The 55,422-nt window shown below is 68.8% G+C and carries 54 protein-coding genes and 1 tRNA gene (1 of these 55 only partly in view); 31 read left to right on the top strand and 24 right to left on the bottom strand.

Going from position 1 to position 55,422, the window contains the following annotated elements:
* From secD to P1J78_RS12090, 9 genes are all read left to right on the top strand, one after another.
* Positions 1–742, top strand: partial view of a protein translocase subunit SecD gene (secD, locus tag P1J78_RS12130; RefSeq protein ID WP_275567626.1) — the end only. Its footprint begins 920 nt before the window's first position; 742 of the gene's 1,662 nt are visible here — the last part of the coding sequence; its start codon lies off the left edge, out of view; it ends in the stop codon at positions 740–742.
* A gap of 1 nt (position 743) precedes the next feature.
* On the top strand, positions 744–1,712 hold the full coding sequence (gene secF / locus P1J78_RS12125) for a protein translocase subunit SecF (RefSeq protein WP_275567625.1): 969 nt from the start codon (positions 744–746) through the stop codon (positions 1,710–1,712).
* 87 nt (positions 1,713–1,799) lie between these two features.
* Positions 1,800–2,549, top strand: coding sequence for a sulfite exporter TauE/SafE family protein (locus tag P1J78_RS12120; RefSeq protein WP_275567624.1), 750 nt, complete (start codon positions 1,800–1,802; stop codon positions 2,547–2,549).
* A 16-nt stretch (positions 2,550–2,565) separates the two neighbouring features.
* Complete coding sequence (locus tag P1J78_RS12115) at positions 2,566–2,919, top strand: Mth938-like domain-containing protein (RefSeq protein ID WP_275567623.1); 354 nt, start codon at positions 2,566–2,568, stop codon at positions 2,917–2,919.
* 38 nt (positions 2,920–2,957) lie between these two features.
* Complete coding sequence (gene ccmA / locus P1J78_RS12110) at positions 2,958–3,587, top strand: heme ABC exporter ATP-binding protein CcmA (protein WP_275567622.1); 630 nt, start codon at positions 2,958–2,960, stop codon at positions 3,585–3,587.
* Complete coding sequence (ccmB, locus tag P1J78_RS12105; RefSeq protein ID WP_275567621.1) at positions 3,584–4,240, top strand: heme exporter protein CcmB; 657 nt, start codon at positions 3,584–3,586, stop codon at positions 4,238–4,240. The genes ccmA and ccmB overlap by 4 nt, the downstream gene beginning before the upstream one ends.
* Positions 4,241–4,359: 119 nt before the next feature.
* Positions 4,360–4,436: transfer RNA gene (locus tag P1J78_RS12100), tRNA-Pro, on the top strand.
* A 580-nt stretch (positions 4,437–5,016) separates the two neighbouring features.
* A complete protein-coding gene (locus tag P1J78_RS12095) occupies positions 5,017–8,721 on the top strand; it encodes a vitamin B12-dependent ribonucleotide reductase (RefSeq protein WP_275567620.1) in 3,705 nt (1,234 codons plus the stop codon).
* Positions 8,722–9,527: 806 nt separating this feature from the next.
* Complete coding sequence (locus tag P1J78_RS12090; protein ID WP_275567619.1) at positions 9,528–10,079, top strand: fasciclin domain-containing protein; 552 nt, start codon at positions 9,528–9,530, stop codon at positions 10,077–10,079.
* Between the two features lie 84 nt (positions 10,080–10,163).
* Here P1J78_RS12090 and P1J78_RS12085 read toward each other — a convergent pair whose 3' ends face one another.
* From P1J78_RS12085 to P1J78_RS12065, 5 genes are all read right to left on the bottom strand, one after another.
* On the bottom strand, positions 10,164–11,285 hold the full coding sequence (locus P1J78_RS12085; RefSeq protein ID WP_275567618.1) for a THUMP domain-containing class I SAM-dependent RNA methyltransferase: 1,122 nt from the start codon (positions 11,283–11,285) through the stop codon (positions 10,164–10,166).
* 402 nt (positions 11,286–11,687) lie between these two features.
* Positions 11,688–12,251 carry an acetolactate synthase small subunit gene (gene ilvN, locus P1J78_RS12080; RefSeq protein WP_275567617.1) on the bottom strand — a complete coding sequence of 188 codons (564 nt, stop codon included), beginning with the start codon at positions 12,249–12,251 and terminating at the stop codon, positions 11,688–11,690.
* A 108-nt stretch (positions 12,252–12,359) separates the two neighbouring features.
* Positions 12,360–14,120 (bottom strand): acetolactate synthase 3 large subunit, encoded by a 1,761-nt coding sequence (locus P1J78_RS12075; RefSeq protein ID WP_275567616.1) that lies wholly within the window; start codon positions 14,118–14,120, stop codon positions 12,360–12,362.
* A gap of 331 nt (positions 14,121–14,451) precedes the next feature.
* The gene (gene mddA / locus P1J78_RS12070; protein ID WP_275567615.1) at positions 14,452–15,243 is read right to left on the bottom strand and encodes a methanethiol S-methyltransferase; all 792 of its coding nucleotides are present in this window, start codon (positions 15,241–15,243) and stop codon (positions 14,452–14,454) included.
* 116 nt (positions 15,244–15,359) lie between these two features.
* Entirely contained in the window at positions 15,360–16,424 is a 1,065-nt protein-coding gene (locus P1J78_RS12065) for an alpha/beta fold hydrolase (protein WP_275567614.1), read from the bottom strand.
* 353 nt (positions 16,425–16,777) lie between these two features.
* On the opposite strand from P1J78_RS12065, the gene P1J78_RS12060 reads away from it, so the two are divergent.
* The 4 genes from P1J78_RS12060 to P1J78_RS12045 all read left to right on the top strand — a co-directional run bounded on the left by P1J78_RS12060 (position 16,778) and on the right by P1J78_RS12045 (position 22,093).
* Positions 16,778–17,866, top strand: a complete 1,089-nt coding sequence (locus P1J78_RS12060; protein ID WP_275567613.1) for a TRAP transporter substrate-binding protein — start codon at positions 16,778–16,780, stop codon at positions 17,864–17,866.
* 91 nt (positions 17,867–17,957) lie between these two features.
* Entirely contained in the window at positions 17,958–18,854 is an 897-nt protein-coding gene (locus P1J78_RS12055; RefSeq protein WP_275567612.1) for a TRAP transporter small permease subunit, read from the top strand.
* Positions 18,855–18,866: 12 nt separating this feature from the next.
* Positions 18,867–21,230, top strand: a complete 2,364-nt coding sequence (locus tag P1J78_RS12050; protein WP_275567611.1) for a TRAP transporter large permease — start codon at positions 18,867–18,869, stop codon at positions 21,228–21,230.
* 272 nt (positions 21,231–21,502) lie between these two features.
* Positions 21,503–22,093: an outer membrane protein gene (locus P1J78_RS12045; protein ID WP_275567610.1), complete on the top strand. Its 591-nt coding sequence runs from the start codon at positions 21,503–21,505 to the stop codon at positions 22,091–22,093.
* Positions 22,094–22,200: 107 nt separating this feature from the next.
* Here the strand turns inward: P1J78_RS12045 and P1J78_RS12040 are convergent, their stop codons facing one another.
* Both P1J78_RS12040 and P1J78_RS12035 read right to left on the bottom strand, forming a co-directional pair.
* Positions 22,201–23,598 (bottom strand): pyridoxal phosphate-dependent decarboxylase family protein, encoded by a 1,398-nt coding sequence (locus P1J78_RS12040; RefSeq protein ID WP_275567609.1) that lies wholly within the window; start codon positions 23,596–23,598, stop codon positions 22,201–22,203.
* Positions 23,599–23,681: 83 nt separating this feature from the next.
* The gene (locus tag P1J78_RS12035; protein WP_275567629.1) at positions 23,682–24,866 is read right to left on the bottom strand and encodes a cytochrome P450; all 1,185 of its coding nucleotides are present in this window, start codon (positions 24,864–24,866) and stop codon (positions 23,682–23,684) included.
* Positions 24,867–24,959: 93 nt separating this feature from the next.
* Between P1J78_RS12035 and P1J78_RS12030 the strand changes: the two genes are divergently transcribed.
* The 5 genes from P1J78_RS12030 to P1J78_RS12010 all read left to right on the top strand — a co-directional run bounded on the left by P1J78_RS12030 (position 24,960) and on the right by P1J78_RS12010 (position 31,570).
* On the top strand, positions 24,960–26,759 hold the full coding sequence (locus P1J78_RS12030) for a sensor histidine kinase (protein ID WP_275567608.1): 1,800 nt from the start codon (positions 24,960–24,962) through the stop codon (positions 26,757–26,759).
* A complete protein-coding gene (locus P1J78_RS12025; RefSeq protein ID WP_275567607.1) occupies positions 26,756–27,979 on the top strand; it encodes a sigma-54-dependent transcriptional regulator in 1,224 nt (407 codons plus the stop codon). The genes P1J78_RS12030 and P1J78_RS12025 overlap by 4 nt, the downstream gene beginning before the upstream one ends.
* A gap of 362 nt (positions 27,980–28,341) precedes the next feature.
* Positions 28,342–29,352: a DctP family TRAP transporter solute-binding subunit gene (locus P1J78_RS12020; RefSeq protein WP_275567606.1), complete on the top strand. Its 1,011-nt coding sequence runs from the start codon at positions 28,342–28,344 to the stop codon at positions 29,350–29,352.
* Between the two features lie 78 nt (positions 29,353–29,430).
* Positions 29,431–30,120: a TRAP transporter small permease gene (locus tag P1J78_RS12015; RefSeq protein WP_275567605.1), complete on the top strand. Its 690-nt coding sequence runs from the start codon at positions 29,431–29,433 to the stop codon at positions 30,118–30,120.
* Positions 30,121–30,124: 4 nt separating this feature from the next.
* On the top strand, positions 30,125–31,570 hold the full coding sequence (locus P1J78_RS12010; RefSeq protein WP_275567604.1) for a TRAP transporter large permease: 1,446 nt from the start codon (positions 30,125–30,127) through the stop codon (positions 31,568–31,570).
* 143 nt (positions 31,571–31,713) lie between these two features.
* Here the strand turns inward: P1J78_RS12010 and P1J78_RS12005 are convergent, their stop codons facing one another.
* The 5 genes from P1J78_RS12005 to P1J78_RS11985 form a co-directional block, all read right to left on the bottom strand.
* On the bottom strand, positions 31,714–31,914 hold the full coding sequence (locus P1J78_RS12005; protein ID WP_275567603.1) for a hypothetical protein: 201 nt from the start codon (positions 31,912–31,914) through the stop codon (positions 31,714–31,716).
* Between the two features lie 21 nt (positions 31,915–31,935).
* A complete protein-coding gene (gene mmsB / locus P1J78_RS12000; RefSeq protein WP_275567602.1) occupies positions 31,936–32,808 on the bottom strand; it encodes a 3-hydroxyisobutyrate dehydrogenase in 873 nt (290 codons plus the stop codon).
* Positions 32,805–33,830, bottom strand: a complete 1,026-nt coding sequence (locus P1J78_RS11995; RefSeq protein WP_275567601.1) for an enoyl-CoA hydratase/isomerase family protein — start codon at positions 33,828–33,830, stop codon at positions 32,805–32,807. Before P1J78_RS11995 ends, mmsB begins: the two co-directional genes overlap by 4 nt.
* Entirely contained in the window at positions 33,827–34,972 is a 1,146-nt protein-coding gene (locus P1J78_RS11990; RefSeq protein WP_275567600.1) for an acyl-CoA dehydrogenase family protein, read from the bottom strand. Before P1J78_RS11990 ends, P1J78_RS11995 begins: the two co-directional genes overlap by 4 nt.
* 274 nt (positions 34,973–35,246) lie before the next feature.
* A complete protein-coding gene (locus tag P1J78_RS11985) occupies positions 35,247–36,377 on the bottom strand; it encodes a carboxylate-amine ligase (protein ID WP_275567599.1) in 1,131 nt (376 codons plus the stop codon).
* A gap of 225 nt (positions 36,378–36,602) precedes the next feature.
* On the opposite strand from P1J78_RS11985, the gene P1J78_RS11980 reads away from it, so the two are divergent.
* Positions 36,603–37,247 carry a hypothetical protein gene (locus P1J78_RS11980; protein ID WP_275567598.1) on the top strand — a complete coding sequence of 215 codons (645 nt, stop codon included), beginning with the start codon at positions 36,603–36,605 and terminating at the stop codon, positions 37,245–37,247.
* 21 nt (positions 37,248–37,268) lie between these two features.
* On the opposite strand, the gene P1J78_RS11975 is transcribed toward P1J78_RS11980, so the two are convergent.
* Both P1J78_RS11975 and P1J78_RS11970 read right to left on the bottom strand, forming a co-directional pair.
* Positions 37,269–37,685, bottom strand: a complete 417-nt coding sequence (locus tag P1J78_RS11975) for a hypothetical protein (protein WP_275567597.1) — start codon at positions 37,683–37,685, stop codon at positions 37,269–37,271.
* 73 nt (positions 37,686–37,758) lie between these two features.
* Positions 37,759–39,258: a CoA-acylating methylmalonate-semialdehyde dehydrogenase gene (locus tag P1J78_RS11970; protein WP_275567596.1), complete on the bottom strand. Its 1,500-nt coding sequence runs from the start codon at positions 39,256–39,258 to the stop codon at positions 37,759–37,761.
* A gap of 101 nt (positions 39,259–39,359) precedes the next feature.
* On the opposite strand from P1J78_RS11970, the gene P1J78_RS11965 reads away from it, so the two are divergent.
* From P1J78_RS11965 to P1J78_RS11930, 8 genes are all read left to right on the top strand, one after another.
* On the top strand, positions 39,360–40,262 hold the full coding sequence (locus P1J78_RS11965) for a LysR family transcriptional regulator (RefSeq protein WP_275567595.1): 903 nt from the start codon (positions 39,360–39,362) through the stop codon (positions 40,260–40,262).
* A gap of 66 nt (positions 40,263–40,328) precedes the next feature.
* Positions 40,329–40,763, top strand: coding sequence for a CBS domain-containing protein (locus P1J78_RS11960; RefSeq protein WP_275567594.1), 435 nt, complete (start codon positions 40,329–40,331; stop codon positions 40,761–40,763).
* An 87-nt stretch (positions 40,764–40,850) separates the two neighbouring features.
* Positions 40,851–41,342 carry a pantetheine-phosphate adenylyltransferase gene (coaD, locus tag P1J78_RS11955; protein ID WP_275567593.1) on the top strand — a complete coding sequence of 164 codons (492 nt, stop codon included), beginning with the start codon at positions 40,851–40,853 and terminating at the stop codon, positions 41,340–41,342.
* A 218-nt stretch (positions 41,343–41,560) separates the two neighbouring features.
* Positions 41,561–42,430, top strand: a complete 870-nt coding sequence (locus tag P1J78_RS11950) for a dihydrodipicolinate synthase family protein (RefSeq protein ID WP_275567592.1) — start codon at positions 41,561–41,563, stop codon at positions 42,428–42,430.
* Positions 42,423–43,076 (top strand): GntR family transcriptional regulator, encoded by a 654-nt coding sequence (locus P1J78_RS11945; protein ID WP_275567591.1) that lies wholly within the window; start codon positions 42,423–42,425, stop codon positions 43,074–43,076. Before P1J78_RS11950 ends, P1J78_RS11945 begins: the two co-directional genes overlap by 8 nt.
* A 49-nt stretch (positions 43,077–43,125) precedes the next feature.
* Positions 43,126–44,136 (top strand): TRAP transporter substrate-binding protein DctP, encoded by a 1,011-nt coding sequence (dctP, locus tag P1J78_RS11940; RefSeq protein WP_275567590.1) that lies wholly within the window; start codon positions 43,126–43,128, stop codon positions 44,134–44,136.
* Positions 44,137–44,353: 217 nt separating this feature from the next.
* The gene (locus P1J78_RS11935; protein ID WP_275567589.1) at positions 44,354–44,911 is read left to right on the top strand and encodes a TRAP transporter small permease; all 558 of its coding nucleotides are present in this window, start codon (positions 44,354–44,356) and stop codon (positions 44,909–44,911) included.
* Positions 44,908–46,203 carry a TRAP transporter large permease gene (locus P1J78_RS11930; protein ID WP_275567588.1) on the top strand — a complete coding sequence of 432 codons (1,296 nt, stop codon included), beginning with the start codon at positions 44,908–44,910 and terminating at the stop codon, positions 46,201–46,203. The genes P1J78_RS11935 and P1J78_RS11930 overlap by 4 nt, the downstream gene beginning before the upstream one ends.
* A 316-nt stretch (positions 46,204–46,519) precedes the next feature.
* Here P1J78_RS11930 and P1J78_RS11925 read toward each other — a convergent pair whose 3' ends face one another.
* The 3 genes from P1J78_RS11925 to P1J78_RS11915 form a co-directional block, all read right to left on the bottom strand.
* On the bottom strand, positions 46,520–46,678 hold the full coding sequence (locus P1J78_RS11925; RefSeq protein ID WP_275567587.1) for a hypothetical protein: 159 nt from the start codon (positions 46,676–46,678) through the stop codon (positions 46,520–46,522).
* 302 nt (positions 46,679–46,980) lie between these two features.
* Entirely contained in the window at positions 46,981–47,982 is a 1,002-nt protein-coding gene (gene gap, locus P1J78_RS11920) for a type I glyceraldehyde-3-phosphate dehydrogenase (RefSeq protein WP_275567586.1), read from the bottom strand.
* Positions 47,983–48,062: 80 nt separating this feature from the next.
* Positions 48,063–48,206, bottom strand: a complete 144-nt coding sequence (locus tag P1J78_RS11915; protein ID WP_275567585.1) for a hypothetical protein — start codon at positions 48,204–48,206, stop codon at positions 48,063–48,065.
* A gap of 65 nt (positions 48,207–48,271) precedes the next feature.
* Between P1J78_RS11915 and P1J78_RS11910 the strand changes: the two genes are divergently transcribed.
* Complete coding sequence (locus P1J78_RS11910; protein WP_275567584.1) at positions 48,272–48,631, top strand: DoxX family protein; 360 nt, start codon at positions 48,272–48,274, stop codon at positions 48,629–48,631.
* A 101-nt stretch (positions 48,632–48,732) separates the two neighbouring features.
* Here the strand turns inward: P1J78_RS11910 and P1J78_RS11905 are convergent, their stop codons facing one another.
* Together P1J78_RS11905 and tkt are read right to left on the bottom strand one after the other, a co-directional pair.
* Entirely contained in the window at positions 48,733–48,966 is a 234-nt protein-coding gene (locus tag P1J78_RS11905; protein WP_275567583.1) for a type II toxin-antitoxin system CcdA family antitoxin, read from the bottom strand.
* Between the two features lie 173 nt (positions 48,967–49,139).
* Positions 49,140–51,155 carry a transketolase gene (tkt, locus tag P1J78_RS11900; protein ID WP_275567582.1) on the bottom strand — a complete coding sequence of 672 codons (2,016 nt, stop codon included), beginning with the start codon at positions 51,153–51,155 and terminating at the stop codon, positions 49,140–49,142.
* Between the two features lie 229 nt (positions 51,156–51,384).
* Between tkt and P1J78_RS11895 the strand changes: the two genes are divergently transcribed.
* Both P1J78_RS11895 and P1J78_RS11890 read left to right on the top strand, forming a co-directional pair.
* The gene (locus P1J78_RS11895; RefSeq protein ID WP_275567581.1) at positions 51,385–51,873 is read left to right on the top strand and encodes a hypothetical protein; all 489 of its coding nucleotides are present in this window, start codon (positions 51,385–51,387) and stop codon (positions 51,871–51,873) included.
* A complete protein-coding gene (locus P1J78_RS11890; RefSeq protein WP_275567580.1) occupies positions 51,866–52,273 on the top strand; it encodes a cell division protein ZapA in 408 nt (135 codons plus the stop codon). Before P1J78_RS11895 ends, P1J78_RS11890 begins: the two co-directional genes overlap by 8 nt.
* On the opposite strand, the gene P1J78_RS11885 is transcribed toward P1J78_RS11890, so the two are convergent.
* Complete coding sequence (locus tag P1J78_RS11885; RefSeq protein WP_275567579.1) at positions 52,270–52,962, bottom strand: hypothetical protein; 693 nt, start codon at positions 52,960–52,962, stop codon at positions 52,270–52,272. The genes P1J78_RS11890 and P1J78_RS11885 overlap by 4 nt on opposite strands.
* 220 nt (positions 52,963–53,182) lie before the next feature.
* Between P1J78_RS11885 and P1J78_RS11880 the strand changes: the two genes are divergently transcribed.
* Positions 53,183–53,941: an SDR family oxidoreductase gene (locus tag P1J78_RS11880; RefSeq protein ID WP_275567578.1), complete on the top strand. Its 759-nt coding sequence runs from the start codon at positions 53,183–53,185 to the stop codon at positions 53,939–53,941.
* A 72-nt stretch (positions 53,942–54,013) separates the two neighbouring features.
* Here the strand turns inward: P1J78_RS11880 and grxD are convergent, their stop codons facing one another.
* From grxD to P1J78_RS11860, 4 genes are all read right to left on the bottom strand, one after another.
* On the bottom strand, positions 54,014–54,373 hold the full coding sequence (gene grxD, locus P1J78_RS11875; RefSeq protein ID WP_275567577.1) for a Grx4 family monothiol glutaredoxin: 360 nt from the start codon (positions 54,371–54,373) through the stop codon (positions 54,014–54,016).
* On the bottom strand, positions 54,370–54,621 hold the full coding sequence (locus P1J78_RS11870) for a hypothetical protein (RefSeq protein WP_275567576.1): 252 nt from the start codon (positions 54,619–54,621) through the stop codon (positions 54,370–54,372). The genes grxD and P1J78_RS11870 overlap by 4 nt, the downstream gene beginning before the upstream one ends.
* An 8-nt stretch (positions 54,622–54,629) precedes the next feature.
* Positions 54,630–54,872 carry a BolA/IbaG family iron-sulfur metabolism protein gene (locus tag P1J78_RS11865; RefSeq protein ID WP_275567575.1) on the bottom strand — a complete coding sequence of 81 codons (243 nt, stop codon included), beginning with the start codon at positions 54,870–54,872 and terminating at the stop codon, positions 54,630–54,632.
* Between the two features lie 60 nt (positions 54,873–54,932).
* On the bottom strand, positions 54,933–55,422 hold a 490-nt coding region (locus tag P1J78_RS11860; protein WP_275567574.1), incomplete at its 5' end, for a hypothetical protein.

Raw genomic sequence — 55,422 nt, 5'->3', positions numbered from 1 at the left:
GCGCAAGTTCGGGCAGTACACGGCCGAGAACGTGGGCTCGCTGTTTGCCATCGTGCTGGACGAGGAGGTGATCTCGGCGCCGCAGATCCGCGAGGCGATCCCGGGCGGGTCGGGGCAGATCACCGGCAGCTTCTCGGTGGAGGAGTCGACCCAGCTCGCGGTCTTGCTCCGGGCCGGCGCGCTGCCGGCGGAGATGACCTTCCTGGAGGAACGGACCATCGGGCCGGAGCTGGGCGCGGATTCGATCGAGGCGGGCAAGATCGCCTGTATCGTGGCGTTCGTCGCGGTGCTGGTATTCATGGGGCTGAGCTATGGCTGGTTCGGGCTTCTGGCGAACGTCGCGCTGATCCTGAATATCGGGATGATCTTCGGGCTGTTGTCGGCCATCGGGGCGACGCTGACCCTGCCGGGGATCGCGGGGATCGTGCTGACCATCGGCATGGCGGTGGATGCCAACGTGCTGGTCTTCGAGCGCATTCGCGAGGAACTGAAGACCGCGCGGGGGCCGTCGCGCGCCATCGAGCTGGGCTATGAAAAGGCGCTCTCGGCGATCCTGGACGCCAATATCACCACCTTCATCACGGCGACGATCCTGTTCTTGATGGGCTCGGGCCCGGTGCGCGGCTTTGCCGTGACGCTGGGGCTGGGGATCCTGACCTCGGTCTTCACCGCCGTCTTCGTCACCCGCGCGCTGATCGTCATCTGGTTCGACCGCCGCCGCCCGAAAACCATCGAGGTGTAGGATGCGCCTGAGACTCGTACCCGAAGAGACGAACTGGGACTTCTTCCGCCGCGCCAAGGCGACCTTCGGGGCGTCGATGGTGCTGGTGGTGGCCTCCATCGCACTGTTCCTCGTCATGGGGCTGAACCTCGGGATCGACTTCCGCGGCGGCACCACGATCCGGACCGAGAGCCACAGCGCGGTCGATGTCGGCGAATACCGCGACGCGCTGCAGGCGCTGGAGCTGGGCGACATCTCGATCACCGAGGTGTTCGACCCCACCTTCGACGCCGACCAGCACGTGGCGCAGGTGCGCATCCAGGCGCAGGAAGGCGAGGAGAGCGTGACCGCCGAGACCGTCGCCGAGGTCGAGGCGGCGCTGCAGGAGGTCGATCCGACGATCACCTTCCCGTCGGTGGAATCGGTGGGGCCGAAAGTGTCGGGGGAGTTGATCCAGACCGCCATCATTGCGGTGCTGCTCGCGATCGGCGCGGTGCTGTTCTACATCTGGCTCAGGTTCGAGTGGCAGTTCTCGCTGGGCGCGGTGGCGGCGCTGATCCACGACGTGATCCTGACCATCGGCATCTTCTCGATCCTGCAGATCCAGTTCGACCTGGCGATCATCGCGGCGCTTCTGACCATCGTGGGCTATTCGCTGAACGACACCGTCGTGGTGTTCGACCGGGTGCGCGAGAACCTGATCAAGTACAAGACGAAGCCCCTGAAGGAGGTGATGAACCTCTCGATCAACGAGACGCTGAGCCGGACGGTGATGACCTCGGGGACCACGCTGATCGCGCTGATCGCGCTACTGGTGCTGGGCGGCGACGTGATCCGCGGCTTCGTCTTCGCGATGACCTGGGGCGTGGTCGTGGGGACCTATTCGTCGGTCTTCGTGGCCTCGAACATCCTGCTGTGGCTGGGGACCAAGCGCGACTGGTCGAAGCCCGACAAGACCGAGGGCAATCAGTTCGCCAACGTCGACGCCTGACATGGCGCCGGCTCGGCGGCCCCTCCCGGGGCCTTCTCGCCCGCGGCGGCGGGGCCGCAAGGAGCGCCCGGCAGGGGGCGACGCGCGGTGAGTCTGCTGGCCGACACCCTCGCGATGCCCGGGCTGTGGCTGCTGGTGGGGGCGGCCGTCCTGGCCGGGCTGGTGCGGGGGTTCACCGGTTTCGGCACCGCCATGGTCTACCTGCCCGTCGCGGGGCAGGTGCTGGACCCCGTCGCGGCGCTGGTCACGCTGGTCATCATCGACTTCATCGGCCCGATCCCGGCGGTGCCCCGCGCCGTGCGCGAGGGGCATCCGCGCGACGTGCTGCGGCTGGTCGCGGGGCTGGTGGTCGGGGCGCCGGTCGGGGTCGCGGTGCTGCTGATCCTGTCGCCCGATGTCTTCCGGACGGCCGTCTCGGTGATCGCGCTGGGGCTGCTGGCGGCGCTGGTCTCGGGGTTTCGCTATCACGGCACGGTCACCCGCCCGATGATCTATGCCATCGGCGCGCTGGCGGGGCTGTTGCACGGCGCCGCGGGGCTGCCGGGGCCGCCGGTGATCCTGCTCTACATGGCGCGGCCGCTGCCGGTGCAGGTGATCCGCGCCTCGGTGCTGTTGTTCCTGTTTCTGGCCGACATCGTCGTCTTCACCATCTTCGGGCTGCGCGGGTTGCTGACGGCGGAGCCGGTGCTGGTTGGCATCGTGCTGATCCTGCCCTACCTTGCCGCCGTGATGGTCGGGTCGCGCCTCTTCGATCCGAAGCACGCGCAGGTCTACCGCTGGACCGCCTACGCGATCATCGCGGCGTCGGCCGTCTCCGGCCTGCCGTTCTGGGACTGATCCGGGAGCCACGCCCATGCGCATCAACGAGATTCGCGACTTCGACGGCCCGCCGGTTGACGGCTACGGCCCCGGGTTCTTCCGCATCGGCGGCGAGGTGCATCGCGGCGCCGTGCTGGTGCTGCCCACGGGCGTCGTGGCCTGGGGCGGCTACGACGATCGCGAGACGCTGATGCAGGCCGTCGGCCAGCTCGACGTGTTGTTCGTGGGCACCGGCGCGGAGATCGCGCATATCCCCTCGGAGCTGCGCCGCGCGCTGGAGGAGGCGGGGCTGGGCGTCGAGGCGATGGCCTCGGCGCCGGCCGCGCGCACCTACAACGTGCTGCTCAGCGAGGGCCGCCGCGTCGGAGTGGCGCTGCTGCCGGTCTGATCTTTCGCCCCCCGGCGGGATCGGCTAAGCGGGCCGGGATGGTTCTGACGGTCACCGATATCGCCGTGGCGCGGGGCGGGCTGCCCGTGCTGGAAGGCGTCAGCTTCGCGCTGGCGGCGGGCGAGGTTCTGCTGCTGCGCGGGCCCAACGGGATCGGCAAGACGACGCTGTTGCGCACCGTCGCCCGGCTGCAGCCGCCGCTGGCCGGCGCGGTGGACTGCGCCCCCGACGCCATCGCCTATGGCGCCCATGCCGACGGGCTGAAGGCGCAGCTGACCGTGGCCGAGAACCTGTCCTTCTGGGCCGGGATCTATGGCGGCCAGGACATCGCGCCGGCCTTGCGCGACTTCAACCTGGACGGCTTGCGCGACCGGGCGGCGCAGAACCTGTCGGCGGGGCAGAAGCGGCGGCTGGGGCTGGCGCGGCTGCTGGTGACGGGCCGGCCGGTCTGGGCGCTGGACGAGCCGACCGTGTCGCTCGACACGGCCAGCGTGGGGCTCTTCGCGCAGGCCGTCCGGCGGCATTGCGCCGCCGGCGGCGCGGCGCTCATCGCCACGCATATCGACCTCGGTTTCGAGGCGCGCGAGCTGGATCTGGGGCCGTACCGGGCGATGCCGCCGGAGGACGCGGGCCGGTTCGACGACTCCTTCGAGGGGGCCTTCCTGTGATCCGCCTGTTCCTGCGCGATCTGACGCTCGCGGTGCGGGCGGGCGGCGGGTTCGGTCTGGGGCTTGCCTTCTTCCTGATCGTCACCGTGCTGGTGCCCTTCGGCGTGGGACCCGAATCGGCGACGCTGCGGGTCATCGCGCCGGGCATCCTGTGGGTCGGGGCGCTGCTCGCCTGCCTGCTGTCGCTCGACCGGATCTTCCAGCTCGACTACGAGGACGGCTCGCTCGACCTGCTGGCCACCGCGCCGATCCCGCTGGAGGCGGTGGTGGCGATGAAGGCCGCGGCGCACTGGATGACCACCGGCCTGCCGCTGGTGCTGGCCGCGCCGGCGCTGGGGGTTCTGCTGAACCTGGAGGGCGCCGGCTATGGCTGGCTCGTGGCGTCGCTGGCGCTGGGCACCCCGGCGCTGTCGATGATCGGGGCCTTCGGCGCGGCGCTGACGGTGGGGCTGAAGCGCGGGGGGCTCTTGCTGTCGCTCCTGGTGCTGCCGCTCTACGTGCCGACGCTGATCTTCGGAGCGGAAGTGGTGCGGCGCGGCGCGGCCGGGCTGGCGGTGGAGACGCCGCTGATCCTGCTGGCGGCGATCACGCTGGGGACCGTGGCGCTGCTGCCGTTCGCGGCGGCGGCGGCGTTGCGGGTGAACCTGCGCTGACGGCGGGGCCGGAGGGGGCGCTGCCCCCGCGCGCTGCGCGCGCCCCCCGGCGTATTTCGGACGAGAAGAAGCGCGCAGGTCTTTCCTGTGTCCGGCCGGTGCGGTAAGAGCGCCGTCGTCGGGGCGTAGCGCAGCCTGGTAGCGCGTCTGTTTTGGGTACAGAAGGTCGTGAGTTCGAATCTCGCCGCCCCGACCATCCACAGGACATCGGTCTTTCCGGGAGCGCTCCACAGCCACATCATGTAGGCGGCGGGGGCGGCGGCGACACCAGATGCGTCTCGAAACTCTCCCGTGGCGCTCTTGCAACGCCTCTGCGATTCGCGGCGGAGCGAGTTATCCACAGGCTCGGGGCAGGCATTTCCGGAGAAATTTCCGCTAACCCCGTGCGGTCGCGGGGATATTCGGGCTCGCGCGTGTCGCGATTCCGGGCGTGCCGCGAAACAGGGTTAACTCCCGGTGAACACGGTGGCCGCGTGCAACGGAAAAATGTGGGGGATAACCCTGTCTATTTGGTTGACCGGTGGGGGGCATCTACGCCAGATTGTTAGGGCCGAGCGATAGACCACTACATATAGTGGCGCGGGGCGGCAAAAGGGACAGACCAGCATAGTCTACGCCGCGGGCGCTCATCGCGGCAGCCGGTGGGGGCCACGCCCGCCGACGCGGGACCGCTTGTCTCTTTTTCCTCCCCCTCGGCATCAGAGGACCGGTCAGCCCGCAACAGACGGGCGGCCGGATGGACGCGAAAAAACAAAAGTGACGGGGCTCCTCACGACATGAAGATCGAACGCAAGTTTACCAAGGCAGGTTTCGACGCGTACGCCGATATCGAGTTCACGCTCACCACCTCCGAGATCCGCAATCCCGACGGCACGGTGGTGTTCCGCAACGAGTCCGTCGAGGTGCCGGCCGGCTGGAGCCAGGTCGCGAGCGACGTGATCGCGCAGAAATACTTCCGCAAGGCCGGCGTGCCGGCGCGGCTGAAGAAGGTGAAGGAAAAGGGCGTGCCCGAGTTCCTGTGGCGCTCGGTCCCCGACGAGGCGGCGCTGGAGACGCTGCCCGAGGAAGACCGCCGCGTCGGCGAGACCAGCGCGCGCCAGGTCTTCGACCGGCTGGCCGGCGCCTGGGCCTATTGGGGCTGGAAGGGCGGCTATTTCACCGACGAGGAAGACGCGCGCGCCTATTTCGACGAGATGCGCTTCATGCTGGCCACCCAGCAGGGCGCGCCGAACAGCCCGCAATGGTTCAACACCGGGCTGCACTGGGCCTACGGCATCGACGGGCCGGGGCAGGGCCATTACTACGTCGACTACAAGACCGGCAAGCTGACCAAGTCGAAGTCCGCCTACGAGCATCCGCAGCCGCATGCCTGCTTCATCCAGTCCGTCGCCGACGACCTGGTGAACGAGGGCGGCATCATGGACCTGTGGGTCCGCGAGGCGCGGCTGTTCAAGTACGGCTCGGGCACCGGCACCAACTTCTCCAGCCTGCGCGCCGAGGGCGAGGCGCTGTCGGGCGGCGGCAGGTCGTCGGGGCTGATGGGCTTTCTGAAGATCGGCGACCGCGCGGCGGGCGCCATCAAGTCGGGCGGCACGACCCGCCGGGCCGCCAAGATGGTGATCTGCGATGCCGACCATCCGGACATCGAGGAGTTCATCAACTGGAAGGTGAAGGAAGAGCAGAAGGTCGCCTCGCTGGTGGCCGGCTCGAAGATGCACGAGCGGCAGCTCAACGAGATCTTCGCCGCGATCCGCACCTGGGACGGGCGCGGGGAGGATGCATACGACCCCAAGGCCAATGACGCGCTGAAAGCCGCGATCCGCTCGGCCAAGAAGGCGGCGATCCCGGAGACCTACATCAACCGCGTGCTGCAATACGCCCGCCAGGGCTATGCCTCGATCGAGTTTCCGACCTACGACACCGACTGGGATTCGGAAGCCTACAACACCGTGGCCGGGCAGAACTCGAACAACTCGGTGCGCGTCACCGACGCCTTCCTGCAGGCGGTTCGCGACGACGCCGACTGGGAGCTCATTCGCCGCACCGACGGCAAGGTCGCCAAGACCATCAAGGCGCGCGACCTGTGGGAAGACATCGGCCATGCCGCCTGGGCCTGCGCCGATCCGGGCATCCAGTTCCACGACACCGTCAACGCCTGGCACACCTGCCCCGAGGACGGGCCGATCCGCGGCTCGAACCCGTGCTCGGAATACATGTTCCTCGACGACACGGCCTGCAACCTGGCCTCGATGAACCTGCTGACCTTCTGGGACGGCGCCAAGTTCCGGGCCGAGGACTACATGCACGCCACGCGGCTGTGGACCCTGACGCTGGAAATCTCGGTGATGATGGCGCAGTTCCCGTCCAAGGAGATCGCGCAGCTTTCCTACGACTTCCGCACGCTGGGCCTGGGCTATGCCAATATCGGCGGGCTGCTGATGAGCATGGGGATCGGCTACGACTCCGACGACGGCCGGGCGCTCTGCGGCGCGCTGACCGCGATCATGACGGGCGTGTCCTATGCCACTTCGGCCGAGATCGCCGGAGAGCTGGGGCCGTTCGCCAGCTACGAGCGCAACGCCGACCACATGCTGCGGGTCATCCGCAACCACCGCAACGCGGCGCACGGGCATGTCACCGGCTACGAGGAACTGGCGGTCCGGCCGGTGGCGCTCGACCACGCCAACTGCCCCGACCAGGAGCTGGTGTCGCTGGCCATGGCGTCCTGGGACGAGGCGCTGCGGCTGGGCGAGCAGCACGGCTATCGCAACGCGCAGGCGACGGTGATCGCGCCGACCGGCACGATCGGGCTGGTGATGGATTGCGACACCACAGGAATCGAACCGGACTTCGCCCTGGTGAAGTTCAAGAAACTCGCGGGCGGCGGATACTTCAAGATCATCAACCGCTCGGTGCCGGCGGCGTTGGAGACGCTCGGGTATCCCTCCTCCCAGATCGAAGAGATCGTCTCCTACGCCGTCGGTCACGGGACCCTCGGCAACTGCCCGGCCGTCAACCACGCCTCGCTGGTGGGCCACGGCTTCGGCCCCAAGGAGCTGGAGAAGATCGAGGCGGCGCTGCCGTCGGCCTTCGACATCCGCTTCGTGTTCAACCAGTGGACGCTGGGCGAGGAGTTCTGCCGCGACACGCTGGGCATCCCGGCCGAGAAGCTGACCGACCCGTCCTTCGACCTGCTGCGGCATCTGGGCTTCACCCGGGCGCAGATCGAGGCGGCGAACGACCACGTCTGCGGAACCATGACGCTGGAAGGCGCGCCGTTCCTGAAGGAGGAACACTACCACGTCTTCGACTGCGCCAACCCCTGCGGCAAGACGGGCAAGCGCTTCCTGTCCGTCGACAGCCACATCACCATGATGGCGGCGGCGCAGAGCTTCATCTCGGGGGCGATCTCGAAGACGATCAACATGCCCAACGACGCCACCATCGAGGACTGCCAGGCGGCCTACGAGCTGTCGTGGTCGCTGGGGGTGAAGGCCAACGCGCTGTATCGCGACGGCTCCAAGCTGTCGCAGCCGCTGGCCGCCGCGCTGATCGAGGATGACGACGAGGCCGCCGAGGTGCTGGAATCCGGCAGCGCGCACGAGAAGGCGCAGGTTCTGGCCGAGAAGATCGTCGAGAAGGTGATCGTCAAGGAGGTGGCCAAGGAGGTTCCCGCCGGCCGCACCAAGATGCCCGAACGCCGCCGCGGCTACACGCAGAAGGCGGTGGTCGGCGGCCACAAGGTCTATCTGCGCACCGGGGAGTACCAGGACGGCAAGCTGGGCGAGATCTTCATCGACATGCACAAGGAAGGTGCCGGCTTCCGCGCGATGATGAACAACTTCGCCATCGCGGTGTCGGTCGGGCTGCAATACGGGGTGCCGCTGGAGGAATTCGTCGACGCCTTCACCTTCACCAAGTTCGAGCCCGCGGGGATGGTGCAGGGCAACGAGACGATCAAGAACGCGACCTCGATCCTCGACTACATCTTCCGCGAGCTGGCCGTCTCCTACCTCGACCGCACCGACCTGGCGCATGTGGCGCCGACCGGCGTCAGCTTCGACGAGCTGGGCCGCGGCGAGGAAGAGGGCAAGTCGAACATCCGCGAGGTGCCCGAACGCGCCGGCGCCTCGCCGATCGACGTGCTCAAGCAGGTCGCCTCGGCCGGCTATACCCGCAAGCGGCTGCCGCAGGAGCTGGTGGTGCTGCAGGGCGGCCAGTCGGGCGCGGTGGCGCTGGACGGGGCCGGCGACCCGGTGGCGACGCTGCAGACGCTGGTGCCGGGGGCGGGCGACAGCCTGGCCGCGACCACCGCGACGGCGGCGGTGTCCTCGGGGGCGACGTCGATGGACGCCCGCACCAAGGCCCGGATGCAGGGCTACGAGGGCGACCCCTGCGGCGATTGCGGCAACTACACGCTGGTGCGCAACGGCACCTGCATGAAGTGCAACACCTGCGGGTCGACCTCGGGCTGTAGCTGAGGAGATCGAGCAATGCCGAGCAGCGGTATCCATCTCGAAGACTGCGAAAACGTCCATCTTGAGCGCGTTAGAACTGCTGGATTTGATCGCGCAGTGACCGCCAAGAGGACTAGGCGGCTGGTAGCCAAAGACGTGATCGCAGAGCGGTCGCCGAGCAAGCAAGAGAAGGGCCACCTGGCGAAGGCGCTTATGGCCACGACGTCCGTCGTGGGCCTCGCGTCGAAGGGCCTTGGTGTCTACGCGAAGGGTCAAGAAACAGGACTCTGGCGGTAGCGCGAGCAGAACAGGGTGGGGCAGCGTTTTTTGTTGGCTCGCTCACTCTCTTCCGGGGCGGGTGCGCTCGCCCTGAATGCGGATCAGGCCGCAGGCAGAAACCGGGCGGTCGTAAGGATGAGCCTGATCAGCAAAACTGGGGCGCCTTCGGGCGCCCCTTCTCTTTTGCGCGGTTGGGCCGAGGTTACGCCATACGCTTCGAACAAGGTGTCGCGCGGAACAAGCCGAAGGCGCCGCGCGAGCGCCGACGCGCCCCCACGCGGCGGCGCTGTGGCTGACGTTATCGCAGAGCTCTGAGGTCATCCGGACCTGGCAGCCATAAAGTACAAAGCTCAGCCATTGGAGCGCCACCGCGCGCGTCGGCCCTCGCGCGGCACCTTCGGCTTGTCGCAGATGCGACCCGGAAGAAAAGACTCCCACTTTTCAGCCCCCTACCGAAACACAGAAAGAAATCTGAAACTTCCGCGCCACCCCCTCCGTACCTCCTTGCAACCGGGCGCAAACGGGCCCGGAAGACAAGCAAGGAGGACACAATGTTCAAGACGACCCTCACCGCCACCGCTCTCGTCGCCGCCGCGGGCCTCGCCCAGGCCCAGGGCAACCCCACCGTCGGCGGGGCGCCGATGATGGCCGACATGACCATCGCCGAGAATGCCTCGAACGCGCCGAACCTGACCACGCTGGTCACCGCCGTGGGCGAGGCCGACATGGCCGGCACGCTGATGGGCGACGGCCCGTTTACCGTCTTCGCCCCGACCAACGCCGCCTTCGACCGGATCTCGGACGCCTCGCTCGAAGCGCTGCTGGCCAACAAGGCGCAGCTGCAGCAGGTGCTGGGCTGCCACGTCGTCGCGGCCGAGGCGTTCTCCACCGACATCGCCGGGATGATCGCCGATGACGGCGGCATGCACCCGGTCGAGACCGTCGGCGGCTGCACCCTGACGGCCTATATGGAGGGCGGCATGCTGAAGCTGCGCGACGAGAACGGCCGCGTGGCCACCGTCACCACCGCCGATGTCGACCAGTCGAACGGCGTGGTCCACGTGATCGACACCGTGCTGATCCCCGCCGGCCAAGTGCGCTGAGCCCCTTCGATAGCCGATGGACGGGGCTGCCTTCGGGCGGCCCCGTTTCGTAGGGTGAGCAATCTGCCCAGGCGCCCGCCGACCCTACAACGCCGCCGTCCGCCACAGCGTCACATTCAGCCCGCCATGCGCCACCGGCGGCCCCGGCGGCTCGAACGGCAGCCCCGTGGCCTTCGCCAGACCGCCGTCGTTGGTCACCAGCCCCACGCGCCAGCCGCGGAACCGCTCCTTCAGCACGGCGCCCAGCGCGCCGTAGAGCCCGAACAGCAGCTTCCGGTTGCCGATCCGCCCGCCATAGGGCGGGTTGACCACGACCAGCCCCGGCGACCCCGCGGGCCGCTCAAGCGCGCTGACCGGCTGACAGGCGAAGCTGCACACCCTGTCCACCCCGGCCCGCGCCGCGTTCGCCGTCGCCATCCGCACCGCGCCCGCGTCGCGGTCGTAGCCGTGAAACCGCAACTCGGTCGAATGCCCCGGCAGCGAAGCCTTCATCGCCGCCCAGGCGTCGGAGTCGAACCCGGCGAGGCGCTCGAAGGCGAAGGCCCGCGCCCGCCCCGGTGCCAGCCCCATCGCGATCTCCGCCGCCTCGATCGGGAAGGTGCCCGAGCCGCACATCGGGTCCACCACCGGCTCGCTCCCGTCATAGCCGCAGGCCCGCAGGACCAGCGCCGCCAGCGTCTCGCGCAGCGGCGCCTTGCCGACGGCCTCCTTGTGGCCGCGCTTGTGCAGCGGCGCGCCCGAGCTGTCGAGGCTGACGGTCACGAGGTTGTCCTCGATCCTGACCATCACCGTGACGGTCTCGGCGACCGTGCCGTCCCGGTCCTCCGGCGCCCCCAGCGTCTCGCCGATCGCGCGGGCCACCCGCTGCGCGGCGGCGCCATTGTGATAGATCTTCGACTTCCGGCAGACCGCCTCCACGCGAAACGGCACGTCCCCGCGCAGGTAGTCGCCCCAGGGCACCTTCCGCGCCCGCTTGTCGAGCTGCGCCAGGTGAAACGCCCGAAACGCGGCGATCCGCACCAGCACCCGGCCCGCGCCGCGCAGGCTCAGGTTGGCCCGCCAGACCTCCGGCCAGCCGCCCCGCGTGGTGACGCCGCCGGCGGTCGTCTCCGGCAAGGCGAAGCCGGCGGCGCGCGCCTCGCCCGCCAGCACCGCCTCCAGCCCCGGCGGGCAGGCGAGGAAGATGTCGAAGTCGGGGGCGGTCATTGCCTGGACTGGTGCCAAACTGCGCGACAGCAGGCCCTTGAACGCCAGATATCACATGTCACGCACGGCGGAACGCCGTGCAGCGCCGCCTCTCGGCGATTGCCCTGCAATCGCCTGTCGTCAGGGCAATTCGTTTCGAAATGCCCGAGAGACCCGCCCCCCCGGCGCGGCGCTTCCGGCGAGGACGGTGCAAAGAGTCCGACGTACATGCTTATGTCTCCGGCATCGCAAAGCTCGACCGCGCCCCGGCGGGTCGGCGCTGCACGGCGTTCCGCTCGACCGGGGCCCCTATCCGGCAAAGCCAAGGACGTAGCGCCGCTCCCCCGTCCAAACCCGGACAGTTACCGCTATCTATAACGATATCAGCGCCTTGGCCCCCTGTCCAACCTCGGACACTACGGCTCACTCCGCCCCGCGCGCCAGCGCCGCGACGCCCGTCCGGGCCATCTCGATCATCCCCAGGGGCCGCATCAGGTCGGCGAAGGCATCTACCTTCTGCGGCGTCCCCGTGATCTCGAACACGAAGCTCTCCAGCGTCGAGTCGACCACGTTCGCCCGGAAGATCTCCGCCAGCCGCAGCGCCTCGATCCGGTCGTTGCCGGTGCCGGCCACCTTGAACAGCGCCAGCTCCCGCTCCACCGCCGGCCCCTCGACCGTCAGGTCGTGGACCTCGTGGACCGGCACGATCCGGCCGAGCTGCGCCTTGATCTGGTCGATCACCGAGGGCGTGCCCGTCGTCACGATGGTGATCCGGCTGACATGCCCGGTATGGTCCGTCTCGGCCACCGTGAGGCTTTCGATATTATAGCCGCGCCCCGAGAACAGCCCGATGACGCGCGCCAGCACCCCGGCCTCGTTGTCCACCACCACGGCCAGCGTGTGCCGCTCCTGCGCCTCCATGTGCGGATCGCGCAGGTCATAGGCCGAATGCTTCGAAAGGCCCTGCTTCAGGTTTAGTGCCGACATCCTGTCTCAGCTTTCATTCTTCATCTTGCCAAAATACTCCGGGGGTCGCCCGTGTCGCGCCATTGGTTCAAGCGGCAATGGCGACGGGCTGGCCCCCGGTCCGCCGTGTTACACCAGAACCGCCCCCGAAGTCCCGATCGCGTCGCCGGTCGAGACGTTCTCGCCCAGCAGCATCTCGTTATGCGGCTTGCCCGAGGGGATCATCGGGTAGCAGTTCTCGTGCTTCTCGACCAGGCAGTCGAAGATCACCGGCCCGTCGTGGCGCAGCATCTCCATGATCGCGTCGTCCAGGTCGGCGGGATCCGACACCATGATCCCCTTCGCCCCGAACGCCTCGGCCAGCTTGACGAAGTCCGGCAGTGATTCCGACCAGCTGTGCGAATACCGCTCGCCGTGCAGAAGCTCCTGCCACTGGCGGACCATGCCGAGGCGCTCGTTGTTCAGGATGAACTGCTTCACCGGCAGCATGTACTGCGCCGCGGTGCCCAGCTCCTGCATGTTCATCAGCCAGGACGCCTCGCCGGCGACGTTGATGACCAGCGCGTCGGGATGCGCCACCTGCACGCCGATCGAGGCCGGGAAGCCGTAGCCCATCGTGCCCAGCCCGCCGGAGGTCATCCAGCGATGCGGATCCTCGAAGCCCATGTACTGCGCGGCCCACATCTGGTGCTGGCCGACCTCGGTGCAGATATAGCGGTCGGGGTGGTCCCTGGTCAGCGCCTCCAGCCGGGCCAGGGCGTGCTGCGGCTTGATCGTCTTTTCCGAGGCGGTGAAGGCCAGGCAGTCGACCTTGCGCCACTCCTTGATCTGGTGCCACCAGTCCAGCACCTTCGGCGCCTGGGTCTTGCCGCCGCGCGCCTTCCAGCGCTTCAGCACCTCGGCCAGAACGGTGCCCACATCGCCGATGATCGGCACGTCGACGCGGATCACCTTGTTGATCGAGGAGGGGTCGATGTCGATATGCGCCTTGCGCGAGCCGGGCGAGAAATCCTGGATGCGCCCGGTGATCCGGTCGTCGAACCGGGCGCCGACGTTGATCATCAGGTCGCAGTCGTGCATCGCCAGGTTGGCCTCGTAGAGCCCGTGCATCCCCAGCATCCCCAGCCAGTTCTTGCCCGACGCGGGATAGGCGCCCAGCCCCATCAGGGTCGAGGTGATCGGGAAGCCGGTGGCGTCCACCAGCTCGCGCAGGGTGGCGCAGGCGGGCCGGCCGGAGTTGATCACGCCGCCGCCGGTATAGAAGATCGGCCGCTCCGCCTGTTCCATCAGATCGACCAGCGCCTCGATCGCGTCGGCGTCGCCGTCGGTCTTCGGGCGGTAATGCTGGGTGCGCGCCTGTTCCGGCGGGGTATAGGTGCCGGTGGCGAACTGCACGTCCTTCGGGATGTCGATCAGCACCGGGCCGGGCCGGCCCTGGGTGGCGACGTGAAACGCCTGGTGGATCGTGTCCGACAGGGTCTCGGGGTCCTTCACCAGCCAGTTGTGCTTGGTGCAGGGGCGGGTGATGCCGACGGTGTCGGCCTCCTGGAAGCCGTCGGTGCCGATCAGGAAGGTCGGGACCTGCCCGGTCAGCACGATGAGCGGGATCGAATCCATCAGCGCGTCGGTGATCCCGGTGACGGCGTTCGTCGCCCCGGGACCGGAGGTGACCAGCACGACGCCCGGCTTGCCGGTCGAGCGGGCATAGCCCTCGGCGGCATGCACCGCGCCCTGTTCGTGGCGGACCAGGTAGTGACGGATGTCGTTCTGCAGGAAGATCTCGTCGTAGATCGGAAGCACGGCGCCGCCGGGATAGCCGAATACCGTGTCCACACCCTGATCCTTCAGGGCCTGAACCACCATTTTCGCTCCGGTCATCTGACGTGTCATCTTCCTGGTCCTTGTGACGTCATTTCTGGGTACGAGACATGAAAAAGCCCCCGAGGGTCAGTCCGGGGGCGCATGGGATCCTGATCGGGTCTCCGGCGGTTACCGGCCCATGCGCCTTTCTCCTACGAGTACGGGAATGAGGCTCATGACCCCGGGGCTCCTTCGTCAGCGTGCGCGGACATTATGCACGCGCGCGGGGGGCGTCAACCGCAATCGCTGTAGAAAATGTCGCGCCCGGCGGCCGCGCTTTGCGAATGTTGCGCGGTTTGCCGGGCGCGATGTAAAAAGCGCGTGTTCCGGGCGCGAGGTCCGGGCCGGTCGGCCCGGTCCGTCAGGCGTCGTCGCGCCAGGGCCGCAGGCGCGGCAGGTAGCGCGGCATCGCGGCGCAGTAGCGGCGATAGCGCTCGCCGAAGAACGCCTTGAGGTCGCGCTCCTCGCAGAGCGTGCCGATCACGATATAGGTACTGAAGCCCGCGGCCAGGACAAGATGGCCCACGGTCATCTCCGGCGTCGCCCAGAACGCGATGAGAAAACCGGTATAGAGCGGGTGGCGCATGTGGCGGTAGAGCCAGCGGGCGCGGAACTGAACCGGCGTGTAGCTGCGCCCCGTATAGTGGAACCAGACCTGCCGCAGACCGAACAGGTCGAAATGGTCGGTCATGAAGGTCGACGCCAGCAGCACCGCCCAGCCCAGCCCGAACAGCGCCCAGAGGCCCCAGTAGGGCAGCGGTGCGGTGACGGTCCAGACCGGCGTCGGCAGCGGCTGCCACAGCGCGATGACGAGGATCAGCACCAGCGTCGAGGCCAGCACGTAGGTGCTGCGCTCCGCCGGCTTGGGCACGACCCTGGTCCAGGCCCGCTTGAACCCCTGCCGGGCCATGATGCTGTGCTGCAGCCCGAACAGGGCGATCAGGCCGAGATTGACGAGCGCCGGCAGCGGCGCGTCGATCAGCGCGCCGGAGTCGACGGTCTTGGGCAGCAGGATCCCGCCGGTGAAGAAGATGAACCACAGGAACGTGGCGAAGAAGAACAGGTAGGCGGCCACGCCGTAGAGCAGCGCGAATAGCCGGCCCCCGCGCGATGCACCGGTCGGGCCGGCGGCGTCGGTGGTGTCGTAGGTCATGGGTCTCTCCCTGAATTCACTGGGCAGAGTCTGCGCCGACGCACCGCCGCGCGCATGAGGCGGATGTCCCGGCGTGGCGGGGCAGGGCGGGACCGGCGTGGGACGGCGGTCCCGCCTCAGCGCTCCAGGTGGCGCCGGGCGCGCACGATCGCCTCGGACCGGCTGCCGACGCCGAGCTTGTGCAGAATGACCGACACCTGGTTGCGCACCGTCTTGGCGCTCTTGCCCAGCCGCTCCGCGATGGCGGCGTTGTCGAGCCCCTCGGCGACGAGCGTCAGCACCTCTGCCTCCGCCGGCGTGAGCCCGGCATCGGCGGCCTCGGCATCCGGCGCCGCGTCGGCGCCGAGGAAGCCGTGCAGCTCGTCGTCGAAGACCCGCCAGGCCGGCTCGTCCGGCAGCAGGACATGGTTGTCGCTTTCCAGCGGCACGAAACGCGCGCCGGGGATCAGCGTGGCCAGCAGCCGCCCCTCGGCGAACGGCACGCAGGCGTCGCCGCGGGCGTGCAGGATCAGCACCGGCAGGTCGAGGGCCTGCGCCTCCTCGGTCACGTCGATCCGCTGGAAGCCGCGCAGCGTGGCGATGGCGGTCTCGGGGCTGGAGGTGCGGCGCTCCATCTCGCTCCACCACCTGATCTGGTCGTCGGTGCCGCCGGGAACGAAGCGGCGCGAGAAGGCCTGCCCGAAGACCGGGTCGTTCCGGCCCCAGCCCAGGCGGATCAGGTTGACGAGCGTCTCCGCCTCGACCCCGATCTCGGGGTCGTTGCCCCGGCGCAGCCCGCCGCGGGCATAGGCGCCCAGCAGGATCAGCCGCGACACGCGGCCGGGATGGCGCAGCGCGAAGCGGATCGCGACGGCCCCGCCCTGCGACATGCCGATCACCGGGAACGGCTCGGGCCCCATCGTGTCGGCCACCGCCTCCATATCGGCGAGCCAGGCGTCCAGCGAGAAGTTCGTCACCTCGCGGTCCGACAGGCCGCAGCCGCGCTGGTCGTAGCGGACGAAGCGGTTGCGCGCCGCGAGCGCCTCGAGCCAGTGGCGCCAGATCGGGCTTTCCAGGTCGTATTCGACATGGCTCAGCCAGTGCGCCGCCCGCAGGAGCGGCGGTCCGGAGCCGACCTCGGCGACGGCAATCCGGGTGCCGTCGGCGGTCCGGCAGAAGCGGATATGCTGGCGCAAGGTCATCGCCCGAAGGATGAAAGACCCGGCGGGACGTGGCAAGCCGTGGCGAAGACCCGCCGCGGGGGCACCCCGGTGCCGGGAATTTCGGCGGGAATTGCCGCGGGAATCGGGCGCCGGGCGAAGTCGAAAATGTCGCCGTGTCGTTAACGTGCGAAACATTGTTTCGCCCGGGAAGGAACGTTCCGATCCGTGCGGTTGCGGAATTCCTTTGCGTAATGCGACAAAAACCGCGCGCAAAGGCCCAAAGACAGGTCTTTATTTGGCGGGGCGGCGCGGCTACGGTGCCGGCACTTCAACGATCCGGCCGGGCACAGGGAGCCCGGTCAACGTCCAGCGAAAACGGGAGGATAACAAACATGGATCGTCGTTCATTCCTAAGGAATTCCGCGCTTGGCGGCGGTGCCGCCGCCGCGGCCGGGCTTGCCGCGCCGGCCTATGCCCAGGGGCGCCGGACGCTCACCATGGTCACGACCTGGCCGCGCGGTCTCGCCGGCGTGTGGGACTCGGTCGAGCGCGTCGCCAACAACATCACCGCGGCCACCGACGGCCAGATCACCGTCGAGCCGAAGGCCGCGGGCGAGCTCGTCGGCGCGTTCGAGGTGTTCGACGCCGTTACCGCCGGCCAGGCCGACATGTATCACGGCGCCGACTACTACTTCGTCGGCCAGCACCCGGCCTTCGCCTACTTCACCGCCGTGCCCTTCGGCATGACGGTGCCGGAGCTGATGACTTGGTATTACGGCCAGGACGGCATGGCGCTGCATCACGAGCTGGGCGAGATCTTCGGCCTGCGCTCGTTCATCGCCGGCCAGACCGGCGCCCAGGGCGGCGGCTGGTTCCGCGAGCCCGTCTCCTCGGCCGACGACTTCAACGGCCTGAAGTTCCGCATGCCGGGCCTCGGCGGCGAGGCGCTGTCGAAGCTGGGCGCGTCGGTCCAGAACGTGCCGGGCGGCGAGATTTACCAGGCGCTGTCGACCGGCGCGCTGGACGCGACCGAGTGGATCGGGCCGTGGTCGGACGAGAAGCTGGGCCTGCAGGAGGTCTGCGACTACTACTACCCGGCCGGCTTCCACGAGCCCGGCGCGGCGCTGTCGGTGGCCACCAACCTGGAGGTCTTCGAGGGCCTGACCGGGGCGCAGCAGAAGGCGATCGAGCTGGCCGCCGCCGACGCGCACCAGGCCAACTATGCCCAGTTCATCGCGAATAACGGCCCGGCGCTGGAGCGGCTGATCTCGGGCGGCACCCAGATCGAGGAATTCTCCAACGACATCTGGGACGCCTTCGGCTCCGCGTCGATGGAAGTGCTGAGCCAGTACACCGACGACGATATCTTCAAGAAGATCCACGACTCGGCGCAGGCCTCGATGCGGGCGTCGTCGGGCTGGCTGTCGCGGTCGGACAACGCCTACGTGAACCAGCGCAACCGCGTGCTGCAGGCGATGTAAGCCGGACGCGGCTTGAGGACACGGCCGCGCGCGGGAGACGCGCGCGGCCCTTCGGCTTATCCGGCCGGCACATGCAGGGGCGACGGGGCGCATGGGCGACGCACTGATCTGGTTTTTCTCCAACATCGGCATGGCCTTCTACAATTTCGGCTATGCGATCACGCATCCGGGCCTGTGGCTCGACTGGTCGAACAGCGAAGCGATCATGCGCGTCATCTACTATGGCGGCTCGGTCGAGTTCTTCTTCGTGGTCTTCGTGGCCTTCCTGATCGTCACCGGCCTCGGCATCTGGCGCCATTCCATCATGTGGGGCGCGGTGCGGGTGCTGGAGGGGTTCGGCAACGCCGTGGGCCGCTTCTTTGCCTGGGCGGGCCTTCTGATGGTGCTGCAGCAGGTGATCGTGGTCTTCCTGCAGTCGGTCTTCCGCATGGGCAACCTGACCATCGCGCCTTTCGGCGTGGGCTTCACCCAGTCGGTGGGCTGGTTCTCCGAGGAGCTGAAGCTCTACAACGCGATGGTCGTGGCGCTGTGCTGCGCCTACACGTTCATCCAGGGCGGGCATGTCCGGGTCGACCTGTTCTATGCCACGGCGAAGTACCGCACCAAGAAGGCGATCGACATGTTCGGCTCCATCGTCTTCATGATGCCGGCCGCGATCCTGATCTGGATGTACGGCTGGTATTTCCTGTGGCGGCATCTCGTCGTGCCGAAGCCGTCGGCGTCGGACACGCTGGACCGGCTCCTGCTGAAGTCGCGGGCGCTGCGCTGGAACGTCGAGACCATCGGTTTCTCGCCCAACGGCTTCAACGGCTATTTCCTGTTCAAGATCCTTCTGGCCTGTTTCGCGGCCATGGTGTTCCTGCAGGCCGTGGCCTTCTTCTACCGCTCCTATCTCGAATTCGTCGAAGGACCCGAGAGCGAGGGCAAGTATCACGATCACGACTGGCTCGAAAAAGGCGAAGAAGCCTACGACCACGCGGAATTCTAGAGGGGCAGGGAAATGCTTTTCGGACTCGACGGCATCGAGATCGGCCTGATCATCGTCTTTCTCTGCCTCTTCGGCGGAATCCTGTCGGGCTTTCCGGTGGCCTTCGCCATCGGCGGCGCCGGCGTCATCTCCTTCGGGATCATCGCCGGGCTCGACACGGCCGGGCTGCTGATCCACCAGGCCATCGACACGCGCAGCCAGGCCTATGCCGATCTCGTGGCGAGCGGGGTCAAGCCCGACAACATCTCGATATTCCGACATCCCGACCTGCCGCGCATAGGCATGCCCGTCTTCCCGCAGGGCTGGGAGACGGCGCTCGACCGCAACATCAGCTTCATCGTCAACCGCATCAACGAACGGGTGCTGGCCGGCCAGTCCATCGAGACGCTGCTGGCGGTGCTGATGTTCGTGATGATGGGCATCACGCTGGAACGCTCGAAGATCGCCGAGGATCTCTTGACCACGATGGCGCGCGTCTTCGGCCCGCTGCCGGGCGGCCTGGCCGTGTCCGTGGTGGTCGTCGGCGCCTTCCTGGCCGCCTCGACCGGCATCGTCGGCGCCACGGTGGTGACGATGGGGCTTCTGTCGCTGCCCACGATGCTGCGCAACAACTACTCGCCCGAGCTGGCGACGGGCGTGATCTCGGCCTCGGGCACGCTGGGCCAGATCATCCCGCCGTCCATCGTCATCGTGCTGCTGGGCACGCTGGCGGGCGATCTCTATGCCACGGCGCAGGAGGCGCGGGCGCAGTCGGTGGGCTGCACCGACGCGCTGACCTATCTGGGCGAACCGGCGGTCGTCTCGGTGGGCACGCTGTTCCAGGCGGCGATGCTGCCGGGCGTGATGCTGGCGATGCTCTATGCGCTCTACGCGCTGGGCTATGCGATCCTGAACCCGTCCAAGGCGCCGCCGGTCGCGCTGGGCACCGCCAACAGCGAGCCGATCACCAAGCAGGACGCGATGGCCTGGTTCGTGGGCGCCCCGATCCTGCTGATCGGCGGCGTGATCCTTGCGGTGCAGGTCGGGCTGGTGGGCAGCCAGGACGTGCGCTTTGCCGATTTCGACGGGTACGACCGGGAATCCGTGCTGCGCACCAACGTCTCGCCGGACTGCCAGGAGGCGATGATCGAGCTGCACGGCCAGGCGGCCTGGGACCGCGCGGTCGAGGTACGCGAGGCCAATGCCGCCGCCGTCGCCGCCGGCGAGACCGAAGAGCCCGAGGAGCTGACCCCCGAAGAGGAAGCGGCCGCGCTGGCCGAGCGCATCGCCAACGCGCCGGTCCTCGGCTCGGGCGTGGTCACGCTGTTCCTGCTGCTGGCGCTGGTGCTGACCACGGCGCGGGGCATCTCGCCCCTGGGCGACCCGCGGCCGCTGATGATCGGGGCCGTGGGCGTGATCCTCGGCGTCCTGGCCGACATCCTGTTCATCACCCCGGCGACCTCGGCCGGCACCACGGTGCTGATCCTGGCCATTCCGCTCGCCATCACGCTCTACGGCGCGTCCTTCGCCGTGCGCCGGCTGGCGCAGAACGACCTGCTGCGCGTGGTCTTCCCGCCGCTGGTGCTGATCGTCGCCGTGCTGGGCTCGATCCTGGGCGGCATCACCAACCCGACGCCCGCCGCGGCGCTGGGCGCCGCCGGGGCCATCATGCTGGCCGCCTATCGCAAGCTGAAGGACGAGGGCGGGTCGGGCAGGATCATCATCTGGTCGACCTTCGCCATCGTGATCATGATCCTCGCCGGCATGAACTTCGATCTGCGGGTCGACCAGGCGGAGGTGCCGTTCGAGACCTGGGTCGCCTATCTCGTGGCGCTGGCGTGCTATCTCTATGCCGTCTTCGGCCTGCTCTTCGCGCTCTGGACGCTGCTGCGCAGTCACGTGCTGGGGCCGGTGGTGCGCGAGACGGCCAAGGTCACCTCGATGGTCTTCACCATCCTGATCGGCTCGCAGCTGCTGAACCTCGTCGTCATCTCCTTCGGGGGCGAGCACTATATCCAGGACTTCCTGAAGAGCTACGACAACGAGTTCACGGTCTTCCTGATCGTGATGCTGGTGCTGTTCGTCCTGGGCTTCGTGCTGGACTTCCTGGAGATCATCTACATCGTCATCCCGATCGTCGGACCGGTGATCTATGGCGGCACGATGGACCCGAAATGGGTGACGATCATGATCGCGGTGAACCTGCAGACCTCGTTCCTGACGCCGCCCTTCGGCTTCGCGCTGTTCTACCTGCGCGGCGTCGCGCCGCCGTCGGTCACGACGGGCCACATCTATCGCGGCGTGGCGCCCTTCGTGGTGATCCAGGTGGTGGGGCTCGCGCTTCTGTGGCTGTTCCCCGGCGTGGTGACGATCGTTCCCGACCTGATCCCGAACTGATCCCGCGCCGCTTCGCATCGGGCGCCCGGCGGAAACCTGCCGGGCGTCTTGCGGTGTGAGCGAAATGCCGCCGTTTCAAGGGGTTGTCCGGCTTTCCGTGGCGGCGGCCGTGGAACCGCGCGGGTTCTCGCCGGTTGACCCATGGACGGATCGGCGGCACATGGCCGCCTCCCGATCCCGTGACTGGCACGCCCGCGCGGGTGTGTCATTTAACAATCCAGAGCGTCCTGCGGATTGCACGGCGCCACGGAACGAAAAACAGGAGAGCAGAGATGAAAACGCTCGTCATCGCATCGGTCGCCGCCCTTGCCACCGCGCCGGCCTTCGCCGGCAACCTCACGCCCGCCGACCCCGATCCGGTCGTGACCCCGCCGCCCGCGCCGGCGACGCCGGTCGGCTACGACTGGACCGGCTTCTATGCCGGTGCCCAGCTCGGCTGGGGCCATGTGGAGAACGGCAACAACGATGCCAACGGCTTCGGCGGCGGTGTTCACGCCGGCTATGACTGGGACTTCGGCGATATCGTCGTCGGCGTCGCAGCCGACTACGACCTCACCGCGATCGAATCCAACAGCGGCAACGCCACGCTCGACAACGTGGCGCGCGCCAAGCTCCGCGCGGGCTACGATGTCGGCAAGGTCCTGTTCTACGGCACCGGCGGGGCCGCTTGGGCGCAGGGCAGCTTCAGCGGCACCGACTATAGCGACAACGGCTGGTTCGCCGGGGCGGGCGCGGAATACCGCGTCAACGAGAAGGTCTCGATCGCCGGCGAAGCGCTGTACCACGTCTTCGACAATTTTGACGGCACGGGCATCGATTTCGGCGGCACGACCGTCGCGGCGCGCGTGAGCTACCGGTTCTGAACCTCACCCCTCCCTAGAACCGGACGGGCCGGGGCAATTGCCGCCCCGGCCCGTTTTCGTTTTCGGGGCCTTTGCCGCGCCCCGGCCGCCGCGCACCGCGCACCGCGTCAGGCGCGCGCAAGCTCCGTGACCACCTCATGCACCGCCATCACGTCGTCGCGGGTGCAGTCGAAGGTTCCCGCCGTCACCCGGATCACGAACTTGCCCTCGTGTACGGTCTGGGTCAGATAGACCCGCCCGTCGTCGTTGATCCGCGCCAGGAGCGCCTCGGTCGCCGCGTTCGCGTCGCCGCCCTCGGGCGCGTAGCGGAACGAGAACAGCGCCAGCCGCGGCTCGGTCACGATCTCGAAGCCGGGCGTCGCGCGGAACGCCTCGGCCAGCTCCTCGGTCCAGGCGACGTGGTTGCGGATGCGGGTCCGCAGGTCCTCCAGCCCATAGGCGCGCAGCACGAACCACAGCTTCAGCGCCCGGAACCGGCGGCCGAGCGCGACGGTCCATTCGTTGAAGTTGACGATCTCGTCCCGGCCCTGCGTCTGCAGGTAGTCGGGGCGCAGCCCCAGCGAGCGGATCTGCGGGGCCGGGTCCGCCAGGAACTGGACCGAGCAGTCGAACTGCACGCCAAGCCACTTGTGCGGGTTGAAGACGATGCTGTCGGCCCCCTCGACGCCGGCCCAGAGCGCGCGGAACTCCGGGCAGATCATGGCCGAACCGGCCCAGGCGGCATCGACATGGACATAGAGGTCGTGCTTCTTCGCCACCGCGATGCACTCGGCCGCAGGGTCCAGCGCGCCGATGCCGGTCCCGCCGGTGCAGATCACCAGCCCCGCCGGGATGCGTCCCGCCGCCCGGTCTTCCTCGATCGCCCGCTCCAGCGCCGCGGGGTCCATCCGGTACGCGGCGTCGGTGTCGATCTTCACCAGGTTGCGCTGGCCGATGCCCGCCAGTCGCACCGCCTTGTCCACCGAGCTGTGGGTCTGGGCGGAGGCATAGACCCGCAGCGCCTGGCCGGTCAGCCCGTCCTGCACGCTGTCCCAGCCGGTCGCGCGGTCGCGCATGGTGATGACCGCCGACAGGGTGCAGGTGGAGGCGCTGTCGTGGATCGTGCCGGTGAACCCCTCCGGCAGCCCGAGGGCCTGGCGCAGCCAGTCGGTGGTGACCTGCTCGATCTCGGTGGCGGCCGGGCTGGCCTGCCAGATCAGGCAGTTCGACGCCATCGCGTTGGCCAGCTGCTCGGCCCACATCGAGGCGGGCGCGGCGTTGGCCGGGAAATAGGCGAAGAAGCGCGGGTGCTGCCAATGCGTCATCGCGTCGGGCACGATGCGCTCGAAATCGGCAAAGATCGCCTCGGGGCTCTCCGGCGCCTCGGGCGGCGACGCGGGGAGCTTCGCGGCGGTCTCGCCGGGGCTGACCTGCGCGCGCACGGGGCGGTCGCGCAGGGTCATGTGATAGTCGTGCGCCCAGTCGGCGGCGCGTTTCGACCAGTCTCTCAGATCGTCGTGATTCATGGCGCGCATCTGCTCACGCGGTAGGACTTTTGGCAAGAGGCGCCGCCCCGTCGGCGGCCCGACCCGGTCCGGCGTGGGGCGGCTCAGCCCGGTACGACGGGGAGCGCCGAGAGTCCATGGAAATGGTAGAGATCGGCATAGCGCGGCGGGGCGGCCAGCCGCAGGCCCGGCAGGCGGTCGAAGAGCACCCGCAGCGCGACCTGCAGTTCCAGCCGCGCGAGCGGCGCGCCGACGCAGAAATGCAGCCCCGCCCCGAAGGCGACGTTCGATTTCACCGGACGCGCCGGATCGAACCGGGCCGGGTCCGGCCACACCGCCGGATCGCGGTTGGCGGCGCCGAGGAGCAGCGCCACCTGGTCGCCGCGGGTCAGGCGGTGACCGAAGAGGTCGAGGTCGTCGTAAGCGTAGCGCGTGAACATTTGCAGCGGCGGGTCGTAGCGCAAGATCTCCTCGACCGTGGCCTCCACCGTGTCGGAGGCCAGCCGGTCCGGGGGCGTGCCGTGGTCCAACAGTGCCTTCACCCCGTTGCCCATGGCGTGGACCGTGGCCTCGTGGCCCGCGTTCAAAAGCAGGATGCAGGTGGTGATGAGTTCGTCGGTGGTCAGGCGTTCCCCGTCCTCCTCGGCCGCGATCAGGTGGGTGATCAGGTCGTCGGCGGGGCGCGAGCGGCGCTCGGCGACATAGCCGCGCATGAAGTCCGAGAATTCGGCGGCGGCGGCACAGGCCGCGTCCTCGACCGCGCGGTCGCGGCGGGCCTGGTACATGGCGACCATGGCGTTCGACCAGGACAAGAGCTCGGGCGCCATGCTGTCGGGCACGCCCAGGAGCCGGGCGATCACGATCACCGGAACCTGCGTGCAATAGGCCGGCAGCAGGTCGACCTCGCCGGCGGGAAGGGCATCGACCAGCCGGTGACAGAGGGTCTCGATCTCGGGGGCCATGCCGGCGATGCGGCGCGAGGTGAAGGCGCGCAGCACGAGGGAGCGAAGCCGCGTATGGCGGGGCGGTTCCAGCTCCAGCATCGAATGCGCCTCGATGTCGTAGAACGGCCGGAGCCGGTCCGGGATGTCCGGCGCCGTCTCGGCCGGCACTTCCCGGCCCAGCCGCCGGTCGCGCAGCAGCGCGTTCACCTCGGCGGCGCCAGCGGCGCAGGGCATCGCGTAGTCCTCCCACCAGACCAGCGGGCCCATGGCGCGCATCCGGTCGTAGAACGGGTAGGGGTCCTGCACGAAGGCGGGTGCGGTGGGGGATTGCGACAGGCGCGGCATCTCGGGCATGGGGTCAGGCTTGGGCTCGGTCATGGGCCCGAGCCTGTCCCGAAGAATCTGGCCATTGCAAGCGTGGCGACTTAGACATCGGGCATGAGGCGATTGCTGCGACGACGCATGGCGGTGCTGGCCGGGTTCCTCCTGGCCGTCGCCGGATTCGCGGCGGTGATCTGGTGGATCGCCTTCGCCGCCGCGCTGGATCAGCTGGAGGAGCGCGGGCATGCCGACCTGTCGCTCGCCGCCGACCGGCTGACGGGGCAGTTGCGGCGGGTGCGGGACGTGGCCGTGCTGGTGGCCGACCACCCGGTGCTGGTGCCGCTGGTGCTGGGCACCGGCGGCGACGAGGCCGCCGCCGACGCGCTGCTTCAGGCCTTCGCCGACCGCAGCGGCGCGCAGCGGCTGTGGCTGGCCGACGACACCGGCCGCGTGCTCGCCGCCTCGGACCCGTTCGCGGCGCGCCACGTGGGCGGCAGCGGCGCCTTCCGCCGCGCGATGGACGGGGCGCTGGGGCTGGAGCACGGCGTCGATGCCGACAGCGCGCAGCGCTTTTTCACCTATGCCGCGCCGGTCTTCTCGCCCGAGGGGCCGGCCGCCGGGGCCGTCATGGTGCGGGTGAATGTCGACGAGCTGGAATGGAACTGGCCCGCCGACCCCTCGCCGGTGATCTTCACCGACGCCCGCGGCGTGGTCTTCGTCTCCAACCGCTCCGACCTGACCCTGAGCGTGCGCGCCGCGCCGCCCGACGGCGACATGCCCGACGAGGTCTATGTCGGCGCCGTGCTCTCGCCCTTTCCGGCGCGCGCGCAGCGGGTGGTTCGGGGGCACGACCTCTGGGCGCTGGAGGACAGCCCCTACCTGCCGCGCTACGCGCTGCACCTGACGCAGCCGCGCCCGGTGATCGGGATGACGGCCGAGATCCTGGTGAACCTCGCGCCGGCGCTGCGGCTGGCCTCGCTGCAGGCGGCGGTGGCGGCGGCGCTGTGCCTGGCCTTCGGCGCGCTGCTGTTCTACCTGGCCGAGCGGCGCCGGGCGCTGGCGGAGCGGCTGGATATCGAGGAACGCGCCAACGCGGCGCTGGAGGCGCGGGTGGCCGAGCGGACCGAGGCGCTTTCGGCGGTGAACGCCGACCTGCGGCGCGAGGTGGGCGAGCGGCGCGAGGCGGAGGCGGCGCTGAAACGGGCGCAGGCGGATCTGGTGCAGGCGGGCAAGCTGTCGGCGCTGGGGCAGATGTCGGCCGGGATCAGCCACGAGCTGAACCAGCCGCTGATGGCGATCCAGTCCTTCGCCGACAACGGCGCGGTCTTCGTCGAACGCGGCAAGCCCGAGCGCGCGGCCGAGAACCTGACGCGGATCGGCGAGCTGGCCCGCCGCATGGGCCGGATCATCCGCAACCTGCGCGCCTTCGCCCGGCAGGAGCGGGCCGACGTGGTGGATGTGGACCTCGTGGCGGTGGTCGACGCCGCGCTGGAGATTTCAGAGGCCAAGGCGGCGCGGGCCGGCGTGACCGTCGCCTGGGACCGCCCCGAGGGCCCGGTGATGGTGCGCGGCGGCGAGGTGCGGCTGCAGCAGGTGGTGATGAACCTGGTCTCCAACGCGGTGGACGCGATGGACGGGGCGGCGGAACGGCGGCTGGAGCTGTCGGTCGCGCCCGGCGACCCGGTGGTGCTGACGGTGCGCGACACCGGCCCGGGCATCGCCGAGCCGGAGAAGATATTCGACCCGTTCTACACCACCAAGGCGGTGGGGCAGGGCGAGGGCATGGGGCTGGGCCTGTCGATCTCCTACGGGCTGGTGCAGAGCTTCGGCGGCGCGATCCGCGGCCGCAACCACCCCGACGGCGGCGCGGTGTTCCGCGTGGAACTGGCGCCGGTCGGGGCGGAGGCGGCGGCATGACGGCGCGGGTGCTGCTGGTCGACGACGACCGCCAGGTGCGCGAGGCGCTGGGCCAGACGCTGGAGCTGGCGGATCTGGACCCGGTGCTCGCGGGGTCGTTCATCGAGGCGAAGGACCATATCGCGCCCGGCTTCGACGGCGTCGTCGTGTCGGACATCCGCATGCCCGGGCGCGACGGGTTTCACCTGCTGGAGCATGTGCAGGCGGTCGATGCCGACCTGCCGGTGATCCTGCTGACCGGCGAGGGGGATATCCCGATGGCGGTGCGCGGGATGAGCGAGGGGGCCTTCGACTTCTTGGAGAAACCCTGCGCGCCGAAGGACCTGCTGGCGGTGGTGGAGAAGGCGCTGAAGACCCGGGCGCTGGTGCTGGAGAACCGGCGGCTGAAGGAACAGCTGACCCGCGGCGACGCGGCGGCGCGGCTGCTCTACGGCGAAAGCCAGGTGGCCGAGGCGCTGCGCGACCGGGTGCGCGCCGTGGCGCGGACCTCGGCCGAGGTGCTGATCACCGGCGAGCCGGGCACCGGCACCTCCAAGGTGGCCGAGGTCATCCACCTGCTCTCGGGCGCCGCGCAGCGGCCGTTCCAGAAGCTCGCGGCGGCGACCCAGACGCCCGAGACCCTGTCGGCCGCCTTCGAGGCCGCGAAGGGCGGCTCGCTGTTCCTGGACGAGGTGGCCGCGCTGCCCCCGGCCGCGCAGTTCGCCGCGCTGGAACTGCTGGAGGACAACCCCGGCGCCCGCATCCTCGCCGGAACCTATCGCGACCTGGAGGCGGAGGCGCGCGAGGGCCGGTTCAACCCGGATCTGTTCTACAAGCTCGACGTGATGCGCGTGCGGATCCCGTCGATCCGCGAGCGGCCCGACGACATCCCGGTGCTGTTCCGGCATTACGTGCAGATCGCCTGCGAACAGGCGGCGCTGCCGGTGCCCGAGATCCCCTCCGACGTCGTCGCCCGTCTGATGGCGCAGGACTGGCCCGGCAACGCGCGCGCGCTGATGAACGCGGCCATGCGCTTCGCGATGGGGCTGGGCGAGGCGGAGCCGGAGGAGGAGCTGGGCCTGGCCGAACGCCTGGCGCAGGTGGAACGCTCGCTCCTGATCGAGGCGCTGCAGGGGCACGGCGGCAACGCGACCGAGGCGGCGCGGGCGCTGAAGCTGCCGCGCAAGACCTTCTACGACAAGCTGGCCCGCCACGGGCTGCGGGCCGAGGCCTATCGCTGAACCACACTGGCCGGGCGGCGCGCGTCCGCCCGGTCTCCGCGCCCAGGGCGAATCGCGGCGACCGTGGCGGGGCCGGCCGGCGCCCGGACACCGCAAACCCGCCTATGGACGGCCGACGCGCTGTGCGGAATCCCGCACAGACCGGCGATGCGCCTGTGCGGGGATTCACCCATTCGCAAAACGCGCGGCTGCCATGCGCCTTTGGCGACCCTTCCAACGCCCTGAAAACAGGGAAAGAATCTTGATTGCACCGGAACGCCCAGCGAATACTTGCCCAAGCGACGCCACGGCAGTTCTATCCCGGCGAGGCCCGGTCCGCCGGGTCCACGGAGGAAATTCATATCCACTTTCGGGAGGACCCCATGAAAGTCACCACCCTGGCCACGACGGCCATCGCCCTCGTCATGGCGGCCGGCGCCGCCACCGCGCAGGAGGACGCCTGCGACGACGGCGAGATCGTCGTCAAGTTCGCCCATGTCACCAACACCGACCGTCACCCCAAGGGCATCGCGGCCGAGCTGCTGAAGAACCGCGTGAACGAGGAGATGGACGGCACCATGTGCATGGAGGTCTATCCGAACTCCACGCTCTACAACGACGACCAGGTGCTGGAGGCGATGCTGCAGGGCGACGTGCAGCTGGCCGCGCCGTCGCTGTCGAAGTTCGAGACCTTCACCAAGGTGTTCCGCATCTTCGACCTGCCGTTCATGTTCAAGAACATCGACGCCGTGGATGCCTTCCAGGCCTCGGATGCCGGCCAGTCGATGCTGGACTCGATGACCCGGCGCGGGCTGCAGGGCCTGGCCTACTGGCATAACGGGATGAAGCAGTTCTCGGCCAACGTGCCGCTCCTGACCCCCGACGATGCCGCCGGCCTGAAGTTCCGCGTGCAGCCCTCCGACGTGCTGGTGGCGCAGATGGAGGCGCTCGACGCCTCGCCGCAGCCGATGGCCTTCTCGGAAGTCTACGGCGCGCTGCAGACCGGCGTCGTCGACGGGCAGGAGAACACCTGGTCGAACATCTGGGGCCAGAAGTTCTTCGAGGTGCAGGACGGCATCACCGAGACCAACCACGGCATCATCGACTATCTCGTCGTGACCTCGGTCGACTGGCTGGACAGCCTGGAGCCCGACGTGCGCGACCAGTTCCTGACGATCCTGGGCGAGGTGACGACCGCGCGCAACGCCGAGAGCTACGAGGTCAACCAGGAGGCCAAGCAGTCGATCATCGACGCCGGCGGCGAAGTGCGCCAGCTGACGCCGGAGCAGCGCCAGCAGTGGGTCGACGCGATGAAGCCCGTCTGGGACCAGTTCGAGGGCGACGTCGGCGCCGAGAACATCGAAGCGGCGCAGTCGATCAACGAGACGATGTGATCCGATCTTGAGACCACGGGTGCGGACCGGGTTGGGAGGCCCGGTCCGCACCGCGCATTCAGGGAGGGGGGCACCGCCATGAGCGGCCATTCCATTCACGCAAACCGCAGCCGGCTCTGGCACATCGTCAACACGCTCGAGGAAAGCATCATCGCGATCCTTCTCGGGCTGATGACGCTGGTGACATTCACCAATGTCGTGCTGCGCTACGGCTTCAACTCCTCGCTGATCTGGGGGCTGGAGGTCACGCTGATCCTGTTCGCCTGGCTGGTGCTGTTCGGCATCAGCTACGGGTTCAAGGTGACGGCGCATCTGGGCGTCGACGCGCTGACCAACCTGTTCCCGCCGGCCGGCCGCAAGGCGCTGGCGCTGATCTCGGCGGCGGTCTGCATCGCCTATGCCTTCCTGCTTCTGAAGGGGGCGTGGGACTACTGGGCGCCGTTCGCCGCGCTGCAGCCGACCGAGGGCCGCTGGTTCCCCACGGGCTTTGCCGAGGGCGTCCGCGACCGGGCCTTCTATGTCACCGACCAGGTGCCGATGCTGGGCATCTTCCGCTGGCTGGAGGACGCCATCAACTACGGCGAGGAGTACGAAAAGCTCCCGCGCGTCATTCCCTACACGATGCTGCCCGTGGCCGCGGCGCTGATCCTGTTCCGCGTGCTGCAGGCGACGGTGGAGCTGTTCACCGGCCGCCGCGACAGCCTGATCGTGAGCCACGAAGCCGAGGAAGAGGTCGCCGAGGCCTCCTCCCGCGCCGACAAGGACTGAGCCCATGGACGTCGTAATTCTGTTTCTGATGGTGATCGGCCTGCTGCTGATCGGCGTGCCGATCGCGGTGTCGCTGGGCCTGTCGTCGATCATCTTCCTGCTGGTCTATTCCGACACCTCGCTGGCCTCGATCGCGCAGTCGATGTACCAGGCGATGGCCGGGCACTACACGCTGCTGGCGATCCCGTTCTTCATCCTGGCCTCGTCCTTCATGTCGACGGGCGGCGTGGCGCAGCGGATCATCCGCTTCTCCATCGCCTGCGTCGGGCACCTGCCCGGCGGGCTGGCCATCGCCGGGGTCTTCGCCTGCATGCTCTTCGCGGCGCTGTCGGGCTCGTCGCCCGCCACCGTGGTCGCCATCGGCTCCATCGTCATCGCCGGCATGCGGCAGGTGGGCTATTCCAAGGACTTCGCCGCCGGCGTGATCTGTAACGCGGGGACGCTGGGCATCCTCATTCCGCCGTCCATCGTGATGGTGGTCTATGCCTCGGCGACCGACGTGTCGGTGGGGCGGATGTTCCTGGCGGGCGTGATCCCGGGGCTGCTGGCCGGCGGGATGCTGATGGGGGCGATCTACTTCATCGCCGTCACCCGCAACCTGCCCAAGGGCGACTGGCTGGGCTGGGGCGAGATCTGGCGCTCGGGGCGCGAGGCGGCCTGGGGGCTGTTCCTGATCGTCATCATCCTGGGCGGCATCTATGGCGGCATCTTCACGCCGACCGAGGCCGCGGCGGTGGCGGCGATCTACGCCTTCTTCATCGCCTCCTTCGTCTATCGCGACATGGGGCCTTTGGCGGCGAAGAACGCGACGCCGGCCTCGTCGGACTACCTGGAGGCGGGCGAGGGATCGCTGAACGCCGCCGCGGCGCCGGCGGCCGGGCGCAACCTGTCGCTCCTGCAGAAGCCCTGGGCGCTGATCACGGTGTTCTTCCACCGCGACACCAAGGAGACGCTGTTCGAGGCGGGCAAGCTGACCGTCATGCTGATGTTCATCATCGCCAACGCGCTGATCCTCAAGCACGTGCTGACCGACGAGCAGATCCCGCAGCATATCGCGGCCTCGATGATCTCGGCCGGGTTCGGGCCGATCATGTTCCTGGTGATCGTGAACGTGATCCTGCTGATCGGCGGTCAGTTCATGGAGCCCTCGGGCCTGATCGTCATCGTGGCGCCGCTGGTCTTCCCGATCGCCATCGAGCTGGGGATCGACCCGATCCACCTGGGCGTCATCATGGTGGTGAACATGGAGATCGGGATGATCACGCCGCCGGTGGGGCTGAACCTGTTCGTTACTTCCGGCGTCGCCGGGATGCCGATGATGCGGGTGGTGAAGGCGGCGCTGCCGTTCCTGGCGATCCTGTTCGTCTTCCTGATCATGATCACCTACATCCCGCCGATCTCGACCTTCCTGCCCACGACCTTCATGGGGCCGGAGATCATCACGAATTAGGGTGAATAGAAGGAGCGCTTCCGCGCGTTCTTTTCTCTGAAATCGGTGAGGCGACGCTCCTGTCCGGGGGCGTCGCCTTTTTCGATGCCGGATTTTGCGTATTTGGAACGAGAAGAAGTTCGGGGTGGTGTTTTTGGGACGGGTCAGCGCTTGCGGAAATAGGGCAGGGCAAAGAGGTAGAGGCCGGTGAAGAGCAGGAGCGCGAGCGGCGCCAGCGGCAGGTAGAAGACCCACTCGGGGGTTTCCCATCCCATCGCTTGCGTGGCGAAGAGCGCGGCGACCAGCAGGGCGAAGACCATGGATGTCCAGCGATGCGTCTGGCGAATCTGGCGGTGCAGCGACATGGCAGGCTCCTTTCGCCGGGGTCAGCCCCGGCGCCGGCTCTCGAACCGGGGCAGCATGGCGGAGAAATCCTTGCCGGCGCCGTCCTCCGCCTCCACGAACTGGGCGTAGAGATTCAGGGCCGCCCGGCCGATCGGCGTGTCGGCATCTGCCGTCTCGGCCGCCTGTTGCGCCAGCCGCAGGTCCTTGAGCATCAGGTCGGCGGCGAAGCCGGGGGTATAGCCGTTGTCGGCCGGAGATGTCGGCCCGATCCCCGGCGCCGGGCAGTAGGTGGTCATCGACCAGCTCTGGCCCGAGGAGGTGGAGACCACGTCGTACATCGCCTGCCGCTCCAGCCCAAGCCGGTCGGCCAGGGCGAAGGCCTCGCAGGTGACGATCATCGTGGCGCCGAGGATCATGTTGTTGCAGATCTTCGCCGCCTGGCCGTTGCCGGAGGGGCCGCAATGCACCGCCTTTTGGCCCATGATGTCGAAGAGCGGCCTGGCCTCGGCGAAGGCGTCCTCGGCGCCGCCGACCATGAAGGTGAGCGTGCCGGCCGCGGCGCCGCTGATGCCGCCGGAGACCGGCGCGTCGAGCGGGCGCAGGCCGGCGGCCTCGGCCATGTCGGCGACGGCGCGGGCGCTGTCCACGTCGACCGTCGAGCAGTCGAGGAACACGGCGCCGGGCTCCATCGCCGGCACGATCTCGGCCGCGACGTGGCGCAGGATGTCGCCGTTGGGCAGCATGGTGATCGCCACGTCGCGCCCCGCCGCCGCCTCGGCCGCCGAGTCCGCCGCCGTCACGCCCTCTGGCACCGGGGCGGCCAGGTCGAACCCCGTCACGTCGTGCCCGGCCGCGGCCAGGTTGGCCGCCATCGGCGCGCCCATGTTGCCCAGCCCGATGAACCCGATCTTCATGGCTTGTCCTCCCAGTTCAGCTCGTCCGCGCCCAGCGGCGCCAGCATCACGGCGACCTCCTCGGGTGTCACCTCGCCCGGGGCGTGGCGCCAGACCGGCGTGCGGTCCTTGTCGATGATCGCCGCGCGCACGCCTTCCAGGAAATCGCCGCGTTCCATCGCCCGGGCCGTGAAACGGTATTCCAGCGTCAGCGCCGCCTCGATCCCGGCGTCCTGCGCCCGGTGCCGCCGCAGCATCTCCAGCGTGCAGGCCAGCGACAGCGGCGAGCCGCGCCGCAGCGCCGTCGCTGCCTCGTCCTCGCCCACCGCCTCCAGGATCGCCGCGACCGATCCCGCGCCGAAGCAGCCGTCGATCCAGCCCTGCCGCGCCGCCAGCGGCGACTCCGGGGCCGGGGCGGCCGCCTCGGCGATGGCGGCCGCGCGCCCGGTCCGGCACAGCTCGGCCTTCAGGGCGGCCCAGCCGTCCTCCGGCACGAACGCATCCGCAAAGCCCGCATGCAGCGCGTCGCCGGGGCGCATCCGGTCGCCCGTCAGCCCCAGATAGGCACCCAGCCGCCCCGGCGCCCGGGACAGCAGCAGCGAGCCGCCGACATCGGGGACCAGCCCGATCCCGCATTCCGGCATCGCCATGCGCGACGACTCGCAGACCACGCGGTGCGAGACGTGACAGCCCACGCCGACGCCGCCGCCCATGACGAAGCCGTGCAGGAAGGCGACCACGGGTTTCGGAAAACGCGCGAGCCGGGCGTTCATCCGGTATTCGTCGAGCCAGAAGCGGCGGCCGTAGTCGTAATCGCCCGCCCGCCCGGTGCGGTACAGCTCGGCGATGTCGCCGCCGGCGCAGAACGCCTTGTCGCCGTCGCCGTCGATCAGCACCAGCGCCACCGCGTCGTCGTCGCGCCACGCCTCCAGCGCCCGCTCGATCGCCAGCGCCATGTCCCAGGTCAGCGCGTTCAGCGCCTTGGGCCGCGTCAGGGTGATGCGCCCGGCACGGCCCTCGATGCGGATGTCGATCTCGCTCATCCGCGCTCCGCCAGCATCGTCCGGGCCACGATCAGGCGCATGATCTCGTTGGTGCCCTCCAGGATCTGATGCACCCGCAGGTCGCGGACGATCTTCTCGATCCCGTAATCGGCGAGGTAGCCGTAGCCGCCGTGCAGCTGCAGGCACTGGTCGGCGACGCGGCTGCCGGCCTCGGTGACGAATTTCTTCGCCATCGCACAGAACTTGGTGGCGTCCGGCGCGCCGGTGTCCAGCTTCCACGCCGCCTGGCGCAGGAAGGTGCGGGCGGCCTGCAATTCGGTCTCCATGTCGGCCAGCCGGAACTGCAGCGCCTGGAAGCGGTCGATGCTCTGGCCGAAGGCCGTGCGCTCGCCCATATAGGCCAGCGTCGCCTCCAGCCCCGCCTGCGCTGCGCCGAGCGAGCAGGCCGAGATGTTCAGCCGTCCGCCGTCCAGCCCCGCCATCGCATAGGCGAAGCCCTTGCCTTCCTCGCCGATCAGGTTCTCGGCCGGGATGTCGCAGTCGTCGAACTGGACCTGGGAGGTGGGCTGCGACCGCCAGCCCATCTTGTCCTCGGGGCCGCCGAAGCTGAGCCCCGGCGTGCCCGCCTCGACGATCACGGCCGAGATGCCGCGCGGCCCGTCCGCGCCGGTGCGCGCCATCGTCAGGTAGGCGTCCGAGTAGCCGCCGCCGGAGATGAACGCCTTCACGCCGTTCAGCCGCCAGCCCTCGTTGGTGCGCGCGGCCCGGGTCTTCAGTGCCGCCGCGTCGGAGCCGCTGCCGGGTTCGGTCAGGCAATAGGAGAACACCGTCTCCATCGTCACCATGCGCGGCAGGACGCGCGCCTTCATCTCGTCTGAGGCGTGGCGGTCGATCATGCCGGCGCACATGTTGTGGATCGACAGGAAGGCCGCGACCGAGGCGCAGGAGCGGCTGAGCGCCTCGAAGACCAGCGCCGCGTCGAGCCGGGTCAGGCCCGAGCCGCCGTACTCGTCGGACACGTAGAGCCCGCCGAAGCCCAGCTCGGCCAGTCTGGGCCACAGGTCCTTCGGGATCGTGCCCGCCGCTTCCCAGGCGCGGGCGTGCGGCGCGATGTGGTCCTCGGCGAAGGTGCGGGCCATGTCGAAGATGGCGGTCTGTTCCTCGCTCAGCGCGAAATCCATGGGGCTCCTCCCAAAGCCGGATACCGGACCGGTTTCCGCCAGGCGGCGGCGAAATGCAAGGGGCGCGGAGCGGCGATGCGCAAGGTATGAGAGCGGAGCGGCCGAAGACGGTGTCCGCCGGCCGCGCGCGGCGCGCCGCGGCCTTCCGCCGCGCGATGCAGGTGGAAATGTCCCACGGCTGACCCGGTGTCGTGCAGTGCGCGTCCGCAGTCTCCTGTTAGCGGTATCGCCAACGACTCCAGGGACTTAACCCCCTGTCCAACCTCGGACACCCCTAAAGATCGGCCGTAAACTCGTCCATCATCGCCCGGATCACCGCCGCCATCGCCTTGTCCTCGTCGCCCGAGACCTCCAGCTCTCCGGCCCGGATCGCCCGCTGCCGGTCGGCGCCGTTGCCGCTCTCCACGATGTCCCGCGCCGCCGCGACCTCGGCCATGCAGCCCAAGGCCTCGGCATCCTCGGCCACCAGCTCGATCCATTCCTCGATCAGCTGGGCATAGGGCAGAACCTCGCCCCGCCCGAAGTCGATCAGCCCCTCGGCCATGCCGTAGCGCTGCGCCCGCCAGCGGTTCTCGCCCACCAGGAACCGGTCGTAGACCCGCCAGCGCTGGTTCCGCATCCTCAGCCGCCACAGCATCCGCATCGTCGCCTGGAACAGCGCCGCGACGGTCAGCGCATGCTCCAGCCTCGGCGAGTTGTCGCAGATCCGCACCTCCACCGTCGGAAAGCGCGCCGAGGGCCGCAGGTCCCACCACACCTTGCTTCCGTCCTCGATGGCCCCGGTCCGCACGATCGCGTCCAGCGAGCGCTGGTATTCGGCCCAGGCATGGAAGACCGGCGGCAGCCCGGTGCGGGGCAGGTTGTCGAAGATCGTCAGCCGATAGCTCGACAGGCCGGTATCCTGCCCCTGCCAGAACGGCGAGGAACAGCTGAGCGCCAGCATGTGCGGCAGGAAATAGGAGGCCTGGCTCATCAGGTCGATGCGCAGGTCCTCGTCCTCGATCCCGACATGCACGTGCATCCCCGAGATCAACAGCCGCCGCGCCACGCCGGCCAGGTCGTGCTCCAGCACGTTGTAGCGTTCCTTGTCGGTGTGATGCTGGTCGCGCCAGCGGGCCGTGGGGTGGCAGGAGACCGCCAGCGGCGCCAGCCCGTGCCGCCCCGCCAGCTCGGCCACCGTCTCGCGCAGCCGCTTCAGGTCGGTGCGGGCCTCGTCGATCGTGCGGCAGACGCCGGTCCCGATCTCCACCTGACAGCGCAGGAACTCCGGCGAGACCTGTTCGCCCAGCGCCTCGGTGCACTGATCCATCAGCGCCTGCGGGGCATCGGACAGCGCGAGCGTCTCGCGGTCGACGAGCAGGTACTCCTCCTCGATTCCGATGGTGAAACTCGGACTCCGCGCCATCCCGCCCCTCCTTGGTCCGGCGATGAAAGCAGAGCCCCCGGGGCGCGGCAAGCCCCGCCGCGGGGCAGCGCACAGGATCGGCCGCGCGGCCGGGCCGCACAATCTGAACGGGCGAAGACCGCTCGGAACTCTCGCGAATTTCGAAGAAAGGTGCGCTTTCGGGCCAAATCCCGCCACGATTCGCGTCGAAACCTAACCTTAGGTACAGTATTGGGAGCCGGAACGATGGCAACTCGGCAAAAAACGGAACTGCTGCCCGCATCGGAATGGAAGTCGCTGTCGTTCTGCGAAACCGGCGCCGGCTATGCGGTGCGAGAAGCGATCGGCTGCGAGATGCGGTCGCTGTGCATGCTGCGCTTCGCCGGTTTCGCCATGCTCGTGGCCGGCGCGATGTCCTGGCTGCTGGCCCCCATGGGCAGCCTGGACGAGATGCTTCTGCGCGGATCGGGCGCGGCGCTGCTGGTGGGGCTGGGTGTGGCGATGATCCTGCTGTCCGGTCGCGGCAAGCGCCGGTCGGTCCGGTTCGACCCGAACACCCGAGAGCTGCACCTGGCGAAGCTGGGCGCCGGCGGGCAGGAGACGGTCTCGACCCGTCTGCCGCTGGACTGGATCGAGTCGCTCTATGTGCGCCGCGTCGACCAGGGCGACGGCTTCGCCTGGCTGATCGTGCGCGTGACCGGCGCCGCCGAGTTCCACGCCCTGCGCGGGCCGGAAGGCGAAGTGACCGCGCTGCAGCGCAAGCTGGCGCGCGATTTCGTCGCCGCCCGCACCCGCGAGGATGCGAATGTCGTGGAACTGCCGCGGCGCAAGGTCATGCCGCGCCGGGTCTATGCCCAGACCGGCCGCGTCGCGGCGGCCGCGCACGGCTGACCCGGCCGCCGGCGGGCCGGCTCAGGCCGACCGTTTCTGAAGGGCGTCGAGCGTCGTTTCGCTCAGCCCCAGAAGCGCCAGCGCCTCGGCCTCGTCGTCGTGAACGACCGGGACCACATCCCCCACATCGTCCCAGGACCGAGAGATCATCCGCGCCAGGGACTGCGCGTAATCGGTCGGCGCGTAATAGACGATCAGGTTTTCCGGTCCCCGCAGAAACGCCTCTGCCTTCTTGGCCTGCAGCGCGAAGAGCTGCGCGTAGACCATCTTGATCTCGGTCAGGGCCGACAGGTCGACGAGCTGCTTCTGTGCCGGCCGGAAATCGGGATCCTGCATGTAGCGCTCGACGGCCTCGAAACTCTCCGATATCCACGCGACCCCCTCATAGCGAATGTGAACCAGGCCGAGGTCGCGGTGAATGCGGTAGGTGACGGGCATGACGGGACTTCACGAAGAAACGAAACGGCGCCCGGCCGGACCGGGACGCCGCTCCTTAACATCTTCCTGAACGTCACTCCATGGCTTTGAAGTTGAACTCGCCGCCTTCCTTGATGCCCGAGAACCAGCGCGCCGTGACGGTCTTGGTCTTGGTGTAGAACCGGAAGGCGTCGGGGCCGTACTGGTTCAGGTCGCCGAAGGCCGATTTCTTCCAGCCGCCGAAGGTGTGATAGCTCAGCGGCACCGGGATCGGGAAGTTGATGCCGACCATACCGACATTGACCCGATGGGCGAAGTCGCGCGCCGTGTCGCCGTCGGCGGTGAAGATCGCGGTGCCGTTGCCGTAGGGGTTGTCCATCGTCAGCTTCAGTGCTTCCTCGTAAGAGCCGGCGCGCACCTGGCTGAGGACGGGGCCGAAGATCTCTTCTTTGTAGATGTCCATCTCGGGCGTGACGCGGTCGAACAGCGACGGGCCCACGAAATAGCCGTTCTCGTAGCCCTGCAGGGTGAAGTCGCGGCCGTCGACGACGAGTTCTGCGCCCTGCTGCACGCCGCTGTCGATCAGCCCGCGGATACGCTCTTCGGCCTGCTTGGTGATGACCGGGCCGTAATCCACGTCCTCGCCGGCGGTGTAGGGGCCGACCTTCAGCTTCTCGATCCGCGGCACCAGCTTTTCGACCAGCGCGTCGGCGGTCTCCTCGCCCACCGGCACCGCGACAGACACCGCCATGCAGCGTTCGCCCGCCGCGCCGTAGCCCGCGCCCACCAGCGCGTCGGCTGCCTTGTCCATGTCGGCGTCGGGCATGACGATCATGTGGTTCTTGGCACCGCCGAAGCATTGCGCGCGCTTGCCGTTGCTGCAGGCGCGGCCGTAGATGTACTGCGCGATGGGGGTGGAGCCGACGAAGCCCACGGCCTGGACGGTCTCGTGGTCGAGGATCGCGTCGACCGCCTCCTTGTCGCCGTTGACGACCTGCAGCACGCCGTCGGGCAGGCCGGCTTCTTTCAGAAGCTCCGCCAGCCGCAGCGCGGTGGAGGGACAGCGTTCGGACGGCTTCAGGATCATCGCGTTGCCGCAGGTCAGCGCCGGCGCCATCTTCCACAGCGGGATCATGGCGGGGAAGTTGAACGGCGTGATGCCCGCGACCACCCCCAGCGGCTGGCGCATCGAGTAAAGGTCGATGCCGGGGCCGCCATTGTCGGTGAACTCGCCCTTCAGCATCGCCGGCCCGCCCATGCAGACCTCGACCACCTCCAGCCCGCGCTGCACGTCGCCGCGCCCGTCGGGCAGGGTCTTGCCGTGCTCGCGGCTGACCAGCTCGGCCAGCTCGTCCATGTGCTCGTTGATCAGCGCGCCGAACTTCATCATCACCCGCGCGCGGCGCTGCGGGTTGGTGGCGCCCCAGGCGACCTGCGCCGCCGCGGCCTTCTCCACGGCCGCGTTCAGCTCGGCCGTCGTGGCCAGCGGCACTCTGGCCTGCACCTCGCCGGTGGCGGGGTTCATGACATCGGCGAAACGGCCCGACGTGCCCTTTACGCGCTGGCCGTCGATGTAATGGGTAAGGTCTTCCATGGTCGGCTCCTCCAGACTGGTTGCGCGGACCATAGGCTTGCAAAATCGCCGGAAAAAGGGTGAGTTTTCCAAAAGGGTTTTGCATTTTTTAAGGGACGGTCATGGATATTCAGTGGGACGACCTGCGTGTCTTCCTCGCGGTGGCGCGGACCGAGTCGCTCAGCGGGGCAGGGCGGCAGCTGCGGCTCGACCCGGCGACGGTCGGGCGGCGGATGCAGCGGCTGGAGACGGCGGTGGGCGCGCCGCTCTTCGCCAAGTCGCCCCAGGGCTATGCGCTGACCGTCGACGGGCAGCGGCTCCTGGACCATGCCGAGCGCGCCGAGCAGGCGGTGACCGGCGCAGCGGAAGAGGTCGGCGGCCAGGCCGGCCAGCTGACCGGGCAGGTGCGCATCGGCGCGCCGGACGGCTGCGCCAACTACCTCCTGCCGCAGATCTGCACCCGCCTGTCCGAGGCCAATCCGGGGCTGGAGATCCAGGTGCTCGCGCTGCCCCGCGTGGTGAACCTGTCCAAGCGCGAGGCCGACATGGCGATCACCGTCTCGGCGCCCGTCTCCGGCCGGCTGACGGTGCAGAAGATCACCGACTATCACCTGCACCTGGCCGCGCATCGCAGCTATCTGCGCGGAGGCCCGCCGATCCGCACGCTGGACGACCTGACGCAGCATCCGATCATCGGCTACATCCCCGACATGATCTACGACAAGGAGCTGGACTATCTCAGCGAGGCGGGGATCGAGCAGGTCACGCTGGGCTCCAACTCGGTCATGGTGCAGCTGCACATGATCCGCCAGAAGGGCGGCATCGGCATCGTCCACGACTTCGCGCTGCCCTTCGCGCCGGGGATGCGCAAGGTGCTGGCCGACAGCTTCTCGCTGACCCGCAGCTTCTACCTGATCCGGCACCCCGACGACCGGCGCGTCGAGCGGCTGAACCGGGTGGCCGAGGCGGTGGCGACCGAACTGCGCGCCGAGGTCGCCAGGCTGGAAGCCGAAGCCGCGGCTTGACAGGTGCGCCCGGGAGGGTGACCCTTGGAAAACATACAGGCGTCAGCAGGTTCCCAGGAGGCGGTCATGCTCGTTCACCAGATACTCAAGTCCAAGCCCAGCGGCGAGATCTTCACGATCACGCCGGGGACGCGCGTGGCGGAGGCGGCCGCGACCATGTCCGAGAAACGGATCGGCGCGGTGGTGGTGTCCTCGGACGGCACCACGCCCGACGGTATCCTGTCCGAGCGCGACATCGTGCGCGAGCTGGGTAAGCGCGGGGCGTCCTGCCTGGACGACACGGTCGACACGATGATGACGGCCGATCTCGTCACCTGCAGAGGCGACGAATCCGGCGAGCAGGTGCTTGGCAAGATGACCGAGGGCCGGTTCCGCCACCTGCCGGTGATGGACGGGCAGAAGATGATCGGCCTGATCTCGATCGGCGACGTGGTCAAGGCGCGGCTCAGCGAACTGGCGATGGAGAAGGAGTCGCTGGAAGGGATGATCATGGGGCACTGACCCCCGCCGGCCGCGGGCGGTCGCATTCGCACTTGAAACCCGTCCGGTAATATTGTTGCGTGCCACCGGAGCCACGGGGGACATAGCATGCGCACCGGTCTTTATGCGGGCACGTTCGATCCGCTGACGCTGGGCCATATCGACATCATCCAGCGCGCGGCCAAGCTGGTGGACCGGCTGGTGATCGGCGTTGCGATCAACCGCGACAAGGGGCCGTTGTTCGACCTGGACGAGCGGGTGGAGATGATCGCGCCCGAGGTGGAAAGCCTGCGCGCCCACGGCACCGAGATTGTGGTGCATCCGTTCGAGAACCTGCTGATCGACTGCGCCCGCGACGTGGGCGCCTCGGTCATCATCCGCGGCCTGCGGGCGGTGTCGGATTTCGAGTACGAGTACCAGATGGTCGGCATGAACCGGGCGCTCGACGATAATATCGAGACCGTGTTCCTGATGGCCGAGGCGAAGTACCAGGCCATCGCCTCCAAGCTGGTCAAGGAGATCGCGCGGCTGGGCGGCGACGTGTCGACCTTCGTGACCCCCGCGGTGCGGGACCGGCTGTATCGGCAGCTGGGCCGCTAGGGCCGCCCGGCCAGGTCTGTGGCCAGGTCTCTGGTCGGGCCTCTGCCCAAGTCTCTGCCCAGGTCTCCGGCGCGAAGAATCGAACGCCCGGAACACCCGCCAATTCGCGGCCCGTGAAGGCGCCATCTGACATGTTATAGACATGTCAGTTGCTTTTTTCCCTGTTTTCACATTACTATGGCAGAAAGGTGCGCGAATCCGCCACCGTGGGAGGGACCATGTCGGCAATCGGGATATCCGTGGCGATGCTGTCGCCGTTCACCGAAGGCGGCGCTCTGGACACGGCGCGTTTGTCGGCGCATGCCACGCGCCTGCTGCACGACGGGGCCGACGGCGTGACGCTGTTCGGCACGACGGGCGAGGGCGCGTCGCTGACGGCGGGCGAGCGTGCGGCCGGCCTGGACGCCGTGCTCTCCGCCGGCGTGCCGACCGAGGCGGTGACCTTCACGGTCTATGCCACGGCGGCCGCGGATGCGGTCGACCAGGTGCGCACCGGCCTCGCGCACGGCGTCCAGAGCTTCCTGGTGCCGCCGCCGTTCTATTTCCCCGACCCGGACGACGACGGCCTGTTCCGCTGGTATGCCGAGCTTCTGGCGGACACCGACGCGGCGGCGCGGATCATCCTTTACCATATCCCGCAGGTCACGGGGATCGGGCTGTCGCCGGCGCTGATCATGCGGCTTGTCGATGCCTTCCCCGGCCGGGTGCGGGCGGTCAAGGACAGCTCGGGCGACTGGGCGACGGCCGAGGCGCTTCTGAAGATCGAGGATCTGCCCGTTCTGGTGGGCGACGAGCGGCTGCTGCACCGCGCCGCGGCGCTGGGCGCGGCGGGCTCGATCACCGGCTGCGCGAACCTCTATCCGGCGCGTCTGAAGCGCGTGTACGGGACGGCGCAGGAGGACGCGGCGCTGTCGGCGGCGGTCACCGCCGTGGTGTCCTGCCCGGTGATGCCGGCGCTCAAGGTGCTCATGGCGCGGATGCTGGGCGATCCGGCCTGGGAGACGCTGCGCCCCCCGCTGACGCCGGTCACGCCGGAGCAGCGGGCGATGCTGCTGGACCAGGCGGTGCTGGAGCCCGCCGATGGCTGAGGCCGACGCCTTCCTGCGCGACCGCGCCTATTCCAGCTTCACCGAGAAGCTGATGAGCCGCGACATCCAGCCCGGCCAGATCGTGTCGCAGCGCGAGCTGGTGCAGATCACCGGCATGCCGCTGGGCGCGATCCGCGAGATGATCCCGCGGCTGGAGGCGGACGGGCTGATCCGGACCGTGCCCAAGCGCGGGCTTCAGGTTCCCGCCATCGACCTCGACCTGATCCGCAACGCCTTCCAGCTGCGCAAGATCATCGAACGCGAGGCCTTCGACCATTTCTGCCGCGAGGGGCCGGAGGCCGAGATCGACCGTTTCGCCGAGGAGCACCGTGCGATGCGCGAGGAGGCGCTGGCCGGCGCGACGCCCGACGTGGTGGCGCGGGCGCAGCGGCTGGACTGGGGCTTTCACGACCATGTCATCGACGCGCTGGGCAACGCGATCATCTCGGACATCCACCGCGTCAACGCGATCAAGATCCGGCTGATCGCCAATGCCGACACCAAGATCCTGCCCGAGTTGGTGGTCTCCGTCATGGATGAGCACCTGGGCATCATCTACGCCATGCAGGCCCGCAACCCGGCCCGCACGGTATCGGCCATCCATGCGCATATCGAAAGCGCGCGAAAACGGGCCGTCGGCCTGTAACGAAGGCGGGGCGCGACAAGGCCCCCGCTGCAACTGAGGAGGAGAAAACATGACCCTGAGATTGACCCGCCGCCTGGCGATGTCCGCCGCGACCGTGGCGCTGATGACCGCCGGGGCGGCCTTCGGCGCCTCGCACGAGGAGATGGTGACCCTGCGGATGTCCACGCCCGCGTCCGAGACCGACCAGCGCTCGGTGGCGCTGGAAGAGGTGTTCGCGCCGGCCGTGGCGGAATTCGCCACCTACGAGCCGCATTACAACGGCTCGCTGATCGCGCAGGGTTCCGAGCTGGAGGCGATCGCCTCGGGCGATCTGGAGATGTCCATCGCCTCGGCGCAGGAGCTGGCGCAGTACTTCCCGGAATTCTCGATCTTCGCCACCGGCTACGTCCACCAGTCGGCCGAGCATCAGGTGGCCGTGTTCAACGACGCGCTGATGGATCCGTTCAAGCAGAAGGTCGAGGACGAGCTGGGCGTGAAGCTCCTTGCCGTGATGTATCTGGGCAAGCGGCACGTGAACCTGCGGCAGTGCCGCGACGAGCTGGACGTGCAGACCCCCGAGGATCTGGCGGGCGTGAACCTGCGGATGCCGGGCACCGACGCCTGGCAGTTCCTGGGCGAGGCGCTGGGCGCGAACCCGACGCCGATGGCCTTCACCGAGGTCTATACCGCGCTGCAGACCGGCTCGGTCGACGGGCAGGACAACCCGCTGCCGACCGTGGTCGACGCGAAGTTCTACGAGGTGACCTGTCAGATCGCGCTGACCGCGCATCTGGTGGACCTGAACTATATCGCGTTCTCCAAGGAGGTCTGGGACGGGCTGAGCGAAGAGCAGCAGCAGGCCGTCTCCGAGGCCGCCGTGGCCGCCGCCGACAGCGCGCGGGCGAAGCAGCTGGAGCTTGAGGCGGAGCTGGTCTCCTTCCTGGAGGAAGAGGGGCTGGAGATCTACGAGCCCGACCGGGCGGCGTTCCGCAGCCACGTGCAGGAACAGTACCAGGGCAGCCGGTTCGCCGAGTCCTGGCCCGAGGGCGTGCTGGAAGAGATCAACGCGCTGGGCGAGTAAGCGTCCGAGGTTGGACGGGGGTGCAAGTCGTTGATCCTGTTGCAGATACCGCTAACAGGATGCTGCGGACGCCCCCGTCCGTGACCCGCCGGACCGCCTGACGGGAGAGGGCGCGCCCCCTCCCTGACCCTCCCTCCGACAGGGGGAGGGAAGGCGCGGGGCGGCACGCGTCGCGCCCGGTCCGGGCGGGCGGGTCTTCCGGAACGAGAGGGGACAGATGCGCCAGGTCCTGCATGTCCTGCGCCGGATCGCCGAGGGACTCGCCGCCGTGATGATGGCGGCGATGTTCCTGACCTTCGTGCTGCAGATCACCGTCCGCTACACGGCGCGGCTGGACTGGCTGCCCGAGCTCATACCGATCCTGGAGCCGTCGCAATACGGCTGGACGCTGGAGTTCTGCCTGCTGCTCTGGGTCTGGATCATCTTTTTCGGCAATGCCTTCGTGGTGCGCGACCGCGACCACGTGACCTTCGACATTCTGTATAACGGGGTCGGCCCGAACCTGCGCCGCGCCTTCGCGATCATCGGCGGGCTGGCGGTGGTCGCCGCGCTGCTGCTGTCGGTCGCGCCGACCTGGGACCGCTTCGACATCCTGCGCCTGAAGCGCACCGCCACGCTGAGCCAGCTGGTCGGCGACTGGGTGCGGGTGCGCGATGTCTACGCCGTCTACATCCTGTTCCTCGTCGTCGTGGCGGCGCGCTATGCCTGGCTGGTGATCGGCGCGATCCGCCGGCCGCCGCCGAAGGAGGAACATCTGCCGAGGGCCGAGGAATGAGCGTCGAATTCCTGTTGTGCCTCGGCACGCTGTTCCTGCTGGCCGCCATCGGCCTGCCCATCGCCTATGCGATCATCGTGGGCACGCTGGTCTATCTCTGGGCCGGGGGCGAGAGCCTGGGCGTGGCCGGCAAGGTGCTGATGGACGGGCTTTACAACTCGTTCATCCTGCTGGCGGTGCCGCTGTTCATCGTCGCGGCCAACATCATGAACGCCGGCACGATCAGCGACCGGCTCCTGCGGTTCTGCATCGCGCTGGTGGGCCGGTTCCGGGGCGGCATGGGGCATGTCAACGTCGTGGCCTCGCTGATCTTTTCCGGCATGAGCGGCTCGGCCGTGGCCGATGCCGCCGGGATCGGCAAGATCATCATCGAGATGATGACCCGCACCGGGCATTACACCCGCGGTTACGCGGCGGCGATCACGGCGGCCAGCGCCACGATCGGGCCGATCATCCCGCCGTCGATCCCGATGGTGCTGTACGCGCTCGTGTCGAACACCTCCATCGGCTACCTGTTTCTGGGCGGCATCATCCCGGGCCTCCTGATGGGCGTGGTGCTGATGGCGATCAACTACTGGATCTCCTGGCGCCGCGACTTCGCGGTGGAAGAGCCGGTGCCCGCCTCGGAGTTGCCGCGCCTGACCGTGCGGGCCTTCCCGGCGCTCCTGATGCCGGCGATCCTGCTTTACGGCATCTATGGCGGCGTGACGACGCCGACCGAGGCGGCGGCCGTCGCGGCGTTTTACGCGCTGCTGCTGGCGGCGTTCTTCTACCGGGCGCTGTCGCTCCGGTCGCTGTTCGACATCCTGGTGGAGTCGGCGCGCTCCTCGGCCGCCGTCGGCCTGGTGATCGGGGGCGCGCTGATCCTGAACTACGTGGTGGCGTCGGAGAACATCCCGAGCCTTCTGGCCAACCGGATGCTGGGGCTGGACGTGCATCCGCTGGTGTTCTTCCTTTCGGTGAACGTGATCCTGCTGCTTCTGGGCTGCGTGCTGGACGCGACGACGCTGATCCTGGTGATCATCCCGCTGTTCCTGCCGACCTGCCGGGCGCTGGGGATCGACCTGGTGCATTTCGGCGTGGTGGCGGTGGTCAACTGCATGATCGGGCTGATCACGCCGCCCTACGGCATCCTGCTGTTCGTCATCAATGCGGTGACGCGGATTCCGCTGGCCGAGATCATCCGCGAGGTCTGGCTGTTCCTGCTGGTGCTGCTGGCGGCGCTGTTCGCGCTGATCCTGTTCCCGGGGCTGGTGCTGTGGCTGCCCCGGGTGTTCGGGTATGGGGGGTGAGCGCCGGTCCGGCGAAGCCGGCGAAGCGTCCAGTGGACGCTTCGAGGCGCGAACGCGCGGAGCGCCGGGATAGCGCCTGAACCGGCGCAGCCGGCGAAGCGTCCAGTGGACGCTTCGAGGCGCGAACGCGCGGAGCGCCGGGATAGAGCCGGGATAGCGCAGCCGACGCGCCACGGACGGATCACGGTGCGAGGCGTCGGGTGGCGCTAGCCCCGAACGCAAAACGGGCCGGTTCCTGAGGACCGGCCCGTCTGAATCTCTGGTATTCTCTTACCCCGTGCGCCGGGGTCTCCCCCCGCTGCATCCTGTCGTCGGCTCAGCCGTAGACGGCTTTGTGGGCGATGCGGCGGGCGTCTTCGGGGAAGATGCCGAGGTCGAGCGCGACGTCGCGCGGCAGCGACTGGATCTCGTTGACGGTGCGGTTGTACAGGCGGCGCTTCTCGTAGCCGGTGCGGACTTTGTCGAAGAAGGTCATCGTTTGCTCCATAGGTTCGTGTGGTTCGGTGCGACGCCCCATACTTGGACCCGCTGTTAGCGCTGGACAACTTACGTTTCTGCAGTTGCGGTATGCATGTTCTGCAATGCGGCGTCGGGGTCCCGGGGGTTGACGCTAACCCGCTGCCCCGACAGGGAAATCGCCCGGTGCGGCCCGGGCGGCGCGTTGCGCGGGGGCCGGGCAGGGCGTTCCGTTTCGATGCATCTGGAGCGTGACGTAACGTCGAAAAAAAGGCGCCGGCGGTGCGCCGGCGCCTTTCGGACGCGGGTGTCAGGGGGCGATCAGATCAGCTTGCCCATCGCGACGGCGGTGTCGGACATGCGGTTGGAGAAGCCCCATTCGTTGTCGTACCAGGTCAGGATGCGGCACATCGTGCCTTCCATCACCTTGGTCTGGTCGGTGTGGAACACCGACGAGTGGCTGTCGTGGTTGAAGTCCATCGAGACCAGTTTCTCGTCGGTATAGCCGAGGATGCCCTTGAGCGGGCCGTTCGCGGCGGTGCGGATCGCGTCGTTGATCTCGTCCACGCTGGTGGTGCGGGCGGCCTCGAAGGTCAGGTCGACGACCGACACGTTGGGTGTGGGCACGCGGATCGCCACGCCGTCGAGCTTGCCGTTGAGCTCCGGCAGCACCAGCCCCACGGCCTTGGCGGCGCCGGTGGAGGTGGGGATCATCGACATCCCGGCGGCGCGGGCGCGGTAGAGATCCTTGTGCATCGTGTCCAGCGTCGGCTGGTCGCCGGTGTAGCTGTGGATCGTGGTCATGAAGCCTTTGACGATGCCGATCTCGTCGTTCAGCACCTTGGCGACGGGCGACAGGCAGTTGGTGGTGCAGGAGGCGTTCGACACGACGATGTCGTCGGCGGTCAGCTGGTCGTGGTTGACGCCGTAGACGATGGTCTTGTCGGCATTCGCGCCCGGCGCCGAGATCAGCACGCGCTTGGAGCCGTTCTCCAGATGCGGCTGGCACTTCTCCTTGGAGGCGAAGAGGCCGGTGCATTCCAGCACCACGTCGACATCCGACCAGGGCAGTTCGGCCGGGTTGCGGATGGCGGTCACGCGGATCGGGCCGCGGCCGACGTCGATCGTGTCCTCGCCGGTCTTCACCTCGGCGGGAAAGCGGCCGTGGACGCTGTCGTAGCGCAGCAGGTGGGCGTTGGTCTCGACCGGGCCGAGATCGTTGATGGCGATCACCTCGATATCGGTGCGGCCGGACTCGACGATGGCGCGCAGCACGTTGCGCCCGATGCGTCCGAATCCGTTGATTGCGACTTTCACGGCCATGGCGGAACCTCCTCTGGGTTAATGCGTCAGAGGCGTTGAAGGGGTTTTTGCAGGCGACGTCAACGGGCAGAGCGCCGCAGTCAGCGCCAGAAGGCCAGCCATTCGACGAATTCGAGCCCCTTGCGGCCGAGATAGACGCTCATCGACCAGTCCATCGCGGCGGCGTCATAGGCGACGAAGCCCAGGATCAGAAGGGCGAGCCCGATGGCGATGCGGTTGGTCATGCGGGCCTCCCGGCTGGCCGTTATGACGACAGGCGATAGATGTTCGGGCGGGAAAGGACAAGGCGATGGACGATCTGACGGGATTTGCCGGGCGCGCGTTGCTGGCGGCGCTGTTCGTGGCGGGGGCGGTGCAGAAGGTGCTGGATCCGGGGCCGGCGCAGGCGCTTCTGGCGATGCGCGGCCTGCCGGAGGCGCTGGTCTGGCCGGCGCTGGCCGCGAATGCGGCGCTGGCGGCGGCGCTGCTGACGGGGTGGCGGCTGCGCGCGGCCGGGTGGGCGGCGGCGCTCTATTGCGTGGGGACGAGCTGGTTCCACTTCCAGCCCGAAGACGGCTGGCAGATGTCGATCTTCGTCAAGAACTGGGCGATTGCGGGCGGCTGCCTGCTGCTGGCCGCGGGCGGCGGCGGGCGCTGGCGGCTGCGTTGAGGGGGTAAGGGTCGCCCGGCCATGGTCGAGAACGAACGGGGACCGGACGCGAGGGTAGCGCGTCCCCATGGCCGGGCGATACGGGCTGACCGTCCTGCCGGTCAGCGGCCGTTTGAGTGTTTCGCGTGCGCCCGGGCGCGCACCGCGTCGAGGGTGGCGCGGGCGAGGGTGCGGGCGTCCTTGCCGCGCCCGTCCGGGGCGCAGTAGGTCTTGGCGAGGATCGCCGCCCGAAGCCCGCGCTCGGCGGCGGCGGAGATGTCGATCCCCAGCTCCTGCGCCCGGCTCAGCGTGTCGGCATCGAGCGAGACGATGAGCGTCTGGTTCTGCGTGGACATTCTGTTCGGACCCCCAGTCGGAATGCACCCGGTCGGAATGCACCTTAAGGTGTAATTCGGTGCGCCCGTAATGCAACTAAAAGTTGTCAAAGACGCGGACCGGGCGTGTCATTGTCCCGAAAACGAAAACGGCCCGCCGAAGCGGGCCGCATCGTTTCGCATCTCCGGCGAATTCAGAGGAGTGCCTTGACCGCCTCCGCCGTCGCCTCCGGCGTGATGCCGAAATGCTGGAACAGGTCGCCCGCGGGGGCCGAGGCGCCGAAGGAGGACATGCCGACGAAGCCGGCCTTCGCCTCGCGCCCGCGCTCGCCCAGCAGCCAGCGCTCCCAACCGAGCTTCACGCCCGCCTCGACGGCCACGCGGACGGGACCGCCCGGCAGGACGCGGCGGCGATAGCTGTCGTCCTGTTCGGAAAACAGCTCCCACGAGGGCATCGAGACGACGCGGGTGCCGATGCCGTCGGCCTGCAGCTTGTCCCGGGCCGCCAGCGCGACGGAGACCTCGGACCCGGTGGCCAGCAGGATCGCCTGGCGCTTGCCCTCGGCCTCGGCCAGGACATAGGCGCCCTGGCTGACGAGGTTCTTCGTCTTGTGCTCGGTCCGCACGGTCGGCACGCCCTGGCGGGTGAGGACCAGGACCGAGGGACGGTCGGTCTGCGACAGCGCGATTTCCCACGCCTCGGCGGTTTCCACGATGTCGGCGGGGCGCATCACCAGCATGTTCGGCGTGGCGCGCAGCATCGCGAGATGCTCGACCGGCTGGTGGGTGGGGCCGTCCTCGCCCAGGCCGATGGAGTCGTGGGTCATCACGTAGGTGACGGGCGCGTGCGACAGCGCCGACAGGCGCATCGCCGGCCGGGCATAGTCGGTGAAGCAGAAGAAGGTGCCGCCATAGGGCTTCACCCCGCCATGCAGCGCCATGCCGTTCATCGCGGCGGCCATGCCGTGTTCGCGGATGCCGTAATGGATGTAGCGGCCCTTGCGGTTGTCGGGGCCGAAGAGGCCCAGATCCGGCGTGTTGGTGTTGTTGGAGCCCGTCAGGTCGGCCGAGCCGCCAATGGTCTCGGGCAGGATCGGGTTGATCACCTCCAGCGCCTTCTGCGAGGCGGCGCGGGTGGCGAGCTTGGGCTGCTCCTGCGACATCTCCTTCTTGAACTTGCGCAAGGCGCTGGCGAGCTTTTTCGGCACGCCGCGGTCCCATTCGCGGGTCAGCTGGGCCTTGCGGTTGTCCGACAGCGCCTCGAAGCGTTCCTTCCAGGCGAGATGCGCGGCCTGGCCGCGTTCGCCGATGGCTTCCCAGGCGGCCTTCAGGTCGGCCGGCACCTCGAACGGCCCGTGCTCCCAGCCGTAGAGCTTTTTCGTGTCGGCGATGAGCTGATCGTCGGTCAGCGCGCCGTGGCCCTTGGCGGTGTCCTGCGCGGAGGAGCCGAGCGCGATATGGGTCTTGGCGACGATGACCGAGGGGCGGGTGGCCTTCTTGGCCTCGGCGATGGCGGCGTCGATGGCGTCGGGGTCGTGGCCGTCGATCTCCTGCACGTGCCAGTCGGCGGCGGCGAAGCGCTTGGCCTGGTCGGTGACGTCGGCCAGCGCCACGTCGCCGTCGATGGTGATGCCGTTATGGTCGAAGAACACGATCAGCTTGCCCAGGCGGTTGCGGCCCGCGAGCCCGATCGCCTCGTGGCTGACGCCTTCCATCAGACAGCCGTCGCCGGCGAAGACATAAGTGTGGTGATCGACGATCTTCTTGCCGTAGCGGGCGCGCAGCGATTCCTCGGCGATGGCCATGCCGACGGCGTTCGAGATGCCCTGGCCGAGCGGGCCGGTCGTGACCTCGATCCCGTCGGCGAAGATGTTTTCCGGGTGGCCGGCGGTCTTGGCGCCGAGCTGGCGGAAGTTCCTGATCTCGTCCAGCGTGATTTCGGGGCTGCCGGTGAGGTAGAGCGCGGCGTAGAGCAGCATCGAGCCGTGGCCGTTCGACACGATGAAGCGGTCGCGGTCGGGCCAGCCGGGCGCGGCGGCGTCGAATTTCATGTGCTTTTCGAACAGCACGGTGGCGATGTCGGCCATGCCCATCGGCATCCCGGAATGGCCGGAGTTGGCGGCGGCCACGGCATCCATCGCGAGCGCGCGGATGGCGCAGGCCTTGCGCCAGTGCTCGGGGTGCTGGGCCTGAAGATCGGAGATGTCCATCGGGGGCTGTCCTTTTCGCGTCGCGTCCTCGCGCGGGTGATAGCAGCAAAGCGGGCAAGATCAAGCGCGCCACGCAAGCCCTTGACGGAAAAAGGGGGAAGCAATCCGCGGAGGGCTTGGCTAATATCGGGAAAAACCGGCCGGGGCCGATTCGGCGCCCGCCTCTGCAACTTGCGATGCGTCCCGTTGCCTGCGACACGGGGCGTGCCAGGAGGATAGGGACGAGTAGATGACCGAGATCGCGGAACTGCAGCGCCGATTGAGCGAGGCGCTGGAACGGATCGGCGGCGGGGTCGAGGCGCTGGAGGCGCCGCGCGCCGCGCCCGCGGCCGATCCCGAGGAGCTTCGGCGCCTGACCGAGGCGCTGGAGGCCGAGAAGGAACTGACGGCGCAGCTGGAGGTGCGGGTGCGCGCGCAGAAGGAGAAGACCGAGCGCCAGGGCCGCGAGCTGCAGACCGAGATCGACCGGCTGAAGCAGGAGCTGGCCGATGCCGAGATCCAGGCGCAGCGGATGCGGCGGACGAACACGCAGCTGCGCCAGTCGATCCAGGCGCTGCGCGAGGCGGCCGAGGAGGGCGTGGCCGAGCCGCACCTGATCAACCAGGCGATGTCGTCCGAGCTGGAGGGCCTGCGCGTCGCGCGCGAGGGCGACCGGGCCGAGATGGACGCGATCCTTGGAGAGCTGAAGCCGCTGCTGGAGGAGACGCGCGATGCCTGAGGTGACGATCTCGATCGGCGGCCGGGACTTCGCGGTCGCCTGCCAGGAAGGCGAGGAACAGTACCTGCACGCCGCCGCGCGGATGCTGGACACCGAAGCCTCGGCGCTGGCCGGGCAGGCGGGGCGCCTGCCGGAATCGCGGATGCTGCTGATGGCCGGGCTGATGCTGGCCGACAAGGCCGCCGGCATCGAGGAGCAGCTGAAGGCGCTGGAGGCCCGCGTCGGCGCGCAGGAGGCGGAGCTGGAGACGCTGCGCAACACCCCCGCGCCCGAGGCGCCGGAGCCGATGCGGGTCGAGGTGCTGCCCGAGGGGCTTGAGGAGTCGCTGGCACAGATGGTGCAGCGCGCCGAATACATCGCCGCGACGGTCGAGGAAAAGACCGCCGGGGTCGAGGGCTAGCCGGCGCGCAGCCGGTCGGCCAGGCTGCGGCCGAGGGTGACGAAGGCCTCTATCTCGGTTTCGCGGCGCAGCCGTCCGGCCACGCGCAGGCGCAGCCCGAACGGGCCGCGCATCACCACCGGCTGCTGCGCGTCGTTGCGCCCGGCCCGCGCTTCGGCCAGTTCCGGCGCGTCGCGCACCGGGTTCAGCGCGTCCTCGGCGCCGGGCGTGGCCATCAGGAGGCCCGGGCCGGGCGTGTCGACGGTGCGCAGGTCCTGCGCCTCGGCGCCGAGCCCGCCGGTCAGCTTGTTCAGCAGCATGCGGCCCAAATCGCCGCCCATCATCCCCATCGCGCGGTCGGCCATGGCGGCGGCCTTCTCCGGGATCTCCGGGCCGAGGACCGCCATGCCTTCGGCAAGCGCGGGGCCGGGGTCGTCGAACTCGGTCCAGCGGGTGGTGGAGCCGGAGCCGCCGGCGGTGCTGGAGCTGCGCGCGAAGATCGTCAGCGTCCAGCCCTCCTGCGGGTCCTGAAAGATGTGGCGGGCGGCGCGGCTGCCGCTGTGGCCCTCGTAGCGGTAGGTCCAGCCGCGGGCGGCGGCGAAGGCCCTGTAGTCGGCCCGCCGCTTGACGGCGAGGTACAGCACGCCGCCCAGCAGCGCGCTGCTCGCGAGGGAGGCCAGTACGAAAAGCGATATCTCGAATGCGGTCATGAAAGCGTCCCATCTCAAATGCGAACGGCCCCGGCGGGCGGGACCGTCATAAGCGCGGGATGCTAGCCGACCGCCGGGGCGCTGTCAGCCCCGGCCGCGTGATGACCCGGATCCTGCGCCTTTCGGCGGCGTCCGCGAGAGAGCCGCAGGAATCGGAGTGAGCGCCGCGCCGCCGGTGTCCAGAGAGGGTGTCACGTTGCAACCGAAAGGAACGGACATCATGGAACTCAAGGGAAAGACGCTGATCGTCACGGGTGCCAGCAGCGGCATCGGCGCCGCCGCGGCGCTGCTCTTCGCCGCCGAAGGGGCCGCCGTCGTGCTGGGCGCGCGGCGCGGGGCCGAGCTGGACCGGATCGCCGGGCAGATCAACCAGAGCAACGGCCGGGCGGTCGCGCTGGCCGGCGACGTGCGCGAGGATGGCTATGCCGAGGCGCTGGTCGCGCTGGCCGAGTCGGAATACGGCGGCCTGGACGGGGCCTTCAACAATGCCGGGATCGTCGGGGCGATGCACCCGGTGCCGGAGATGCCCGCCGCGGACTGGTCGGATACGATCGCCACGAACCTGACCTCGGCCTTTCACGCCGCCAGGGCGCAGATCCCGGCCTTGCGGCGCCGGGGCGGCGGCGGGATCGTCTTTACCGCGTCCTTCGTGGGCCACAGCAATGGCGGCCTGCCGGGCATGGGCGCCTACGCGGCGTCGAAGGCGGGTATGCTGGGGCTGGTGCAGGCGCTGGCGGCCGAACACGCGGCGGAGAACATCCGGGTCAACGCACTGTTGCCGGGCGGGACCGTGACCGAGGCGATGGGCGAGATGGACGCGGAGACCGAGGCGTTCATCGCGGGCCTGCACCCGATGAAGCGGATGGCGTCGGCGCGGGAGATCGCGCAGGCGGCGCTGTTCATGCTGTCGGATCGGGCGAGCTTCATGACCGGCAGCCCGGTGCCGGTGGATGGCGGCATGTCGGTGCGGCTGGTCTGACCGGCGCTGCCGAAACACAAAAAAGCGCGGCGGGCGGCCGCCGCGCTTTCGCAGTCGGGTTCCGGCGACGGCTCAGCCGTTGGCTTCGCGGATCTTCTCGGCGGCGGCCTTGTCGTAGCTGACGCCCTTCTGTTCGAAGAGCTGGTCCAGCTCGCCCGAGAGCGTCATCTCGGTGATGATGTCGCAGCCGCCGACGAATTCGCCCTTCACGTAGAGCTGCGGGATCGTCGGCCAGTCGGAATAGTCCTTGATGCCCTGGCGGATCTCCTCGTCCGACAGCACGTTCACGTCGGTGTATTCGACCCCCATGAAGTTCAGCACGCCGGCCACGCGGCTGGAGAAGCCGCATTGCGGCATGGTCTTGGTGCCCTTCATGTAGAGCACGACGTCGTTGGAGGTGACGGTGTCCTTGATCTGGTCCTGTGCGGTCATTCGCTTGGTCCTCGTTTCAGTCGTTTCGTTCGGTAGCGGGCGGCGCCGTAGGTGGGGCGCGGTCCGGGGCGATCGGGCGGGCCATCGGGGCCCGGCGTGCTGTCCGGCGGGGCCGTGTCCTTCGGGTCGTCGGCCGCGTCGCCGGGCCGGAAATCGTAAGGCGGCGGACGGCGCGGGGCAAAGAACGCGGCGCGCACGAACAGGACCAGGACGATCGCGGTGACGAAGAAGATGAGGCCTTCGTCCATCGCGGCCGCTAGTCCGGGACGCGGGTGGTCAGGGCCAGCGCGTGCAGCTCGCCCTGGGCGCCGTCCATCTTGCCCTTGAGCGCGGCGTAGACGGCGCGCTGCTGCTGCACCCGGTTCTGGCCGCGGAAGCTCTCGTCGACGACCTCGGCGGCATAGTGGTTTCCGTCGCCCGCCAGGTCGGTGATGGTGATCCTCGCTTCGGGAAAGCTCGCGCGGATCAGGTTCTCGATTTCCTGGGCCTCGATTGCCATTGGCGTCACTCCGGTCAACGTTTGTTAGATGTATGCGGCAGGCAGCTATGCCGCAAGGGTTCACAGGTGGTGGGCGAGGCCGCGGAGGAAGGCGCGGGCCTCGCCGGGGAGGGGGCCGCTGGCCAGCGCCTCGGCGGTCTCGGGCGTCATCTCGTCGGGGCAGAGGGCGATCAGCAGGTCCTCGCGCCGCTCGGCCTCGTCGTCTTCGAGCGGCAGCTGGCCGGTGGTTTCCAGAAGTCCGATCAACTCGTGGATCACCCGCATGTGGCGGAAGGTCTCCAGCATCGGGCCGGTCAGTTCGGTCTCGTCCTGCCAGCTGACCCCGCCATAGAGCGCGACGGTGCGCTGGCCGGCGCCCTCGCAGTCGTAGCGGGCGCAGCCGGGGAAACCTTCGTCCGACAGGCGTTCGTAGATCGAGCAGGCGTGGCCCACGAGCTTGGGGCAGGGCAGGCCGGCGGGCTTGTCGAAGGCGAAATCCTCGCCCTCGTCGAAGGCCAGCGCGATGCAGCAGAGCGCGGCGCAGGAATCGCAGTCGGCGGCGAGGGCGGGC

The sequence above is a fragment of the Psychromarinibacter sediminicola genome, assembly GCF_029168335.1.
GTDB classification, from domain to species: Bacteria; Pseudomonadota; Alphaproteobacteria; order Rhodobacterales; family Rhodobacteraceae; genus Psychromarinibacter; species Psychromarinibacter sediminicola.
Note: the sequence above shows the minus strand (reverse complement) of the source record. Positions and strands in the feature narration are given on the sequence as shown.

Bases quoted from the DNA above. Each gene is read 5' to 3' on its own strand.
- secF (WP_275567625.1), top strand. From the start codon at position 744: ATGCGCCTGAGACTCGTACCCGAAGAGACGAACTGGGACTTCTTCCGC.
- P1J78_RS12115 (WP_275567623.1), top strand. From the start codon at position 2,566: ATGCGCATCAACGAGATTCGCGACTTCGACGGCCCGCCGGTTGACGGC.
- ccmA (WP_275567622.1), top strand. From the start codon at position 2,958: ATGGTTCTGACGGTCACCGATATCGCCGTGGCGCGGGGCGGGCTGCCC.
- P1J78_RS12095 (WP_275567620.1), top strand. From the start codon at position 5,017: ATGAAGATCGAACGCAAGTTTACCAAGGCAGGTTTCGACGCGTACGCC.
- P1J78_RS12090 (WP_275567619.1), top strand. From the start codon at position 9,528: ATGTTCAAGACGACCCTCACCGCCACCGCTCTCGTCGCCGCCGCGGGC.
- P1J78_RS12085 (WP_275567618.1), bottom strand. From the start codon at position 11,285: ATGACCGCCCCCGACTTCGACATCTTCCTCGCCTGCCCGCCGGGGCTG.
- ilvN (WP_275567617.1), bottom strand. From the start codon at position 12,251: ATGTCGGCACTAAACCTGAAGCAGGGCCTTTCGAAGCATTCGGCCTAT.
- P1J78_RS12075 (WP_275567616.1), bottom strand. From the start codon at position 14,120: ATGACACGTCAGATGACCGGAGCGAAAATGGTGGTTCAGGCCCTGAAG.
- mddA (WP_275567615.1), bottom strand. From the start codon at position 15,243: ATGACCTACGACACCACCGACGCCGCCGGCCCGACCGGTGCATCGCGC.
- P1J78_RS12065 (WP_275567614.1), bottom strand. From the start codon at position 16,424: ATGACCTTGCGCCAGCATATCCGCTTCTGCCGGACCGCCGACGGCACC.
- P1J78_RS12060 (WP_275567613.1), top strand. From the start codon at position 16,778: ATGGATCGTCGTTCATTCCTAAGGAATTCCGCGCTTGGCGGCGGTGCC.
- P1J78_RS12055 (WP_275567612.1), top strand. From the start codon at position 17,958: ATGGGCGACGCACTGATCTGGTTTTTCTCCAACATCGGCATGGCCTTC.
- P1J78_RS12050 (WP_275567611.1), top strand. From the start codon at position 18,867: ATGCTTTTCGGACTCGACGGCATCGAGATCGGCCTGATCATCGTCTTT.
- P1J78_RS12045 (WP_275567610.1), top strand. From the start codon at position 21,503: ATGAAAACGCTCGTCATCGCATCGGTCGCCGCCCTTGCCACCGCGCCG.
- P1J78_RS12040 (WP_275567609.1), bottom strand. From the start codon at position 23,598: ATGAATCACGACGATCTGAGAGACTGGTCGAAACGCGCCGCCGACTGG.
- P1J78_RS12035 (WP_275567629.1), bottom strand. From the start codon at position 24,866: ATGCCGCGCCTGTCGCAATCCCCCACCGCACCCGCCTTCGTGCAGGAC.
- P1J78_RS12030 (WP_275567608.1), top strand. From the start codon at position 24,960: ATGAGGCGATTGCTGCGACGACGCATGGCGGTGCTGGCCGGGTTCCTC.
- P1J78_RS12025 (WP_275567607.1), top strand. From the start codon at position 26,756: ATGACGGCGCGGGTGCTGCTGGTCGACGACGACCGCCAGGTGCGCGAG.
- P1J78_RS12020 (WP_275567606.1), top strand. From the start codon at position 28,342: ATGAAAGTCACCACCCTGGCCACGACGGCCATCGCCCTCGTCATGGCG.
- P1J78_RS12015 (WP_275567605.1), top strand. From the start codon at position 29,431: ATGAGCGGCCATTCCATTCACGCAAACCGCAGCCGGCTCTGGCACATC.
- P1J78_RS12010 (WP_275567604.1), top strand. From the start codon at position 30,125: ATGGACGTCGTAATTCTGTTTCTGATGGTGATCGGCCTGCTGCTGATC.
- P1J78_RS12005 (WP_275567603.1), bottom strand. From the start codon at position 31,914: ATGTCGCTGCACCGCCAGATTCGCCAGACGCATCGCTGGACATCCATG.
- mmsB (WP_275567602.1), bottom strand. From the start codon at position 32,808: ATGAAGATCGGGTTCATCGGGCTGGGCAACATGGGCGCGCCGATGGCG.
- P1J78_RS11995 (WP_275567601.1), bottom strand. From the start codon at position 33,830: ATGAGCGAGATCGACATCCGCATCGAGGGCCGTGCCGGGCGCATCACC.
- P1J78_RS11990 (WP_275567600.1), bottom strand. From the start codon at position 34,972: ATGGATTTCGCGCTGAGCGAGGAACAGACCGCCATCTTCGACATGGCC.
- P1J78_RS11985 (WP_275567599.1), bottom strand. From the start codon at position 36,377: ATGGCGCGGAGTCCGAGTTTCACCATCGGAATCGAGGAGGAGTACCTG.
- P1J78_RS11980 (WP_275567598.1), top strand. From the start codon at position 36,603: ATGGCAACTCGGCAAAAAACGGAACTGCTGCCCGCATCGGAATGGAAG.
- P1J78_RS11975 (WP_275567597.1), bottom strand. From the start codon at position 37,685: ATGCCCGTCACCTACCGCATTCACCGCGACCTCGGCCTGGTTCACATT.
- P1J78_RS11970 (WP_275567596.1), bottom strand. From the start codon at position 39,258: ATGGAAGACCTTACCCATTACATCGACGGCCAGCGCGTAAAGGGCACG.
- P1J78_RS11965 (WP_275567595.1), top strand. From the start codon at position 39,360: ATGGATATTCAGTGGGACGACCTGCGTGTCTTCCTCGCGGTGGCGCGG.
- P1J78_RS11960 (WP_275567594.1), top strand. From the start codon at position 40,329: ATGCTCGTTCACCAGATACTCAAGTCCAAGCCCAGCGGCGAGATCTTC.
- coaD (WP_275567593.1), top strand. From the start codon at position 40,851: ATGCGCACCGGTCTTTATGCGGGCACGTTCGATCCGCTGACGCTGGGC.
- P1J78_RS11950 (WP_275567592.1), top strand. From the start codon at position 41,561: ATGTCGGCAATCGGGATATCCGTGGCGATGCTGTCGCCGTTCACCGAA.
- P1J78_RS11945 (WP_275567591.1), top strand. From the start codon at position 42,423: ATGGCTGAGGCCGACGCCTTCCTGCGCGACCGCGCCTATTCCAGCTTC.
- dctP (WP_275567590.1), top strand. From the start codon at position 43,126: ATGACCCTGAGATTGACCCGCCGCCTGGCGATGTCCGCCGCGACCGTG.
- P1J78_RS11935 (WP_275567589.1), top strand. From the start codon at position 44,354: ATGCGCCAGGTCCTGCATGTCCTGCGCCGGATCGCCGAGGGACTCGCC.
- P1J78_RS11930 (WP_275567588.1), top strand. From the start codon at position 44,908: ATGAGCGTCGAATTCCTGTTGTGCCTCGGCACGCTGTTCCTGCTGGCC.
- P1J78_RS11925 (WP_275567587.1), bottom strand. From the start codon at position 46,678: ATGACCTTCTTCGACAAAGTCCGCACCGGCTACGAGAAGCGCCGCCTG.
- gap (WP_275567586.1), bottom strand. From the start codon at position 47,982: ATGGCCGTGAAAGTCGCAATCAACGGATTCGGACGCATCGGGCGCAAC.
- P1J78_RS11915 (WP_275567585.1), bottom strand. From the start codon at position 48,206: ATGACCAACCGCATCGCCATCGGGCTCGCCCTTCTGATCCTGGGCTTC.
- P1J78_RS11910 (WP_275567584.1), top strand. From the start codon at position 48,272: ATGGACGATCTGACGGGATTTGCCGGGCGCGCGTTGCTGGCGGCGCTG.
- P1J78_RS11905 (WP_275567583.1), bottom strand. From the start codon at position 48,966: ATGTCCACGCAGAACCAGACGCTCATCGTCTCGCTCGATGCCGACACG.
- tkt (WP_275567582.1), bottom strand. From the start codon at position 51,155: ATGGACATCTCCGATCTTCAGGCCCAGCACCCCGAGCACTGGCGCAAG.
- P1J78_RS11895 (WP_275567581.1), top strand. From the start codon at position 51,385: ATGACCGAGATCGCGGAACTGCAGCGCCGATTGAGCGAGGCGCTGGAA.
- P1J78_RS11890 (WP_275567580.1), top strand. From the start codon at position 51,866: ATGCCTGAGGTGACGATCTCGATCGGCGGCCGGGACTTCGCGGTCGCC.
- P1J78_RS11885 (WP_275567579.1), bottom strand. From the start codon at position 52,962: ATGACCGCATTCGAGATATCGCTTTTCGTACTGGCCTCCCTCGCGAGC.
- P1J78_RS11880 (WP_275567578.1), top strand. From the start codon at position 53,183: ATGGAACTCAAGGGAAAGACGCTGATCGTCACGGGTGCCAGCAGCGGC.
- grxD (WP_275567577.1), bottom strand. From the start codon at position 54,373: ATGACCGCACAGGACCAGATCAAGGACACCGTCACCTCCAACGACGTC.
- P1J78_RS11870 (WP_275567576.1), bottom strand. From the start codon at position 54,621: ATGGACGAAGGCCTCATCTTCTTCGTCACCGCGATCGTCCTGGTCCTG.
- P1J78_RS11865 (WP_275567575.1), bottom strand. From the start codon at position 54,872: ATGGCAATCGAGGCCCAGGAAATCGAGAACCTGATCCGCGCGAGCTTT.